This window comes from Pirellulales bacterium (genome assembly GCA_035533075.1).
Classification (GTDB): domain Bacteria; phylum Planctomycetota; class Planctomycetia; order Pirellulales; family JAICIG01; genus DASSFG01.
In genome coordinates this window covers 1-57,671 of the sequence record DATLUO010000215.1, presented here as the reverse complement: position 1 = coordinate 57,671, position 57,671 = coordinate 1, and the positions used below count along the sequence as shown (strand labels likewise).

Genomic DNA, 57,671 nt, shown 5'->3' with positions numbered 1-57,671 from the left:
CCCGCCGGGTCGGTGAGCGTTTGCAGGCCGCCGAAGCTCGAGTTATAGGTGGCCGTCGTTTGCTGGCCGAGCGGATCGATGAAGCTGATCGGTTTTCCCAGCGCCCCGTAGGCGATGGACGACGTTAGTCCTCCGGGGGCGGCGATCGAGACCGGCTGCTGCGCCGCGTTGAAGGTTCCCTGCTCGATGTTCCCCAGCGGATCGACGATTTCGGCGACTTGGCCGTTCTCGTTCAGAAATTCGGTCGTCGATTCTTTCAACGTGTCGGTCGTGGTGATCGAGCCGACGTTGTAGGCGAAGGTCAGCGGCTCCGCGCCGGCATTGAGCGACTGGCCGATCAATCGCCCCTGATCGTCGTAGTTGAAAAGAACCTGCGAGCCGTTGGGATTGGTGATCGACGCGATGGCGTTGAGTTGCTGCGGCGTGCCGCTGGTGACGTAGGTGTAGCTGGTCGTGCCCAGCGGCGCGGCGACGCTGAGCAAGTGTGCCGACGAATCGTATTGCAGGGATGTGACGCGGCCCTCGGGATCCGTAATCTGGCTGACCAGGCCCTGCGAGTTATAGGCCAGCGTGGTCACATCGCCCGTGGCCGTATTGGTGAGGCTGGTCAACTGCTTGCCCGTATAGCCGTAGACCAGTTCGTTGCCGTTCGCGTCGTCGAAGTAATTCAACGAACCGTTGGCGTTGAACACCTCCAGCGTGCCGTCGGTTTCGCGGAGTTGATAGGCGGCATCGACGAGCTTTAATGTAGCCGCGTCGCCGGGCACCCCCGCATAACTGCCATCGGGCTGAAGTGTGAATTGCCGCGCGGTGCTCCCGGCCACAATCTCGACGTTCCCTTGGGAGTCGGTGACCGCCGTCATCGTAGGGTCTTGGATGCCCAGGCCGAAGATGCCCTGGGTGTAGCGCTGGGCGATGGCGCCGTAGTCGCCGTCTTGCTGCAACTCGAAGTCGAGCAGCGTGTTGACGTCGGCGGTCGGTTCACCGATTTGCGCCAGGTACGATGCGTCTTGATCGAGCACGCTTTGCAACTGGCCCAGTGTATCGCCGACTTTGGCGGTGAAATTGGCGAAGATGGCGTCCCAGGCGGCGCCGGGCATGCCGGGCGGCTCGAGCGAACTTTTCAGCGTGCTCCAGTCGATTCCCGCGTTCGGGTCGGCCACGTTGAGCTCGAAGTTCACCGGCCCGGCCGAAGTGGCAATGAAGTTTACGTTCAGCGAGCCTTCGGGGAAGCGGCCGAAGGCCAACGGTGCGTTCTCTAGGGGGCCGACACTCCCACCGGCGAGATTGGGTATCGGCGGCGTCCTTGTGCCGGGCAGGCTGCCGGCCACACTCCCGTCGCCGGTGTTGTCGATTCCCAGCAGCATGATGCTGCCCGATGTGAAGCCGGTTTGGCCGGGCAACTGAAACTCGGCATTGTCGCTCGACAGAATGAATAGCGGGGCCGCCACGCGATCGCCTTCATAGGCTTCGCTGTAGTAGTTGACGCTGAGTGTATTGATCCGGCCGGTGCGCACGGCCGATGGCGCGCTGACGCTGCTGATAATGGACGTGTTCATCCCCCATTCAGCCGGATCGGCAGCATTGTAGTAGCTGGCAAAGCCGCCGCTGTCGTCCACCTGCAGGCTTAGCAACGGCGGCACGTAACCGAAGTTAGCATCGATGAAGTCGAGCGGTGAGTAGGGGTCGGCCGTGGTGCTGAATGTCTTGCCGTGATCGCTGATCTGAACCGAATAGTCGCCCTGCGGCACGTTCAGCAGGTTGAAGGTGGCTTGCAGCGTGGTGGAGTTGTCGAACGTGACTGAAGAGGCGGCAATGGTCTTTCCAAACTGCCCGGTGGTGAGGCTGACCGTGGTTTGCGGCGTAAACTGGTCGCCGGTGATCGTGAGCGTCACCGGACCGACGTTGAGCGCCTGAATCGGGCTGAGACCGGTGACGGCAAACGGCACTTCCTGGGCCGCCAATTCAATCTTGTCGCTGGTAAAGGCCGCGCCGGAGGGATAGGTCACGGTGATGTAATAGGTGCCTCCCTGGGCACTGTCGATGGTGGCCGTAGACGGGGTGTAGTACTCATAGCCGACGTAATTCGGCACAGAATTGCTCGACGTGGGAACCGCCCCCAATGCGGCGAGAACCTGGATGCCGACACCTTCCGAGTGGTAGCCGGCGATCTGTACGTCGTCGCCCGCCGGAACGTTCAACTGAAATATCTGTTCCTGCCCTTGCGACAGGGTGAAGTCGGTGTATTGCGCGTTACCCGTGGACGGGCTGAGGGGAAGTATCGGCACGGTCACTGAGAAGCTGCCCATCGAGGCGAGCGTGTTGTTGACGCGGTTCGCATCGGGCACGATCCCCTGGCTGTCGGCCTCGACGAACACGTGATAGCTGCCCGGCAACAAGAGCGGCAAGGGCGCGGTGAGCGTGCCGGAATAATTGCCGTTGGTGGCCACGGCGCCGGTGTGTGTGACGTGGCCCAGCAGCACTGCCGAGGAGTCGAGCGTGGCGTGCGTGCTGACGAAGACAGCGTCCTGCCAGGTGGTGGCGACGGTGGCCACGCCCGAGTTCGTCACCTGGTAGTTGACGCTCACCGGTTGCCCGGCCTGGGCGTTGGTCGTCACGAGCGTGGCGCTTGTCACCGAGAGATCGGCGACAGCGGTGGCGGCGGTGACGGTGACGTTCGTGGCATTGGTTTGCGCCTGGAAGAGATTGCCGCCGTGGTATTGCGGGCCGGTAATGGCTGAAAAGCTGCCGGTGGAACTGCCGAATTTGAGCACCGGGAAGCTATCGCCGTCGCTGGGCGAGTAATTGCCCGACGGCGCCAATTGCAGCGTGCCGCCGAGCGTGGCGGCGGCGGTGACCACGACCTGGCCGAATTGGCCGCCGGCGGGGCTGCCGCCCAGGCCGATGTCGAGCGTGCCGGCGGAAGTTTGCGTGTAGATGTCGGCCAAGGTCAACGTGCTGCCGGGGCCGACGGTCAGGGTGCCGCTGTTGGTCAGATCGCCCGTCGCAGTGAGCTGAGTGCCATTGGGTCCGTTGAAGTGTTGCCTGATCGTGGCAACCGCAGCGCCGCCAGTGAGCGTGAGACTGCCCGCGTTCGCCTGCAGCGCGCTCAGGCCGATGAACGTGAGACCAAAGGAGCCGCCCACGGAGGCGCCGGCGCCGCTTAACGTGATACTGGCATGATTCGTGATGATGTTGTCGGGCAATGCCAAGTGGGCGCCATTCATCGCGTTCCAGGCGCCGGCGGTCAAATCGCCATCGGCGGTGAATTGGGCTATCGTCCCCGAGAGGGCCAATGTGCCCGAATCGGCCTCGATGGTGCCGGTGTTGGAGATCGAGCCGTTGATCAACAGCGTTGAGGTTCCGCTGCCGGCAGTCTTCTCAATCAGGCCGGCATTGACGAGCGCGGTCGAGCCGCCAACGGGATTATCGAAGCCGGAGTCGGCGGTAATCTGATACACCGCGCCGGCCTCGTTCTTAAGCGTGGTGGGAAACTGGCCGTCGCTGTGGAGGCCGAAGTTGCCTGTGCCGCTTTGAATGATGGTCCCTCTGTTGTCGAGCATACCATCGTTGTAGAGCTCGTGCTCGTTCGACCCGCTCAGAGTCATTGCGCCGAGATTGGTCAGGTCTCCCAACGCGGTATTGATGCCGCCGCCGGTCCAATTGAAATTGCCGAGGTCGGCGACTACGCCGCCGATGGCGACGGTGATGCTACTGAAATTGACCGTGCCGGCGCCGGTAAAGCTGCCGTTCATCGTGGCGCCGCCGAGATCGAGCGTGGCGCCGGCGGCGACGGTGAAACTCGTGCCGGTGCAGGTGATGCTGATGGCTGACAAATCGACGGTCGCTCCTTGGTTGACCACGACGTCGCCACCCGTAAACGTGCTCCCGCTCGCAAAGTTAACGAGCGTCAGGTCTCCGCCGTCGGCTTCGATCGTTCCGTCGTTCGAATTGACTTGCAGGTTCAACGTTGTCGCACCGCTGCCGGTCATCTTGATCGTGCCTTCATTGCTGATAGCAGAGCCGGCACCCGACCCAATCCCGAAGCTGCCGCTGTTGGCGAAAACGATGGAGCCGGTGGCCTGATTGTCGAACGGCCCGTCGATGCCCATGCCGCCGCCGCCGATCACGTCGATCTCGCCCTGGTTGACGAACGGAATTCCGATCGTCGTGGTGGCGAGGGCGTTGATGGTCATGAACCCGGTGTTGGTGAAAGTTGGGGCGGGGCCGGCGTTGCTGATCTGGCCGCCGGTCCACAGCAACATTCCCTTGGCGAAGTCGAAGGTGGCGCCGCTGGGGCCGATGGCGAGCGCGCCGCCGTTGACCAGCACCTGCCCGCCGCCCGTGCCGGTAAAGGTGCCGGTGTAAGACCCCTCTTCCCCGCCATTTAAGTCAAGCACAGCGCCGCTGTTCACGACATAGTTTCCCCCGGTGTTGGTGCCGGCGCCCGAGTTACCCCCTCCGAGAGCCAGTTTCCCGCTGTCGACCTCGACGGTGCCGCCCTTCAGATCGAAGGGAGCTTGCACGGTTGCCGTGCCGCCGCCGGTCATCTTCAGCAGTCCTTCGTTGCTGAAGGTTGCGCCGCCATTCAGGCCGCCGGTGCTCTGGATGACAAACTTTGCGTTGGCCTGGTTGTCGAGAGGCCCATTAACCGTGAATGCGCCGGTGTTCGTGTCGTCGATCTCGCCCTGATTGACGATCGACGTCGTGCCTAGGGTGACGCCGCTCGTGGTGTCGATTGTGATGAAGCCCGTATTGGTCAAGGTCGGGCTGACGTTGGACGCGTTGGCGATGGTGCCGCCGGTCCATTGGAACAGGCCTTTCGCGAAGTTGAAGGTGGCGCCGCCGCCGCCGATGTTGATCCCGCCGCCGCTAAACTGGACTGTACCGGCGCCCGTGCCGTTAAAGGTGCCGGTGAACGTGTCGCCGCTGCTGCCGCCCGTCAGGTCGAGCACCGAGCCGCTGGCGACGTTGTACGCGCCGCCGGTTTCCGTTCCGAAGCCGCCGGCCAGTGTCAGATTGCCGCTGTCCACCTCGACGGTGCCGCCGGTCAGGTTGAACGTTGGACTTTCGGTCGCCGTGCCGCTGCCGGTCATCTTGAGCGTGCCTTCGTTGCTGAAGCTGCCGTTGCCACCCACGCCCCCGGTGTTCTGGATGACGAAGGTGGCCTTGGCCTGGTTGTCCAAGGAGCTGAAGACGTTGAGGCTGCCGGTGCCGGCGTCGTCGATCTCGCCCTGATTGGTGAGCGGCACATTGAGCGAGGCGCCGCTCGCCGTGTCGATCGTGATGAAGCCCGGGTTCGTCAAAGTGCCCCCGGCGTTGGCGATCGAGCCGCCGGTCCACTGGAACTGGCCTTTGGGAAAGTCGAACGTGGCCCCGCTGCCGCCGATCTGGATCGAGCCGCTATTGAGTTGAACCGGGCCGGCGCCCGTTCCGGTGAACGTGCCCGTGAACGTATCGCCGCTGCTGCCGCCGTTCAGGTCGAGCACGGCCCCACTGGCGACGTTGTAGGTGCCGCCGGTTTCGGTTCCAAAGCCGCCGGCCAGCGCGAGGTTGCCGCTATTGACCTTCACCGTGCCGCTGTTCAGGTTGAAGGTGCTGGCTAAAGTCGCGGTCCCTGTGCCGTTGTAGACCAGCGTTCCCGAGTCGGTGATCTGCGAGGCTCCGCTGATGCCGCTGGCGCCACCAAAGGTCAGGCTGCCGCCGGACTGAATGGTGAGGGCGTGATTGTTGAGCGAGAGCGTGCCCGTATCGAGGCTCAGACTGCCGCTGATGGTCATGTCGCCTGCGGCCGAAAAGTTTTGGCCGCCAGTCAGGCTCACGCTACCGCCCATGTTCGTCACCGTGGCGAACTGCGTGAAGGTGGCGTTCGGCCCGGCCAGGTTGACGGTCGCCTGGTTGGTCGAGAGATTCGCGGTGCTGCCGAAGTTAAGCGCGGCATTATTATCGACGTCCCAAGTGCCGCCGGTCAGCGTGCCGCTGGAGACCTGCGTGATCGCGCCGGTAAGCGAGAGCGTGCCGCTTTTGGCGTGAACCGTGCCGGTGTTGTCGAGATCAATGGCCACGGTAGAGGTGCCGGTGCCGGCCGATTTTTCCAACAGCCCGGCGTTGTGCAAGGTGTTCGTGCCGGAGGCGGCGGCGAATCCCACGTCGGCCTGCAAGTCGATGGTGCCGCTAGCCGCGTTAGTAAGCGTCGCGCCGGCGAAGCTCAGCCCGCCGACCACGGCCAGCGTGCCCGAGTTGTCGGCCGTGTCGCCCGACAGAGTTAGCGTGCCATTGGTGGTGAGCTTGGCGCCGGCGTCGATGGTCAGCGCGGCCGTGGTCGAGGAATCGGCGCCGAGCGTCAGCGACCCGCTGGCGACGACGAGGGCGCCTGCGCTGGTGAGGCTATGGGCCGCGTCGCTGCCGCTGACGGTCACGGTCACACCGGACTGGCTGATCGTCACGTCGTCGCTGGCGGTCGGCACCTTGCCGGTGCTCCAATTGCCGGCCACGTCCCAGGAGCCGCTGCTGGTCGACTTCCACGAGACGGCGTCGAGCATCAGCCGCTGCTCGAGCGTTTCTATGAACTTGACGCCGAAGAACCTGCCCTTCGACTGCAACCTGCTACGCGAACGACGCCTCCGAGATGCCGCACTCATGACCGTACTCCAGAACAAAAAAGACCGCGCGGAAAACGACCCACGGTGGCCCGGCGCGGGAGATCCACCGGCGTAAATATCTTAATAACGGGCGACGCGCATTGCAACGATTTTGAAATCTTCCGTTCTAAAACAGCGCCGCACAGGCTTATGAGGCCAGGCGACTTTGCGAGCGCCGGCCCACCACGAGAAGGGCGGAAGTCAGAAGAATGAAGGCAGAAACAGATTCTGCCTTCTGCCTTCATCCTTCTGCTTTACCGAAACGGTGGGCCGGCGCTCGCAAGCTCGGCTCCCACCCTACGCCTTCGGATAGCAGGCGACTTCGATGTGGTGCCCGTCGGGGTCGCGGAAGAAAACTTGTTTCAGGTTCGTGTCCTTCTGCAGGTTGGTGCGGAAGTGTACCGCGTGCGCCCCAAGAAGTTGCTCGACGGCATCGGCGTCGTCAACGTAAAACGCCAGGTGGTTGTCGCGCGTCTCGATCAGGTCGCGCGGGTTCTGCGGAGCGTCGTTCACGAGCAAGTGAATTTGAATGCCGTAGTTAAACAGCCAGGCTCCTGGAAAACCGAGCTGCGGCCGGGGTATTTCGCGAAAGCCGAGCACGTCGCGATAGAAGGCCCGGCTGGCTTCCAGATTTCGGGTCACGCGGGCGACGTGGTGCAGCGAGCGGACCGGCAAAGGTTCGGGCATGGTGTAGGTCTTTCTTGGGGCAGTGCGGTGCGGACTGGCTGGCGGACAGTATAGCAGACACAACGGCTAATTGACCCCGCTCTGAACCCTGACCCCTGAACCCTCGTTACCGCAAAACGGCCTCGATCGGTTTGCCTTCCGCAATCTTGATGGGCCGTCCCTCTTCAGAAATGTTTTCGGCCGCCGGATCGACGCCGAGCGCGGCGCAAAGCGTGGCCAGGACGTCGCCGACGTCGACTTTGCCCTCTTCCACGGCCATGCCGTCGGGGCTGGTGCGGCCGAACGCCTGGCCACCGTGAAAACCGCCGCCGGCAAACACGCAGCTCCAGGCCGCCGGAAAATGGTCGCGGCCGGCATTGTTGTTGATTCGCGGCGTGCGGCCGAACTCGCCCATCCAGAGCATCGTGGTCGTGTCGAGCAGCCCGCGCTCGGCCAACTCCGCCAACAGCGCGCCCCAGCCCGCGTCCAGTTGGCCGCAAAGACCTTGCACGAGCTGAAAGTTGTTTTGGTGCGTGTCCCAGCCGATGCCGCCGCCGTCCAGCCCTCCCAGCGAAACTTCGACAAACGGCACGCCTCGCTCGATCAAACGTCGGGCCATCAGGCAACGTTGTCCGAACCGGCCGCGGCCATAACGCTCTCGCACGGCGTCAGGCTCGTCGTCGAGATCGAACGCTTTGGCGGCTTCGCTCTTCATCATCCGCACCGCCCGTTGATAGACGGTCTTGTGCGCGATGGCCGACGCGGTGCGATGCCGCGATACGAAGTCGTTCTCGAACGCCTCGCGGATATCGAAGCGGCTGGCGGTCTGCACCGCGGTCACACCGGCCGGCGGCGAAAGATCGTCGACGCCCAGCCGCGCGTAGCGACCGCCCGATGCCGGCGCCGCCGTGCCCGGCTCGCGCACGCCAACCGTCAGCGGAGCATAACGCGGCCCCAGGAACCCAGAGCTGAAGGCCATCGGGCTGAAAAACGAATAGGGGGCGATGCTCACGTAGTTGGGAACTTCGGCTTCTTCCGGGCCGAGTTCTTTGGCCAACGAGGCGCCGATCGCGGGATACTTGATCGGCCCGCCCTGTTGATGGCCGGTACGCATCAGGAAAGTGCCACGGGCATGGTCGCCTTCCTTGGTGCTCAGGCTGCGCACGATCGTCAGGTGCTCGGCTAGGCCGGCCAGTTTGGGCAAGTGCTCGCTGATTCCCAGGCCCGGCACGCTGGTGGCGATTTCCTTAGACGGCCCGCCGTTGGCGTGTCGCGGCTTCAAATCGAATGTGTCGATCTGACTTGGGCCGCCGGGCATCCACAACAGAATACATTGCCGCCGCCGGGCAGGGTGCCGGGCGACTTCATCGGCCAGCACTGGCAGCCAAGGGCTGGCGCTCACGCCCCAAAGCCCCAGACCCGTTGCCCGCAGCATGCCGCGGCGCGTGACCATGATATTCTCCCGCGAAGAGGTGAAGGACGCCGGAACCATGTTCTTTGTACACCGCAACGGGACGCCTGCCAACGTCTCGCATTCGCCGGTGATGTCCTAATAGTGTTGCTCGTGTGAAAAAAGACACTAACCCGAAGCGTCAGCGAGGCAGAATCACCGCATTTCCTCGCTTACGCTTCGGGTTAGTGTGGGCCAGCAACACACTATTAGGACACTACCCATTCGCCATATGCTATCTTGGGCCGCACCGGGAAAATCCGCGACGACGATATCGCCAGTGTCAGGCAATGTCCGGTTCCTCGGGGTAGAGATCCGCGGCATAATCGGCGGCGTAGGCCGCCACATCGCGTACGTCTTCTTCGCTCCACGAGTCACTGAAATCGAGCGCCGTGCCGGCCGATGCCGTCAGTTCATCAAGAATCAGCGCGGCCAACTTCAATCGCTCCGATTTCGGCAGTGCCGCCACGCTCGACTGATATACACTTTCAGCAGTGGACATTCATGGCTCCTTCTTTCGACGGACACCCTACTGATTGTAGTCTATCCTAGCGGCGCCGCCACCGAATGCCGAGCGAGCACAAGCGACTGCCGCCCGGCTGGACTGTTGCCCGATCGCAGTGCCGCGGCCGGTTGCCCGGAAAAACCGGTCTTGACGGCGCGCCACGCTTTAATCTAAACAACCAAATCTAAGGAATCAAATATCGTTCCGTCCAGGAGACTGCCAGCATGGCACGGCCGCCGGCCAACGAACTGACGCACCGTGAACTGGAAGTCATGCAGGTCTTCTGGAAGTGCGGCGCGATCACCGCACAGGAAGCGCGCGACGAGCTGGCGCGCTTGGGCATCGACCGCGCTTATACGACTGTGGCGACGCTGATTCGCATCCTGACCGAGAAGGGCTTTTTGAAGCAATCCACCAGCGAACGTCCGTTTTTGCATGTTCCCGTGCGCTCCTATGAAGAGGTTTCACGTCGGCTGCTGGGGGACTTGATCGACCGCGTCTTTCAAGGGTCGCGTGAACTGTTGCTCGCACGCTTGCTGGAACAGAAGAAGCTCACGCCTCGAGAGCGCGCCCAGCTCAAGAACTTTTTAGAAGAGAATCAAGGATGAACGCGATGGGAATCTCACTCGCCTGGACGGCCCTGCAAGTGACCCTGTTTTGCCTGGCAGGCGCGGGAGCGTATCTCCTGGCACGCCGCCGATATCTCACCTGCGGAGCTTCCCTTCTGTGCGGAGTCTTGGTCGTCACGGTGGGCCTCGCGGCCCTCTCGTTCAGCCCGTGGCCTCGCTGGTGGACCCCCGCTGGCGCCCGGCCCACGGCGCAAATCTCGCTGAAGACGGCCGCCGCGACAACTCTTCGTGAAGAACCATCGGGCACGCTTCGGGCGTCGGCTGGCGCCAAGGCCGAGGCTGCGCCGGAAACCGGCGCATCTGGCGTACAGCGGGCCGTGTTCAACTTTCTGTCGGCAATCTGGGGCGACGTTCACAATCAACTGGCGGATGCCTCGCGCGCGGAGCGTAGCGACGCTCGATGGCATTGGCCGGCGGGGGTGGCCGCCGTCATTCTCTCGGCTACGGCGGTCGGTCTGGCGCGCATGCTGTTCGGCGCGATCGCTTTGGCACGGCTGCTTCGCGATACGCAACGGGTGGACGATCCGTCGCTTGCGGGCCTGCTCGCACAACTCCGCACACAGTTGCGTTGCCCGAGGCCGATCGAACTCCGCGAAATGGCGGCTGCCAGCGCCGGTAGTTCGCCCGCCGTCGTGGGATGGCGGCGGCCCGTGATCCTCTTGCCGGCCGATTGGCATTTGTGGAGCGAGGACGTCCGGCGGGCCGTCCTGGCGCACGAAGCGGCGCATGTGGCCCATGGCGACTTCCTGATGTGGCTGGCGGCCCAATCGGGCGTCATCCTGAATTTCTACAATCCGCTCGTGCATTGGCTGGCCCGTCGGCTGCGGCTCAAGCAAGAGCTGGCCGCCGACGCCCGCGGCGCGGCGCTGGCCGGCGGAGCGAAAGCCTATGCGACCGTCTTGGCGAAGCTGGCGCTTGCGCAAGACGACTCTCGACCGTTATGGGCAGGACGCCCATTTTTCCCCACCCGCGGCACACTCATGAGGAGAATTGAGATGCTACAGAATCAACCCTTCGTCACCGATCGCTCGCCGTCGCGCGTCTGGCCGACGGCCTTGCTGACCGCTCTCGCACTCGTCGGACTGAGCGTGTCCGGCTTGCGCGGCCCGACGGCTGCTGTGCGGGCCGATGATCTTCCGAGCGGAAAAGACTCCTCGGAGTCCGCACCTCCTGCCACGCACGAAGTCCGGTTCCCAAAATTCGATGATGCCTACCTGCCGGAGGATGCGATCGCAGTGCTGTCCGTCAAACCGCTCAAAGTCGCGAACTCGGCCGTCGTCGTCTCGCCCGCGCTACTTCATTTCCCCATGTCATTCAACTTGGGTTGGTCCACGGCCGACAATGGAGTGGACGAGGTCAGGGACATCGTGTTCTCTCCGGCACCAAGCGAAGCGTCGTCTGCCAAGCCGCATGAGTCGACGGAGCCGGCGCTGGTGGAAATCTACCGCATGCACAAGCCTTATGAGCGGGACAAGGTGCGGGTCAGAATCTTCGGCGAGGCGCCGGACGGCGTGACCGAAACCACCTGTCACGGCTATTCCTGTTTCCGCGCACGGTCCGAGGACAGCGGCCTGCTCGTCGATTATTTGCTGGTTGACGACCGGACCATCGTCATCGTGCGCGATCGCGACCTGCCGCGCGTGCTGGAGGCCGATCCGGAAAGCCATCCAAGCTGGTACGGCGAGTGGCGGAAGGTGGCCGACAGTCCGCTGGCGGTAGGCTTCGACCCGGAGGCAATCGACGCGCTGGTGGCGCCAGCGAAGGACTCGGCCGAGGAGGCATTCTTTTCGGTCTTGAAGAACACAACGCATGTCTTTGGACGCGTTGACTCAACAACCGAGGGTCTGCTGGTCAGCGGCAAGGTGCTCTGTAAATCATCCGAGGCAGCGGTCGCAGCAACTCAGGCGGCCAAGGCCACTTTGGCGTTAGCTCAGATGGCGATCCCACAATTGTTGCAGCCGTCTGATATGCCCAAGGAATACCAGCCAATCAACGTCAGTGGACCTCTCATGGAGGCGCTTGCCAATTTGAAGGTCAACGTAAACGGGGCACGGGTCGATGTGGAAGGAAAGCTTGGCGCCGCGTTTGTCGCCGAGATCGCCCAGGCGACACAGGCCCTCGTCGATCGGCAGACCAACGAGTACAAGGCGCGGGAGAAAGAGGATGAGCAGGCGCATATCGCGAAGCTGGGGCGGCTGGCTGCGGCGATGAACGCCTACCACGCCGAACATGGACATTACCCGTCTGCGGCGGTCGTTGGCCCGGACGGCAAGACTTTGCACAGTTGGCGCGTGGAATTGTTGCCCTATCTCGGCGAGCAGAAGCTGTTTGACGAGTACCGGCTCGACGAACCTTGGGACAGCGAGCACAACAAGCCGCTGGTCGAGAAGATTCCCAGCATCTACAGCACCAGCTTATGGTCGCAAAAAGGTGACGCCGACTATTTTGTGGTCACCGGCAAGGGCACGCTGTTCGACGCCGCGGCGCCCGCCCGGCGCGAGAGCGTGGCCGATGCTCCCGGCGAGACGATTCTTGTTTTGCAGAGCCTCCAGCGGATTCCCTGGACCAAGCCCGTCGATATCGAGACGTCCGCGGACCATGACGCCGTGCGACCGTTTCGCGGCCACGGCAAAGGCTTTTATGCGGCCTTCGCCGACGGAACGGTGAAGTTCGTGTCCAAGGCCACCGATGCCACCAGCGTCCGCGCCATGTTCACCAAGGCCGGCGGCGACGAGGTGAAGTTGCGGTAAGCGGTTCAGGCCGCACTTTCGCCGCGAGCGATACTTCTCGCGGCCGAGAATGAGACATTTTGCCGTGAGGAAAAGCGATGGCTGGGGCAGAGCTTGGCCCGATAGCGGCTGGCGCCCTTCAAGAGCGTGGCGGCCAAGCGGTGCCCCGGTGCGTCCAACCGGGGCATCGCCTGGCCGCCGAGATGAACGAAGTGCCAGCCGCCACTTGGCCAGGCTCTGCCTGGGCCGGTGAAAACTTGGCCTTTTGGCCAGCTTTGACGATTTATAGTCGCGCTGGATTTTGTTCCGTCGGGAAATCCCACGCCACCGGGGCAAGCCCTCGTTGTTCTACACGTCTCGCGCGTCAGCCGCGTAGCGGCAAGATAGTTTAGCCGTGGGCGCGAGCCCACGGTACCGATGCGGTAGATTAGGCAAGCCGCGCAGCGGCGAGAGAGGTAGCGCACCACGCGCTCTGTCGCCGCTACGCGGCTGCGCGGATCGTTGGCGTCCCTCGTCCGTGGGCTTGCGCCCTGGCTAAACTCTACCGTCCCTACGGGACTGGGAAACGCAACGGCCGCGCCGCGGCGTCGGACTTGTGTAGAACAACGAGGGGCAAGCCCCGTCGTGGCGGAACTAGATCGGTATAACAACGAAACCATCGCAAGGCCAACTTTTTAACGGCCCAGGCTCTGCCCCAGCCACCGCCAATGTCTCATTCTCGGCCGCGTTCCGCTTGCGGAGCAAGCGGGCTACCATTCCGCCCGTTTGGCCTCCGCAGAAAGGCATTCGGCCCACAGCATCAGGTCGTCGTCCGAGAGACTGTTGTCGCGCACGAACTCGGTGGTGACGCGAGCGGCGTGCCCCACCAGGCTCGCCGACACCTGCAAGCGGCCGTTCTCGCGATAGGTGTAACGCACCTCCACGGGCCAGCCGGCGGGCAAGTTCGGCGGCAGACTCTGGATGACGCACATGCCCACCTCGATGCACGATTCGGGCGAAGCACTCTCGCCTTCCATCACCGAAATCTTCACGTTCGGCTGGTTCGCGCGAAACGTCTTGAAACGCCGCGCCGCCGAATGGGGCAGCGGCGTGTTCTTGGGAATCAGGATCTGGTTCCGCTGGCGCCGCGTCAGCGGATCGATGCCGATCACGCCCAGGCTGTGCGAGTTGACGTTCGTCACCGAAAACTCGGTGTGGCCGGAGCCGCCGCCCTTTTGTTGCAACAGCAGATCGGCGTACAGGGCCGCGCCGTGGGCCACCGCCTCGTCGGCCGAGACCGAATGGTCGACGCTGCGGCCCGCCAGCTCGCCCAGCATGTGCGTGATCATCGGCATGCGCGTGGCGCCGCCCACCACCACCACCCGGTCGATCTGCGGCCAGGTCAGCCCGGCTTGCAGCACCACGATTTCGGCCGTGGTCCGCGTGCGCAGCACCAAAGCCGCCGTCGCTTCCTCGAATTCCTCGCGCGTGACCTCCACCTTGTGCCGCTTGCCCCGATAGCTGACGTACATCGCGGTCTTCGCCCGCTCCGAAAGCGTCTTCTTGGCCGTCTCGGCGGCAATCGACATCTCTTGCAGCGTTTCCGGGTCGTGCCGCGGGTCTTCGCCCACCGCCTCGGTCAGCCGGGCGGCGGCCATTTCGACCAGCTTCTCGTCCCAGTCCTTGCCACCCAACCGCACGTCGCCGTCGGTGGCAATCGCCTTGAACGACTGGTTGCTCATCTCTACCACGGTGACGTCGAACGTGCCGCCGCCCAGATCGTAGACCAGCACCCGCATCGGCGTGTCGCTCTGGACCTTGCCCGACCGGTCGAGAAAACCCTCCTGGTACCCGTAAGTGATGGCGGCCGCCGTCGGCTCGTTGATGATGTCGAGCACCTCCAGACCGGCCAGACGCCCGGCATCCATCGTGGCCCGGCGGCGGGTTTCGTCAAAATAGGCGGGCACCGTGATCACGGCCTTGGCGACCTTTCCCAGCTTCCGCTCGGCGTCGGCCCGCAAGCGGCGCAGGATGTAGCTGGAAATCACCTCCGGGGGAATCGACTCGCCGCCGATCTTCTTGCGGTAGTATTTGTTTCCCATGTCGCGCTTGACGCACTCGGCCACGCGGTCGGGCTCCAGCGTCGAGGCCAGCACGGCCTCGCGGCCGACAACGGTCCCCTCGTTGTCGAACAGCACCACGCTGGGCGTCAGCACATCGCCGTTGGCGTTGGGAACGCTGGTCGGCCGCCCCTGATGATCGACGTAGGCCACGACGGAATAGGTGGTGCCCAGGTCGATGCCCACGGCGTGCTCATCAGCCGCGGCTGGTCGCTGCGAAGCGGAGGCCCTTTTTCCCCGCGGAATCTCGGCCGTCTCGTGGGCGGCCGGGCCAAGTTCCTCGTCGAGCAGGGCCACGGGGGAGGCGTCGTCGCTGTCGTGGGCCGCACCTTCGCCAAACTGCTCGGCCACTTCGGCCGCCGCCGTCCGCCAATTGGGCCGCAGCCGCACCGTGCCGCTGGAACCGTCAAACACGCGCGGCCGCAGGGCAAAGCAGAACTCATTCCAGCGCAGGGTCTCCGGCGGCAGCAGCCGCATCTGCATCGGTGTCCGCCGCCAGCCGTCCTGCACGACGCGTTCGGCGTATTCCTCGTCGTCGAGCACCGTGGCCGGCTGTCCCACCAACTCTTGGCAGAGCGGTTCGAGAAAGTCGAAACCGTGCTTTTCGAGCAGCAGGCGAAGGTTGGCGGGCATGGATCTGGATGTAGACGGCGAACTTTTCGGCGGGGCGCCGGGGAATCTCGCTTTCGCGACGGCCAACCAAATCGTACACTAGAGGAGCCACAGTTCCGTTCGTCTGTTGCCCCGCTACCATCGGCCGGCAACGTTTGAAGATACACTCCGAGCGAGGGGATGGGCAAGGGTTCCTGAAATGTTCGACCCGTATCGCAAGTGGCTGGGCATTCCCGAAGACCGGCGGCCGCCGACGCACTACCAGCTTTTGGGCATTCAGCCCGACGAGCGGGACCTGGACGTGATCGAGGCCGCGGTGCTGCGGCAAAGCTCGTTCGTGCGGAATTTTCAGACCGGGCCGCACGCCGACGACGCCACGCGGATTTTGAACGAAATCGCCGCCGCGCGGCTGTGCCTGGTCGATCCGCGGAAGCGCGCCAAGTATGACGCTCAGCTCCGCGGCCCGAGCGCACCGCCGCCGCCCAGCCACAGTTCGGCACGTCATTCGGATCTGTCGATCGACGTGCCCGCGGCGCCGGCCACGGCGCCGCCTCGGGCGGCCAGCGCGCCGCCGCCCCCGCGTCCGGCGCTCGATCTCGACCGGCTTTTGCCGCCCACCCCGCGTCGCGCGGCTGCGCGCGACACGCGCTTGTCCGGCGGCCGCGCGCTGGGCCGGCGTCGCGCGGCTTCCGCCTCGGCGGGCTATATCTGGCAGGTGCCGTTGGTAGCCGTCGTGTTGATCGTCTTGTCGTTCATCGCCCGCACCCTCGGCCAGACGATTGCCGAGCAGCACGCCCCGCGCCAACCGGCCGTGCCGGTCGAAGCGCCGAGAGTCGAAGAATAAATGTCACGTGGAAGCAGTTCCGTCCGCGAATCCGCCAGGCGTATTTGCCGCACGTTGGCAATCGTCCTCGCCCTAGCCGCGTCGCTCCTGACCTTTCCGTCTGGAATCGTCGCCATGACGGCGTGCTGGTTGGCCGCTTATACCGTGGCCGCGGTGCGCCGGCGGCCGGCCGCGTTTTACTTGATGGCGCCGGCCGCCGTGATTCTGGTGAAGCGAGTTGACTGGCCTGTGGGCCTGTGGGTTTTCATGGCCTCGGCCGCGGCAGGCATCGCGACCTCGATGTCGGTATTCAGAATCTCAGAACAACACCGGCGTTTCCTGCTGCCGAGCGTGATCTGGCTGGCCTGGCTCGGCTTCGCTCTCGATTCCTACCGTGCGGTACGCGCCAACCACGCGGTGGCCCCGCTCGACCGTCGCCCCATCGTCTGCATCGGCGACAGTCTGACCTCCTACACGAAGAAAGGCGGCTATCCCGAAGTGCTGGCCGAATTGGTCGGCGTGCCGGTGCTGAACCTCGGCCAGCCGGGCGTGACGTCGGCCGAAGCGCTGAAAAAGCTGCCCGATTTTGTGGCGGCGAAGCCGCAGGCCGTGGTGATCGAACTCGGCGGCCATGACTTTTTGAAAGATCCCACGTTGCTGAAGACGGCCAGCCGTGCGGCGACCAAGCGCAACCTGGAAACGTTGATCGCGGCCGCTCGCAAGGCCCACGCCGAAGTCGTGCTCATCGAGGTGCCGCGCGGCTTCATCATCGACCCTTACGCCGGCTTGGAGCGGCAGATCGCTCGCGAGCACGATCTGGAGTTGATTTCGGACACGGTGATTCGCCGCTTCGTGCTCACCAGCCCGGTTGCCCCGCCAGGAATATGGCTGGGCGGCCCGTACTTGAGCGACGACGGGCTGCACCCCAACCAGCACGGCAACGCCCTGCTGGCCGGCGTCGTGTTGGCGGCGCTCGAACGGCTCTACGGAGGGTTCCCGCGCGGCAATTCTCGATAGGGGGGTGCCGCGCGTTACAGCGTGCGGTTTCGCGCGCTGACCGGGCGATAGACTGCCAAAATGGCCGAAACAACCGCTGGCACGCGCTTTGCCGAAGTAAGCGTTATGCTCGGCAATTTCCCCTTCAAGACTGCGAGACAAAACATGGAACTGTTGCTTCCCATCGCGATCGTGGTGCTGTGGATCGTTCTGCAGGCCTGGGTCCTGCCGCGGTTCGGCGTCAAGACGTGAATGAGCGGCACCTGCGAGCCGAGTTCGGCTCACCGCCACACGCAGCAGGGCAACGCGCCGCAAGCGGGCGACGTCGAAAAAGAGAAGCAGCCACCAAGCCGCTCGCTGTGACAAACATGTTAGAAAGCAAATCTTGGTGCGTTTCAGACTTATGGGTGGCGACAGGTCGTTGGAATCAGGTCGAGGACGTCCACGCCGGCCGCGGGGGTCGATTGTGCCTAATTGCTCGTTCAGATTGCTGAAAAGTAACGCGACGCGGGGGGCGCCACGGTACGTCGGAACGAGCTTGTTGATACCGTATTGTCGCCGCGGTAGACTCGACTCGCGTCGAAATTCGACCGCAGTTTGCGATTTCGCCCGTTTGGAGCCCGAATGCCAAATTGGAGGTAAACCATGTGCCGAACACTTTTCCTCGTCGGCCTCACGACGGTCGCCTGTATCGTTGCCGCGCAACACGCGCGTGCCCAGGACGGCCCGCGCCCTGGGACGCTCAAAAAAATCGACCGCGAAAAAGGGACGGTCACCATCGCGTTCGCCGACAAGGAGCAGGAGTTCAAGATCGCCGAACAGACCCGTTTGATGGATGCCGAGTTTAAGCCGATCGCCGCGCGGCTCAGCGACGAGCGTCTCAAACCAGGCACGGCGATCATGTTCCGGAGGCTCGATAGCGACCCTAACACGCTCCTGGGCCTCAAGCTGGGCGGACCAGCCGGCCGACCGGGCAATGCATCCGCGGGCGGGCAAGCGAGGCCCGTCGCCAAGGTCGATACTTCGGCTTTCAAACCGCTGCCCGAATTGGGTCGCGACGAATACCACGGCTTCCAGGGTGGTCTTTATCCGGACGGAAAGAACGACCGCCCCGCAGACCACGAAGCCGCTGGCCTGAATTTGGCATCGCGGGTGCAGCCGCTCGACGAAGAGGGGAAGCCTGATGCAAACGGCAGAATCGTACTGCTCACCGTTGGCATGAGCAACACCGCGCAGGCGTCGGAAGCGTTCAAGCGGCTGGCCGACGGCGACCCGCAAAAGAATCCCCAGTTGGTGATCGTCAACGGCGCCCAAGGCGGCATGACGGCCGACCGCATCGCCGACCCCGACGACGGCGGAGCTGGGCAAAAGTATTGGTCGACCGTCGACGAGCGGCTAAAAGCGGCCGGCGTGAGTCGGGCCCAGGTGCAGGCCGTGTGGATCAAGCAGGCGGAGGCTGCCCCCAATCAAGGTTTTCCAAAGTACGCGGAGAAGCTGCAGCGCGATCTGGCCCGCAACGTGCGCATCCTGCCGGAGCGATTTCCCAACGTCAAGTTGTGCTATCTTTCGCCGCGGACCTACGGCGGTTATGCCAAGACGCCGCTCAATCCCGAACCTTATGCCTATGAATCGGGCTTCTCGGTGAAATGGCTGATCGAGCGGCAGTTGGGCGGCGAGGCCGATTTGAACTTCGATCTTGCCCGTGGACCGGTCAAGGCGCCTTGGCTGAGCTGGGGCGCTTATTTATGGGCCAACGGCACGAAGGCCAACGCCGACGGACTGAGTTATGCGGAGGCCGATTTTGCCCAGGACGGCACGCACGAGTCGCCGAGCGGGCAGCCAAAGGTCGGCGGGCAACTGTTGAAGTTCTTCAAGAGCGATTCGACGACGACGCCGTGGTTCCTGCGGTAGCTTTCCTGACGCCTGTCGCCTGAAACCTGACGCCTCAAATGGTGGGCCGGCGCTCGCCAGCTCGCTGGTCCCAGCCTACGACCAGTTGCGCGCCGCGCCGCCGCTACTGGCGACGGGCATGCCGGGCAAGAAGTGCGGCCTCGGAACGACCGCCGGACTTCGTCCCAGCGCCCGCAAAATGTATTCGCTGGCCCGACGCGACGCGCCGCCGTGCCCCACGCGCCGCTTCAGCCTGGCCAACTCGCCGATACGCTGCCGCCGCCGTGGTTCATCGGCCAGCCAGTCGATGACGTGCCGCGCCAGCCGCTCCGAACGGTCGAGACAGGTGAGATACTCAGGAAACAGCGCGTGCCGGTCGCCGGGCGAGTCGGGATCGTAGGGCGTCACGTCGTCGGGAAACAACTCGTCGGCCGTCAGCAGGTTCACCAGCGTGATGTACTTCACGCGGCGGAAAAAGCTCTGCACGAAAATCGCCAGCCGGCTCACGTAATACAGGATCACCGTCGGCTTGCTGTGATAGAGCAGCTCCAGCGACACCGATCCCGACACGGCCATGCAGCAGTCGGCCAGTTCGATCAGCTCCGGCGTGCGCCGCAGGTAGACCTCGATCGGCAGTCCGCTTTCGGCCGCCAGCCGCCGGGCATATTCCGCCTGGTGCGGTTTGAAGCTGGCCACCGCGAACCGCACGTCGGGCAGCGCCGCGTGTATCCGTGCCGCCGCCTTCAAGAACCATCGCAGGTTGTTCTCGACCTCTTGCGTGCGCGAGCCGGGCAACAGCGTCACCAGCCGCCCGTCGCGGGCGATCTGCTCGTCGAGAAACGCCTGGTCCAGGTCGCGACGCCGCACTTCGTCGAAATAGGGATGGCCGACGAACGTGGCATGACAGCCGTGCCGGCGAAACCAGGTTTCTTCGAAGGGCAGGCTGCACAACACGTGGTCTACCAAGCGCCGCATCTTCTTCACGCGCCAGCTTGCCCAGGCCCAGACCTGCGGCGGGGCGTAATAGAACACCGGAATGCCGTGGGCCTTGGCCCGCCGGGCGATCCACCAGTTGAAGCCGGGATAATCGACCAGCACCACGGCGTCGGGCCGCTCGTGGCGGAAGTAGCGGTCGGCCCGCGAAACCAGCGCCAGAAACTTGTGCAGGTTGAGGATCGCCCGCAGGAACCACATCACCGCCAGGGCCGTGAGATCGGCGTGCAGCCGGCAGCCGGCGCGGGCCATCTCCGGGCCGCCATAGCCGACGCACACAATGTCGCCGCGACGGCCGCGCAGCGCGCGAATCAGGTTGGCGGCATGCAGGTCGCCGCTCGGTTCGCCGACGGAAAAGAAAATCGTCAAGGGCCGGCGGGACATCACGTGCTGCGGCAACTCCAAAACCTCTGGCCGTCCAGGCACCAGCCAGGCCGGGAAAAGGGCCGCGGAGTATGGCAGATCCGCCCGAAATCAGGAAGTGCAGTTGGGTTGCACCCCCAATGGTCCCTTCAACTCCGGAAGGTCAACCCTTGAAAACGTCCCTGCCCGTCATCGACGACGGCACGTTCAAGCCAAATACACCCAAAATCGAAGGCGCCACGTCGATCAATTTTGGATTCTTGCCGCGGAGGGGGCGGTTGCTCACAAGCAGTCCCGGCACCTCCAGCGCGTCGGCGCAGTGGTCGGCGCTCCAGGCCGAGTCGTTGGGCAACAACACGTCGTCCGTGAGGTCGCCCTGCGACGTGGCCCACGACGCCCGATAACCACGGCAATAGCCGACAATCAAATCGGGCGCCAGTGCCGTGGCATTGCCCGAATACACCTGGTCGGCCCGATAAACGTTGCGGATCACGCGCTGGCCGTTGGAATCGGTCACCGCCTCCAACCGCGTCGCCAACTCCGTCAGCAGGGCCTCCCGCTCCTCGCCCGGCTCGACGATGCCCTCGCGCTCGCGGCCCTTCAGATTCAGATACAGCCCGTTGAGTCCCAGCCCGTAGGCCACGGTCTGCGACCAGTCGACGTCCTTCATGATCGACGTGCATTCCGGCGGACCGAGATAGCCCAAGGCCCGCAGCCAGGAATTGAGGTTGAACTGCATCGCAAAATTGGCGAAGCCGTGATCGCTCATCACGATGATCGTGGCCTTCGGGCCGTAACGATCGTAGAGATCGCCCACCGCCGCGTCGAGCCGGTGGTAGAGCCGGCGGACATGCTCGAAGTATTTCTTTGCTTCGCCGTCGGACCGCACCGGATGCTTGTCGTGAGAGGTCCACCAGAAGATGTGCGATTGCAGATCGCTGCTGGAAAAATAGAAAAACAGCAGGCCGTCGTCGTAGTCGTCGACCGCGTCATCGAACAGCGCCAGCCGCTCTTCGAGCACCATGTTGGCTTGCCGCAGGAACTCGTCGTCGCGGAACACGCCGTCTTTGCGGGCATTGTAGTCTTCCTGAAAGCCCGTGGTGTAGAACAGTCCCAGCCGTTCCGACACGTCCTGGATAAACGAAGCCGGCTCAGAAAGTTGCGCCGCGGGCGCGCTGGGGTCGATGTTGATGGGGGTGACGTACAGCTTGAAGTTCGGCGAAGCCTCCTGCAGATAGAAGCGGCAGATGCCCGTGATGTTGGGAGCGTACCAGGCCAGGGGAAACTTGATTTTTGTCCAGCGGCTCCACTCGCCCGCCTTGAGCAGAATCTTTTGGCCTTGCACTTCGATCAGCGCCGCGTCGGCGGCGCGGTCGCGGAACACCTGAAACGAGGTGGCAATGGGCTCCGGATTGTCGAGCAAGGTATTCGTCGGTCCGACGAGGGTCGCTTCCGCCTTGTCATCGTCGAACGACAGCACGAACCGCTTGCCGACCGTGTCTTCGGCCGGTTCCAGCGGATTGTTGTCGGCGAAGTGCTGATAGGTGCCGTAGGTGCCCAGCATGTCGGGCGTTCCCATGCCGGCGAGCGAGCGATGGTGGCCGTGCTGCGACGGGCTGGGCGGATAATTGGACGGCAAATCGTAGAACGTCGACGGAATTCCCGCCGCGTCGAGAAAGTCCCAAAAGGGAACGCCTTGCCGGCGGAGCACGGTCTTGCCGTCGACGGTTTCGGCCGCGGAATAGAACGGGGCGCACTGCTCGTGCGGGTGCCGATGGACGAAGTCGAAGATGCCGTGCGAGCCCGGTCCGGCGCCGTTGATGAAGTTGGCCCAGGCCACGGGGCTTTGCGGCGGAATGCTCGTGCCCAGATCGCTGAAGCCGCCGCTGGCGCGCAGCTTGGCCAGGTTGGGGAGCAGACCCTCACTCATCATCGTTTCGCACAGCCGCGGATCCATGCCGTCGACGCCGATGACGATGACTTTTTCGCCCAGGCTTCGCGCCGCCCGCCGCCTGCCGCCGACCCAATAGGCGCCGGCGGCGGCTCCCACGGCGGCGCCGGCCAGGGCCGAGCGCTTAAGAAAGGTGCGGCGGTTCGGCTTTCGACGCGATGGCTCACTCATGGCTGCCGCCAATCGAAAAGTTGCAATCCGCCAATCCAATTGAAGTGCTTGGTGTTGGAGGTCACGAGGCCCAACTTGAAGAACTGCGCCGTCGCTGCGATAATGAGGTCGCAGTCGCCCACAATCCGGCCTTGGCGCTGACTTTCGACCCAAAGTGAAGCGGCGGAATCGAGGATCTCCATCGACACAGCCTTCCGGTCTGCCGGCTGGCAGAAGCGATCGAAATGAGCAAGCTGCCTTGTGGCACCTTTCTTCCTGAGTCCGCGAAGTACTTCATAACACGACAGTTCGGAGAACGAAAACCAGCCATACGCCTGCAAGTAGAGTGACGCATGGACGGTGACCGAAGCGTGCCGCTTTGCCGCCGCGCGGATGATGTCTGACACGGTGTTCGTGTCAAGCAGGCTGGCCACCATGTCGCACCCTAATGGGATAGTTTCGGGCGGTCCGCCAGGATTGCGTCAAATTCTTCGAGATCCTCGTCGGAGAACCCTTCGAGCACGTCGCACCATTCGGGCAGCGTGCCGGCCGCTGCTGAGCCGACCATCGACGAAGCCACGGGCAGTACGCGCACGACCACCGCCTGATGCCGCAAGGGATCGAGCGGTGCGCCGATCAGCCGTTCGAGCGCCGGTAAGTCTTGCGGAGCAATGTCGCTCAGGTTTTTGATGGTTTCCATGTCCCGATTCTACCACGGCAACGCCCGCGTGCGAGGGGGCGGTCCCCTCAACAGCCGAAATCACGAGCGGTTGCAGGGCGGTTTTTTTCTGGTGCCTGAAAAGCGGGCAGGGTTAGCGGTCCGCTTGCTGGCGATCGGGGGTCGCCCCCTTTCGGATTCCGCGCGGCTCACGCGCTGCCGTCGGACATACCACGGCAGCCACGAAGGTGGCATCAGCCGAGGGCTGTGTCCCGCGGCATTCCGCTGCGCAGACCGTCTATGAAGAAGGGCAATGGTGGTTTGGTCATGCCCCTATTCTAGCGTTGGCGGGGCGGCTACGAAGTGCCTTGGCTTTTGATGTGCTGACCTCTGAATCTTTTGTCGACGGAATCACTACCCCGATGGCAAGATAACCGCCAGCGGCTTGCCGTCCATATAGTCAGGCACGTCAATGCCGAACAGGTCGAGCACCGTGGGGCCGATGTCGAGCAGCCGCGGGTTTTCGGTCTCGATCGGGCGGTCGCAAAACAACACGCCCGGCACCACCGAAGGATCGACGCAATGATCGCCGCTCCAGGCTTTCGTGTTGTCGTGAAATACCTGCCGCGTCGTCTTGCCGATCGCCGCTTCCCACGAAACGCGATAGCCCCGCTCGTAACCCACAATTACGTCCGGCGCCTGGTCCTTGTACGGCCCGCGATAAACGTGCTGGGCGAGATACGCCCGCTTGACGGCTTTCGTGCCCGTCTGCGCGTCGACCAAGCTCGCCAGACGCCCGGCGATTTCCTGCCGCAACGCCTCGGCTTCGCCGGCAGCCACGATGCCTTGAGCATACTTGTCTTGCAGGTTGACGAAAATGCCGGTCAGGCCCAGGGCGAAAGCGTGGGTTTGCGACCAATCGACGCCGGCCAGGTGCTCCTCGTGGCGCCGCGCGTCATCGACCACCAAATAGCCGTTCTCTTCCAGCCAGCGGTTGAGGTCGATGCCTCGGCGGAAGGTGTTGAAGCCGTGGTCGGAGAGGACCATCAGCATCGTACCATCGTCGCCGCATTTGGCGACGGTCCGGCCCACCAGTCCGTCCATGCGCTGGTAAAGGTCTTCGATCACGTGCCGAAGCGGTCCAGGAATGTCCTTCGGCCGAGCGGGATGCTGTTCGTCGAGATACCGCCAGAACATGTGCTGCATGCGGTCGGTGCCGTCGAACACGCACACACACACGCCGCTGGGGACTTTGTCGAGACTGTCGAAAAACATCGCCTCGCGTTCGCGGTCGAAATCGACGCATTGCTGCACGAAATGCTCGTCGCGCAGCACGTGCTCGTTCAACGCCCACGTGTCTTCGGCCAGGCCGAGCGTGGCGAAGGCGCCTTGCCGCTTCGCCAGGTAAACCGGATACACCGCCGGATAACCGATGGGCATCGCCGGGCTTTCCGGATCGATGTTGATGGGCGTGACGTACAAGTCGAGATCGGGCGTCGTCCGCAACAGCAGGAACTTGCACACGCCGGTGACGCTCATTCCGGGCATGATGCGAAAGCGGACACGCACCCAGTCGGTATATTGCTCCGGCACAAGTTCCTGCTTCGCGCCGCCCACCTTGAGGGTCGCGCGGCCATCGTCTTTGATGGTCACGACGAATGGCAGCTTCAGATTTCCGCGGGCAGGGTCGAGCGGATGCGGCGGGCCGATCAGTTCTGCCCGCACGGTGTTGCCTTGCCGCACGACCGTGTGGACTTCGCCGCCCGTTTTTTCTCCCTCCTGCGGCGGCCTGGTGGTGTAATGAGAGAACATGCCTTGCGTTCCGCGCAGGTCGGGCACGCACATGGCCGAGAGTTGCACGCCGCGCAGTTTCTCGGCGGGAAAGGTGATCGGCACGCGGAGGATGCAGTTGAAAATGCCGTACTCGCTCAACACGTTCCAGAACGGCTTGCTCTTGCGCAACAGCCGCACGTCGGCCTTGCCCAGCGGAATGTTGAGTTTGCCCAGGCGCAGCGTGCGTCGCGGCGGCCGGATGTCGACCGAGCTGAGCTTGGGCTGATAGGTATGCGGGTCGGGCGTAAGAAAGTCGAAGATGTTGTGCTTGCCCGGATTGACCCCGGTTTGAAATGACGACCAGGCCACGGGCGAGATAGGCGGCAACGTGCTGGCCAACGGCCTGAAGCAGCCCTTGTCGCGCAGCGCGGCGAGATGGGGCAGCTTGCCTTCGGCCAGCAATCGTTCGGTAAGTCCGTAGTCGAGACCGTCCAAGCCCAGGATGACCACCCGTTTGACGCGGCTGCGGGCCGGAGCCCGCTTGCGAAACACAATTCGCCACAGCAATCGAACGGGCCAGGTGAGCAGCAGCAGGATGGCCGAACCGACCGCGGCGAACACCGCCAGAAACGAGCCAGCCAGGGCGAAGCCGGCGCCCGGTCCGATGTAAGCGTGGGCCGTGCGCGGAGCAAACAACACGAGGGCGATCGCGAGCAGCAGCAGCCCGGCTCTGTATGCGGACGTGGGTGAAGCATTTCCGGAGGCTGGCGCGGGTTCTCTCAGCATTGCTCTCATTCTTGGTAAACTTTCATCTTAGCTTCGATGTGCGAGGGCTACGCCAACTGTGCGTCAAGCAATTCGACGACCTTGAGTACCGAGGCGAAGTAGTCTTTGACGCGCACGTAGCTGATCCCAACGCTACGACCATGCGCGATCAGATGCCGGTTTGCCACGACGCTGTTCACAGCGTCGGCAAGCTGGCCGTTGGTTGCTAACTCGATTTCGTCGCGCCACTCCGTGCTGAATTCCCCGATCACCGTGAGAATTCTGGCCATCTTCGGATTCTGAAAGCGCCGCAGGTGCTTCGCCACAAATCTGGCCACCTTCGGTTCCGCCCGGTTCTCGGCATACTGCATGAATAGTTCGGCCACGGCAACCTCTAGAAAGCCGCAAACCAACACGCACAAGTAACGCGCCCAGTGAGACTGCATTTCGGCGTCGTCAATCTCGGCGACCCTCGCCAGCAAACTGTTGATGCGGTCGCGAGCGCCCGCCAACTCTTTCGTCATCATGGGACGGTTGCGAACGCCCCGCGCGCGAGTTTCAGCCTGGCATGTACGCTGGCGTCGTTCGTGGTCGCCGAGCCGATCGCTGCCTGGAAATCCGCATTCGCCAGCAGGCCCGCATAGGCGGCCTTCATGGCCGCGGCATCTTCGACAAGGCCGGCTTTCAGTCGGGATGCGGTCCCAACCATGACTGCATCGCAAAGCGCGGCATTTACGGCGCGTTTTGGCTTGAAGGCCTTCGTGCCCAAAGCGTCGTATATCAGGCGAACGGTCTCCTCGAACGCGCGGCGAAACTCGGCAGCCGTGCCAGCATTCAATGACCGGTGGTGCGCCATGAAGCGATTAAGGAACTCCTTCATCGGCTTGGAGTAATCGCTCTGATTGTAGAACAAAGCGAAGAAGCGGAGAATCAATTCCTGGTCGCGCATTCGGCTGCTGACTTTGCCGAAAATCGCGCGCCATCGCACATCGCTATTCAACTCGTGCAAAAGCTTCGATAATGGCCCATGGAAAATGCAACTGCGAATCTCCTGCGGTTGCAGCAACACGCCCCCCGTGTTAAGCCGTTCAAAAATGTGATAAATGCTCGATGGATCCTCGTCGAGCGGCTTTTCCTGTTTGACGATGATGGCGTGGAGGATTGAGTCGTCGAGTCGGAGGCGGTCTTCTTCGCGGAGGGTCTTGTAGGTCGATCCTTCAAAGCGCGCATTGACCCCTTTCAATTTGAACGCCGCCTCAGCGGCCGGAAAGACGCCGTCATAGTAGTACTGCAGCGTGCGCAACCGCTGCTGGCCATCGATCACCAGCAGTTTTTGCGTTCCTTCATCGCGAGACAAGAAGATGGCCGGCACGGGTAAGCCCAACAACAGGGATTCGATAAACCGCGACGCACGATAGATGTTCCAGACGTAGCCGCGTTGAAAAGGAGGGATGAAGATGCTGCCCGCGTCGATCCGCTTTACCAGGCCGTCGACCGGGTAATCTGCACCGTAGCTGGAGATGGAGTATTCGACTGCGTAATACTCCTCGCCCTCCTGGTCGGCGTTTTCTTCGACATCCAATCCGGGCAAGAACCGTTGCGATTCATCATCGATTTCATCAAGCGATTCATCAATGTACGGAACTACGTCCGGCATGGATTCCTCTCGTCAAGCTGCTGGTGGGTTTCGCGTCGATCATCGCCTGCATTGTCGGCGATTCTGCGTCCGATAGCAAATGCATGCAACTCATTTGGTCTTGGCGCCGACGGCTTGCACTGATTTGGACTCAGCCGTGTCGGCTTGGGCGGGCGGGCTCTTCGGCTGCTTCGGCTCGATCTCTTCAAGCGTCTTGCCGGGCACAAGGTGCTTGCCGGCCAGGCCGGGATGGGTGGCCGCGAAACGGTAGACGCGAAACACCGGCATCACGCCCGACGAGCCGAAGACCGCCGCAGCGCCGGGCGGCATACCAGGCCCACCCGGCGCGCCACCGGGTCCCCCGGGCGGGCCGCCGGGACCTCTCGCTCCGCCGGCGCCGGCCGCGAACAACCCGCCGCGGGCCGCGTTGGCCTGCATCTCTTCGAATTGCTTCCGCTGGTCTTCGTTCAATAATTCCGCGAGCTTGGCGTCGGCTTCTTTTTGCAGCGCTCGCAGTTCCTTCTTCTGATCGGCGGTCAACTTCAAGCGAGCTTGCAGGGCCGGCGACATGAACTGGCCCGGCTGGGGCAGGCTGCCCGCACCGCGCGGATCTTTGAACTGCTTCAGTTGCTCGTCGCTGAGGAGCTTGGCGAGCCCGTCGTCGGCCCGCGATTGAAACTCGTCGAGTTGCTTTTTCTGCTCGTCCGTCAGATTCAAGCCGCCTCGCAGAAACGGCGGCAGAAGCTGGCCGGGCTGGGGCGGCCCGCTAGGACCACCCGCTCCAGGGCCGCCCGGCGGCGGACCACCAAACGCGAATCCGCCCTTGGTTTGCTTCCGCTGCTCGTCGCTCAGAATCTTGTCGAGCCGCCCATCGACCTCCTTCTGCAGCGCGGTCAGTTCTTTCGTTTGCTCGTCGGAGAGCTTCAACCGTCGTTGCTCCGCCGCCGACAAGACTTGGCCGGCCTGGAAGGTCGGGCCGGAACTGCCTGGTGCCGGCGGTTGCGACTGCGGCTGCGTGGGCTGCTCCGGCGGATGCGGCTCGGCGAGTTGCTGGCATTGATCGGCCGTCAGCAACTTGGCAAGCCTGCGATCGACGTCTTGCTGCACCTCGTCGAGCTGCGCCGCTTGCTCTGGCCCAAGCGCCAGCAGCACGCGTGCGATCGGCGGCATCATTACGCCGGGCCGCGGCGGCGGACCAAAGCCGCCCGGCGAACCCAGGCCGCCCTTGATGGGATTGACATATTTCCAGACGACTTCTTTCTCCGGCGTCACTTCGAAGAGGGTGCCGTTGGCGCCGGAACAAATCAGCGTGTTACCGCTCGCCAGACGCTGCGCCCCGGAAATGAAGAACGAATAAAAGTCGGTCTTCTTCGGCGCGGTGTAGCTCCACACCGGCCCGTCCGGACCGTAAGCCGTACTCGCCTGACGCTCGTAGCGCCCCTGTGAATCGACGGGCAAAACCAACTCGTCGACCGACGAATAGCTGCCGTCGGGCCGGTTGCCGCCGTTGTTGAAAACCAGCACGTGACCTTCGCCGGGCAGACCCTGGACGATCCAATGGGCGTTGTGCTGGGCGAAGAGCTTCTGATCTTCCTTCTTGCCGGCGCGATAGGCGCGCGGGTTGCCCCAGCGGTAGAGCAGGTCGCCGCCTTTGCCGCTGCGGCCGCCCGTGTGGCCGGCGGCCTCGGCCGTGGTCGTGCTGTGGTCGATGATCCACAGCTCGCTGAAGTTGTGAACGCTGACCATCACCTGGTCGAGGCGGGGGTTATAGGCCACACCGTTGCAGTGCGTCCAGTCGGGGTTGGCGCGGGGCTTGCCCGGCCCGGCGTTGGCCCCGATATAGCCGACGCTTTTCAGTTTGTCCGCCGCGCCTTTGTCGGTCGCGATCGGCGCCAGCGCATCCTCGCCGTAGTTCAGGTTGACCAACTCCGGATGCTCCGCCACGTTGCCGTAGTTCGGCTTGCCGTTGTCGAAGTCCTGCACCAGGTGGTCCCAGAGGTGCCACTCCCAGACGACTTCGCCGCTGCTTTTGCCGGTGGGCCTGATCTCGACCAGCGAATCGACCAGCAGATGGCTGTCTCCGGTCAATTCCGCCCGGCGCCCCGCGGCCAGCACTTCTTCGGCCGTCTTTCGGTCCCAAACGATCATGAGCACGTTGCCGTTCGGCAGCGGCGTAATGTCGTGGTGCGGAAGCTGGCGGGCGTTGTAGAAGCGAAAGTCCCACACCAAATCGCCGTCCCAGGTAAACTCCTGGATGCGGCCGCCGACGCCCGGACCGGGGCCGAACACCTGGGCCTCGATGCCGATCGAACCGCCGCGCAACACGTGGCCGTTGTCGAGAAGATAGGCGCACAGCGATGGGGAGCAATCGCTCTGCCACGTGCGCACCACGCGTCCTTGCATGTCGAACAGATACGTGCGATCGGAGTTCAGCGGCGACATCAGGTTATAGCCCTGAAACGCGCGCGGATCGTTCGTGACCAGGCCGAGCTTTACGGGCGGGGCCGGGGCGGCTTCCGTCTTGTTGGCGGGGGCCGCCGCGTTTTCCGGCGACTTCGCCGTGCCGTCGGCCGGTTTGCCGTCGTTTTGCGCCGCGGCGGCGAGCGTTGCCGGCGCCAAGAGCAGGGCCACCGCCAGGGTCGTCCGCCTGGCGGCGAGGTTCAAGCATTGAAATTTGCATCGCATGGATGATGGCTCCGCGCAGCGTGTCAAACAGAAACGGGATTCGCCGTATATTAAGGTGATTCGAGGCGCGCGGCAACAGGCGGCATTGTATGGTAGTGATTCCATTTGCTCGCAAGTCAAATGAAAACCGGCTTTTGGCTCCCTAGGGGAGTGCCGTGTTTTTAGGCGTGGCGCCAGCAGCCGCGAGGGGCGCTACTTCTTGCCGATGCCCTGGGCGATGATCGCCACGACGGCAATGAGCACGCCGAGGCCGATAACAGCCAAGGCAATTGCGGGGACAAGGCCGATGGTCATGTGGCAAACTCCGGGGGTTGCCGCCATTCCAGCGTCGGTCGGGGCGGTTGACGCCAAGCCGATGAGATGAGATAGGGGTCTAGCGTCTAAATTGGCTGGTAGGCAGCTACAGGTTCGGCAGTTTGGAGAGGATTTCCAAAAGCGCAGTCGGGGGCGTCTCGCCTCCCCATTGGATCACGTCTGAATAGGTCACTTCCTCAATCCAGTCGCACACGATCACCGTCGGTTTTTTCAGCCTAGTCAAGGGATGTGGCAGCGATCCGCCTGAAGGCAAAAGCACCTCGTTTGCTGCCAGGGGGGACGAGACCTGACACGAGCCGGCGGCGACGAAAAACGACTTCGTTGCGTCTAGCTCAGAGTCGCGGGTTAGGATGACTGCAGGGCGCTTCTTGTACAGACCACGCGGCCCGAGCTTAGCCCAAACGATTGCACCTTGCTTGAAGTTTTTGCTCGGCATTTCGGAGCCGATTAAAATGGAGAGGACTCATCGCCTTCGAGATATTTTGCGGGTGGGGTGCTGCGCTCCGCAAGAATCCGTAGTTTATCTTGCGAAGGGGCCAGACGACCCACCTCCTTCTGCGCATTTCCTTCTCTCTCCCGAAGGCGTTCGACTGACTCGCCACTGCTGGCGGATTCATAGCGCAGGTATTCCTCAAAAGGCGAGTCAAATGGCCACGCTTGATCGTTTTCCGACGGCCAAACGACACCGCGAAAAACATCTGGACGCCAATCGACTGTAAAGCCCCCCTTGACGTTTTCCGCAAATCGCGCCCAACGAAAACCAGTGCTCATAAGTTACCTCCGCCGTCTGGCGAAATGTCGTGGCCGTTTCCCACCAAAAAAGACAAAACCGAAGAATCTAGATACTTCTTTACGTCGTCCAAATGCTGAGTTACGATTTTCTTTTCTACTACGTCGCTGTCCCATTGGCTCACGTCGAACCAATCTGCGTCCGCTTCGATGAATAACTTCCGCACATCCTCGATAAGTGACTCGACTCTTAGGTTCACTGACCACTCGACCGCAGATTCCTGGTTCGTCGCCGGATCAACCCGCTTAAATGGAGGACAAAGCACCCGAATGCCAAGCAAGTGCAATGGTCGCCCAAGTTTTTCATGCCTGCTCTCTGGCATGTTCATCAGATGAGCCGCAACAAATTGCCGAGAATCACCGTCGATGTCCAGGGTGCCGCGAACAATCGCGGAGGATTGCAAAATGATTTTAGGCTCAAAGTGTTTGCCCAGGGCCTCTAGAACATTCGTGAATTTTAGTTCGGCCGTCTCCTGATGTGGCGACCTGAAGTCAATGTGGGCTGAGTTCGGGTTAACGACGATGTTCATTCGGCTTTCGTTGGCTCCAGCAAGCGGAGCAACAAATGACCAACGATGGCTCTGTATCTCGTCGCTGTCGATGCTCAGGAATTCTGATAAGACAGCCGCAAACTCATGACCTCTTTTTCTCTCTAGCCTCAACTCTGGGTAAAACGTGACCCGAATGCCAAATCCAATCGTTGCGATCGCCGCACCCTCCCGCGGCCTGTGCGTTGGCTCGTGTTCAGGGTCAATCATGCTGCTCTCGGTCTGCGCAAAACAAAGGCCGCGACCATAGCGGCGCGGCCGGCTGCATATTTCGTCTGTCAATGGCTGGCATCCTGCCGAGCCACCGGCCGCCCTACATCGGTCGGTACTCGTTCCTATCGACATTTAAGAACCCCGACGATAACCAGGGTTCGGAGCGATTGCAATGCCTTGAAGGGAACTTTTTTGATATGAGCAAGACTTGCTTATATCAAAAAAGCGACCTCTGTTCAAGGCCAATTCACGCAAGTTTTTGCAGTGACGGCAGTTAGCTCCAAACGACTCATAATTCAACCATAGCTGGCGGCGACCTACTAGGCAAGCATTTTGCACGTTGAAAAAATGTTGGCCCGCGTCCGGCTTTGGTCGCCGCGCGCTCCAGTTGTGTCATCCAAGCACGCCATGCAGCCGCCGTCGCCGCGCGTTAAACTACCCCCATGTCCCGCCGTTTTCAGTTCAGCTTGCGAAAGATAGTGGCTCACCTTGCAGTATTTTTCGTGGTCGCGTCGGGGCTTTTTATGTGATCTGCGCGGTGGCCGTCCATGTCACTCATGGCAGCCGTCCGGTAGTTCTCAGGGAACGGCAAGCTAGCGACCTGAAGAGATAGCCCCCATGCGCCGCCCCCAGTTCAGCTTGAAGACGCTGCTGTGGTTGATGGTCGTGGCGGCGGCGTTCTTGGTGGGATAGAATTCCACAAGGCCAAGCTTCGCCGCGACCCATTCGCCTCTTTGACGAAATACCGAAAGACCGCAGCGATCATGGCGAACACAGTCCCGGAGAGAGCCGAACCGCAGCAATATCGACCCGCCTGCGGTCGGAGAATAATTGCCCGCTTTCCAGGCATCACCACGAACCCGACTAAAAATCACGGATTAGATTTGATACCGGCTGAAATGGAGTCACTACCCATTGTTTCAGGGGCGTACACGAACCCGAACCATAAGCGCGGCAGGTATGGCTAATCTCCTCGCTTACGCTTCTCGCTTGCTGTCGGCAGGCAAGGTGGCGCAAGCGAGCTCGCCCTCGGTCCTTGTTTGCCTGGCACGCCGCGGCTAACCTGGAATAGGCGGAAATCACTTCGACAGTCTACCTCGCTTTCTCCTTGAATCGACCATGAAAAACGTGATGCTCGCTTGCTTCGCCTTGAACAGCTCTCTGTGTATGGCGGCCGACTTGCCGCGCAGCACCCCGGAAGCGCAAGGCGTGTCGTCCGCGGCCCTCCTGGCGTTCGTCGCGGCGGCCGACAAAAACATCGACTCGCTGCACAGCTTCATGCTGGTGCGTCACGGGCAGGTCGTCGCCGAGGGATGGTGGTCGCCCTACGAGGCCGCCGCTGGGCACTCGCTCTATTCGCTCAGCAAAAGCTTCACGGCCACGGCCGTGGGCCTGGCCATCGCCGAGGGCAAGTTGAACCTTGACGATGAAGTGCTGAAGTTTTTTCCGGACGACGCCCCGCCGGAGCCGAGCGCCAACCTCAAGGCCATGCGGGTCAGCGATTTGCTCCGCATGTCGACCGGGCAGCAAACGGAGCCGCCGCGACCACAGGACCAGCCTTGGACGAAGGCCTTCCTGGCCCACGCCGTGCCCTTCAAGCCGGGCACGCACTTCCACTACAACACGTCGGCCACGTATATGCTGTCGGCGATCGTGCAGAAGGCCACGGGCATGACGCTGCTCGATTACCTGCGGCCGCGCCTCTTCGAGCCGCTGGGGATCGAACACCCGACTTGGGAAGCCAGCCCGCAAGGCATCAGCGCCGGCGGTTACGGCTTGAGCATCCGCACCGAAGACATCGCCCACTTCGGCCAACTCTTGTTGCAGAAGGGTCAATGGCAAGGCAAGCAGCTTGTGCCCGCGGCGTGGGTCGAGGCCGCGACCGCCCGGCAAACTTCCAACGGCAGCAATCCCGCCAGCGACTGGGACCAAGGCTACGGCTATCAGTTCTGGCGATCTCGCCACGGAGCTTACCGTGGCGACGGGGCCTTCGGGCAATACTGCATCGTGCTGCCCGAACAAGATGCCGTGATCGCGATCACCAGCGGCGTGAAGGATATGCAGTCGGTGCTGAATCTGATCTGGGACAAGCTCCTGCCGGCCTTCAATCCGTCTCCGTTGCCGCCTGACGAAGCCGGCGCCAACAAGCTGAGCGACACGCTGAAGCATTTATCGCTGCGCGTGCCGCAAGACGCGGGTTCTGCGGCGCAAGTGTCGGGCAAGAAGTACGTCTTCGCGGCGAACGATCGCAAGCTGGAGTCGATCACGCTCGCGAACGACGCGCAGGACGGCGTCACGACGCTTGTCATGCGCATCGACGGCGCGGAACGACGGCTCGTTTGCGGTCGCGGAGCGTGGCGGAAAGGGCGTTTGGCCTGGGCTTCGTTTCCTGAGCGACCGATGGCGGCCAGCGGCGCCTGGACCGAAGACGGCACCTACACGGCGAAAATCTGCTTCTATGAAACGCCGTTTGTCGTGACGGTCGTCCTGAAGTTCAGCGGTGATGAAGCGCGTTTCTCTGCCGAGCCGAATGTCGGCTTCGGTTCGAAGAAAGAACCCGAGCTGGTTGGCAAGCAAGACTAGGCCCAGATCTCTCACGAGTTCTGCGACTGGGACCGTGACGAAGCTTCCCCCACACACGTCCCGAACGGCCGACAAATGCCGCGCTGGCGAATAAATCTCGCGGACCGTGGTATACTTTAATGATGGTTATCAACCAATCGAGCAATGTGGCCGATCTGTCCGACGAGCAGCGTCGCGTGTTGGAATCGGTGATCGGGTAGCGGCTTCGCAACGACCAAGTCGTGCATTGGTCGATAGCGCCCGCCGAACGCCAACCAACCGCCGAAGAGAAGGCGGCGGCACGTGCCCGCTTGGAAGGCACGCTTGCGAAAATCCGCCGGAAAGGACCAAAAGGGTGTCAGCCAAGCGGAATGGGACGCCACATGACGTCGCAAGCGCTACTCGGCCGCGAGAGTCATCCGGCGTGTCAAGACGGCCGAGACTTTTTCGCCGCGACGAACCAGAAAGAGCGTCGCGCTTTCGTCGCCGGGCACGCGAAGCTGGCGATGAAGCTGTTCGGGAACAACCTCGACGCCCCGTTTTTTGATCTCCAGCCGGCCGATCTGCCGCCGGCGCAAAGCCGCCTTGACGTGCTTGATATCGAATGGCAATGCCTCGCAGATTTCGAACCAGTCGAGTGCCGGATCGTAGACCGCACGGTCGCCGGTCAAATAGGCCGCGCCGGCGGCAACGGCCGACAATCCGTGTTCGGCGGCGAGCGTTCCCGTCAGGCCGGCGGCCAGCACGGCGGCATCAGGCTCGGCCAGGTAACGGCCGAAGTCCGTCGCCACCGGCGGCGAGCAATCGGGCCGGCCGACGAACGTACGAATCGTGGGCGGCAGCCCGCGGTCGAGAATGAGCGTCGCCCGTCGCATCCCCGACGCCGACGCCAACTCGCCGAACCAGGCCACAAGCTGCTTGCACTCTCCATCGCGGCTGAGCCATTCCAGCTCGGCCTGCCGGCGCCAATCATCCGGCACCCGGCTCGCCGGCGCCAGCTTGATGGCGCCCGTCGTAGACGAACGACGCAGCCAATCGAGAGCATCGACATCCGGCTGACACCGCTCGACGCGCGTGGTGCGGCGTCCGGCAGAGCGTCGATCGGGATCGATGTGCCACAGCGCCGGCGCGGCGGGAAGGTGTTCGGCGTCTGCCACCAAAATCTGCGCTGCCACGCGGTCCGTCAACACTTGGCAATTCGCGCGGGCCAGCAATGCCTTGACGCGGTCGCGCTCCACACCGACGACCTCGCCGCCGCGGGCAAGTGCCGTCAAATCTCCGCCGATGCCGCAGCAAAGATCCCAGACAGGACCGGTCTCGCAACGGCGGAACCGCAGGGCCTTATAGGCCGCGGTCCCTTGGTCGGTGGCCTGCTCCAGACCGAGGGCCGTGAAGAACATGCGGTCCGCGTCGGCAAACTTGCCTCGGCCGCGGCGCCGCAGCTCGACCTGTTCGAGCAACAGGTGGACGCGGGCCGTCGAATGCTCGCGGCGAAGTCGCGAAGCCTCTTGCAGCAGCTCGCCGGAACACGAGGCGAGCGTCGCCAGCGCGTGCCCGGCCGCGTCGCCCACGAGCCAACGATAGTCTTCGTAGTCGGGAATCACGGGAGGGGCGCGAGATCGAGGCGCAGAAAAAAACCTCGAGGTAACGACTCCCAGCGCCGCGTCGGCTTCCGACAAGGAAACCTCAACAGCCGTCGACCTCGAGGTCCGCGCGATCGATCGAAGACGAAGTCGAACGAGCGATCACTTGCGTTACTTTAGCCAAAGCGTCGGCATGATGCAAGAGTCTCGCGCGCGAGTGCGCGTGAACGAGCGCGAGCATCGCGCGAGCTCGCCGCGCGCGCGACAGCCTCGCGCTCTGCGAAACACGGCCCGACATGGAGAAGCAACAGGGCCTGTTGCTTTCCTTTCCATGCAAGGGGCGATAGGCTATCGCTATGGACATCCCGCGTCGACAGCAAAGCCTGTTTGCACTGATCGTCGTTCTAGTTGCCTGGCCGGTGGCTTTTGCCCGCGGTGAGGGGCCAGGCTGGAACCCGCAGGCGGCGGCAAGCTATCTCGACGAACGGGCAAGAGCCTGGTTCGCGTTCGATGGCCGCGGCACGGGAGCCACGCGGTCGACGTGCATCAGTTGCCACACGCTCCTGCCCTACGCGCTGGCGCGACCGGTCCTGCGCGGTCTCTCCGGCACGTCGCCGCCAGCAGAACCGGAGGCAAAACTGCTGGCCGAAATCGGCATGCGCGTCGGGCACTGGACGGATCTCGACAGCAAGGCGTTCGGCCTGTACTACGACGGCAGCGATCAGAAGAAGCGAGAATCGCGGGGCACCGAAGCGGTGTTCAACGCGGTCGTGCTCGCCTTCGACGGCCGCCATCAAGGCCGCACGTCGCCGAGCGAGGCCACGAAACGGGCGTTCGCAAACCTGTGGGCCACGCAGGTGCGGACGGGCGAACAAAAGGGAACGTGGGACTGGCTCGACTTCGGCGAGCCGCCTTGGGGAATCGTGCCCGCCAGGTATTTTGGAGCGGCGTTGGCCGCCATTGCGGTCGGCACGGCCCCGGGTTATTACACCGCCGGGACCGATCGAGACGCCGATGCCGGGCTTGAGTTGCTGCGCGACTATTTGCGTTCGGAGTTGGATAGGCAAGATTTGCACAATCAGGCCTGGGGCTTATGGGCGGCAGCGAACGTCTCGGGGATTCTGACGACGGACCAGCGGGGGGAAGTGATCGAACGCTTGCTCGCCCGTCAGCGCGACGACGGCGGTTGGAGCTTGCCCTCGCTCGGCGCGTGGGCGCGAAGCGACGGCACCCCGCAATCGACCGCCTCCGACGGTTATGCCACGGGCCTGCTCCTTCACGTCGCGCAGACCGCCGGCGTGGACAAAAGCCACGCTAGGGTGGCCAGAGGCCTCGCATGGCTCAAGACCCATCAGTCGCCGAGCGGCGCGTGGCCCTGCGCGTCGGTGTTCAAGAAACGCGATCCCAGCAGCCACACCGGCAAATTCATGTCCGACGCGGCAACGGCCTTCGCGGTGCTGGCACTGGGCCACTGACGGCAGAAAGAACTACGCCGGCTGGAGCGGCTGCACGTTCGACACTTGAGCCATTGCCGCAATCACAAAGCTGTCTTTTTCGGGATAGAAGAGAAACAGGTTGCTTTTAAGCACCACCGCGTTTTCCGGGTGACGGACCTGATAGACCTCGCCGTTTGCCAAGTGAACCTCAAAGGCGGCGAATGGCTGGCGTCGCAACAGGGCCTGAATCGGTTCGGCGTTCATACAAATCAGTTTATCCGAGGTGACAGCGAATGACAAACGCGAACTTTCAGAGCGGATCTGTCCTCGGATGATGAAGCTCGGTCATTGTCGCCATCCTGGTGAGCACTCGTGCCACTGCGGGGCCGTCGGCGTTATATTGGCCCATGCGTAATGATAATAGTCAGAGATCAGGCGGAGAGCACTCTATGATGCGGCGGAGAGACTTTTTGGCGACGGCGACGGGCTTGGCTTGCCCAGCATTTCTACCAGCGTCGAGCAAGGCCCGAAGCGGTGCGGCTGGCGCGACGACTTATGCCTCGCCGGCAGCGGCCCAAGCGTCGCCGCGCGAACAATCGCTTTTCATCGCCGCACTATACGTGGGCAGCGACGACAAGCAGCCCGATTATCTGGCGACGGTCGACGTCGATCCCCAGTCGCCGACTTACTCGCAGGTCGTCCATCGCCTGCCGATGCCGAACGTCGGCGACGAGCTGCACCACTTTGGCTGGAACGCTTGCAGTAGTTGCCACGGCGATCCGGAAAAGTCGCGCCGTTTTCTGGTGCTGCCCGGCTTGCTTTCCAGCCGAATCCACATCGTCGATGTGGCGGTGCGCACGGCGCCCAAGCTGCACAAAGTGATCGAGCCGGAAGCGATTGCCGAGAAAGTTAATCTCTCGGCGCCGCACACCGTACATTGCCTGCCGACCGGCGAGATCATGATCTCGATGCTCGGCGACGCCAAGCACAACGCCCCCGGCGGTTTCTTGCTGCTCGACCAGGATTTTGACATCGCCGGCCGTTGGGAACAACCGAGCGCGGCCATGAAGTTCAACTACGACTTCTGGTATCAGCCGCGGCAGAACGTGATGGTCACCAGCGAGTGGGCAGCCCCCAAGACGTTCCAGGCTGGTTTCAAGCTCGACGATGTGAAGCAGGGCAAGTACGGCAGCCGCATCCACTTCTGGGACTGGCGGCGGCGGAAGCTGATGCACTCGATCGACTTGGGCAGCGAGGGGCTGATTCCCTTGGAGGTGCGCTTCCACCACGATCCCGACAGCACGCATGGCTTTGTGGGGGCGGCGCTATCGAGTACCGTCTGGCATTGGTACAAGCAGGGCGACGCCTGGCTGGCCGACAAGGTGCTTCAGGTCGAGCCGGTCGAAACCAAGGGCTGGCCTTTTCCGGTCCCCGGCTTGATCACCGATCTCGTGCTGTCGCTCGACGATCGCTTCCTTTACTTTTCGAATTGGCTGCACGGCGACATCCGGCAATACGACGTGAGCGACCCGGCGCGACCCAAGTTGACCGGGCAAGTCTCGCTGGGCGGCGTGATCGGCAAGCCATCGCAGATTCACGGGCATGCCGTCGCCGGCGGCCCGCAGATGCTGCAGCTCAGTCTCGACGGCAAGCGGCTGTATGTGACGAATTCGCTCTACAGCTCCTGGGACAACCAATTTTACCCGTCGATGGCCAAGACCGGCAGTTATCTGATGCAGCTCGATTGCGACACCGACCGTGGCGGGCTGAAGATCAACGACCGCTTTTTCGTCGACTTTGGCCGCGAGCCGCTCGGCCCTGCCCGTGCTCATGAGATGCACTTTCCGGCCGGGGACTGCACGTCGGACATCTGGGTTTAGCGCTCCGTCGACAACCCGTGAGCCTCGGTCATGCGTCTTGGTATCCTTGCAGACACGCACGATGAACTGGCCCGCACGCAGTTCGCCGTCGAGATGCTCCGCGACGCGGGGGCGGAGGCGCTCGTCCACTGCGGCGACCTGGCAGGCGCGCCGATCGTCGAAGCGTGTTCGAAACTGCCGTTGTGGTTCGTGTTCGGCAACCACGACGCCGATTCGGTGCCCGAACTGCGAAGGGCCGCCGCGGACTTCGGGGCCGTCTGCCTGGGCTGGGGCGGCGTGGTCGATTTGGCAGGCAGGCGCATCGGCGTAGCCCACGGGCACCTAACCATGGATGTGCGGCGCGTGCTCGCCGAGCGGCCCGACTTTCTCTTAACTGGGCACGCGCACTATCGCAGCGACGCGGTCGTCCGCTCCGTGCGGCAAATCAATCCCGGCGCACTGTACCGGGCCGAAGAATTCACCGTCGCGCTGCTGGACTTGGCGTCGGGCAGCCTACGCTTTCTGCCGGTCTCCCAAGAATGACGCCCTGGAAGAAGATTGCCGATGCCAGCGAGGGCATGGCCTGTAGCGTCAGAGGCCCCTCATGTCGTCGCAAATCGGGCTCGCTTCGCTACGGGGTCGCTAGCGCGGGAACAAGCAAGCAGGTACGCGAGCCAGCCAAAGCTGGCGATCGCGAACACCAGCGCCGGCAGGTTCAGGTCGCGCTTCAACGCGGTGTCGTACAACCCGTGGAGGAACATCGGTACGCCCTGGACTTTCATGGCGCCGACGATCCAGTTGGCCCAATCAAGGTCGCCGCCCACCAGCTTCTTGTTGTGCCACAACACCAACGCCACCGAGGCCGTCCAGATGGCGTGCAAGGCGACGCAGGAGAGGAACCGCACAAAATACAGGTCGAGCTTGGCGATGCCGTTGTAATGGCCGCCCGCGTACATGATCCCCTCCGCCACGCCGAACCCGACGCCGCTGGCGAGCCCCAGCACGCAAGCCGCCCGCCAGCTTAGGCGTTCGCCCCTGCGCACCTTGAGGTAGAGCGGCAGCGCCTTGACAAACTCTTCACACAACCCCACACCGAGCGTGAATCCCAGGAAGCTGACCCAGAAGCCGTTTTGTGGGTCGAATGCGGCCTCGTAGGAGAAGCCGATGAACTTGATGATGTAGAACACCAGCATCAACAGACCGCCGCCGCGCATCCAAAGCCCCTGCGCCATCCCGGCCAACAACTGGAAGCCGAGCAACAGCAAGATGCCCACCGTCGCCGTTCGCGCTCCGATGGCCAGCAACTGCCTTGGGGTGGCTTCGCCACGCTCGAACAAGGCCAGGATGACGCCCCAAAACATCGCGGCCGCGGCGAGGGCATAGAGCCAATGGAGCCAACTTCCGGCGGAGAGGTGCGCTCCCTCGATCCGTCTTTCCGGAAGCGCGCTCAACAACCCGTCGCGGCTTAGGCCCGCATCGCCGTCCATTTCTATTTCGGGATGGGCCTCGATGGTGCGGTCGATGCGCTCGCGGATGTCATTCGTGTCGCCGACCAGCGACAGCACCAACGGAACGAGCGTCAGGGCGAACAAATACGGCAGCTTGCGCGATTTTGGCCCAGCTCCAACCATGTTGGTGAGGCGGTTCAAACAAACAACGCTGAGCGGCATGGCCGTCCCGCTTTCAAGCGCATTGGCAAAAGGGGTGAAGATCCACAGCAAAGAGTTGCCTTTAAGTTAGCCCCCGCGGCAAGCGAATTGCAAGTCGGCGGCGCGGTAAAGTTGCCCGGCACACGGTTGCCTCTCTGCCGATCGAGGTTCTCTTCAGGGCTTCCCCGCAGCCTGACGCGGTTGCCGCATGCGCTGAGGCGCCAGCGACCTTTATCAATCCCAGCACGCAAACGGCCTACGTCTTGATTCGCAAGGATCTCTATGAACAGTTGCTCGCCGAGCGGCAACTCGCGGAAATACGGTCACTCCGACGGCCACCAGAGCGAGGTTGTTTTGGCCACAAAATCGATTTCCGCCCTGGCACGCGCCGACATGAAGCAGCGCAGTCCGAGCAACGGTCGGTTGAATTGAGGATCCGGTCGAGCGGATTGATCTCGATACAAGACTTCGGTTTCGAGCCGCTCGACTCGGCCGTCGTCGCGGCGTGGGAACTCGGGCAACCAAATATCAACCTGGCAAATCTTCACAGGCTCTTTCCTGTTATCGATGGACGAGCGAATCGAAGAATTGCTTGGCACGTCCCAAAGTTCAAGATCGACGCCGGCGTCTTCCAGATGCCAACGCCAGGCGAATGCGTGGGCTGTGAAGCCGATGTCAAACACCCATTCTTGGATCTTCGCGCCGACCGGTGGAGCGTCTAAACCCGGGTTTGAGACGATTACGGGCAGTCGAATCGACCAATGTTCCCGCGGAGGATCGCGCGTGCGGTCGATCCAACGATGAAACGGCAAGCGGTCGATGAGGAGAGGCACACAAATCCCAGCGGCGGGTTTCCCTGGCAAGCTAGATCACAAGACGCGGGGTCTCCACAACGTCTTCAGGCTGTGGCTCGACGCGACGGACCAGAAACTCGCCCGGACGAAGACCCTGGCTCATACAAGCGCGGATCAACGCCGTCCGACTCTGGGCAAAGCCGAGTCTTGTTGAACCAGCGAAAGCCACCCACTCGTCAGCATGGTCGGCCAGCATTCCCACGAGTTCCCGGTCAAACGCCTCTGCGGATTTCAGAAGTGCTTGCCGACGATGGTCCTCCGCCCCTTCGCACTCCAAGCCGGGCGCCGGATTGGAATTGCTTCCTCCGCCGGTGGTCGCCTTCAACGCCGAGGATGCAACGGAATCGGGAATACCTACGATGTCATTCACGCAGTCAATTTTAAGCCGGAGATTGCCCAGAATGCAAGCCAATCGTGTCAGGCGTGAGCAGCATGTCCGCCAGGTGGGGCGGCAAAGGCGGCAACTTCAATCCGCGCCGGCGCGCGGCCAGATGGAACAGGCTGTCGGGAAGCGACACGAATTCGAAGAGGTCGTACGGGCGACTCACCACGAGTCTGGGTTTTCGTGCTTCCAGAAAACATTCGAGCGAACGCCGCAGCGCTTGCTCCACTTCCCCCGCTCGGCCGGCGTCGACGGCGCGCCATACCTCCAGAAGCGAACGAGGACGCTCGGCCAATCGCTTCGCCACCGCCTGTTCCAAGGCCGCGGCCTTGGGCAGCGCGCGGTCGCGATAGCTCGAGACCAGCAGCAGGAGCACCTCGGCGAAGTCGAGATCTTCCTCGCCGGCCGTGTTCGTCGACGCCAGCTTGGGTTGAACGGCGTTGCCTATCTCTTTGAACGTTTCCCAGCGCCCGGCCAGGCGCACAGCAGCAATCCACGCACCAGCGATCGGAACTGAAACCACGGCTCGGCGTGAGTGCATCCCTTCGCCGCGCGGGCGATGGCCCGAAAATGAGCCAGGGCCACGTCGCCGCCCGAAGCCAGGAATTCGCCCGGCTCGGGCGCCGATGCGAACTGAAAATGACGCATGACCACCAGGTACATGGCGGCATCGACCGCGTCGCTCGTGCTATCGGGCGGGTCACGGTCCGCCTTGGCGAATTTCTCTTTCCAGTCTCGCACCCAGTTTTCGCTGGAATAGCCGGGATCCTTCCAATCTGCAAAATCCAAGTAGCAGCCGAGGCGCTCGTAGCGCGGCGGTGAGCCATCGACGAGAAGGGTCGGCGTCTCAAGCACGTGTCGGGCACGCTCGCCGGTCTCACGCGCGACGCGGTTCAAGGCCTCCGTGTAACGCGATGCGAAGGAAGCGGCATCGACGCGCATCATCTCTTTCCCTCGCGCCAGATCTCTTAGATATTCGACCAACTGGGCGGGCGACGCTCCCTGGACCTCCTTCAGGACGCGTGACGGCGGGGCGAACTCGGGACCGACCACGTCGGTGGAATTCGTGACCGTCGTCGTGGTGTGGTCGCTATGATAAGCGATGATCTCGCAGCCGGGTTTGTCGCCCGCGGACAGAATCGCGTCGAAACCGAGGTCCGGGTTGGTAAAGGCGCTCTGATTCGAAAGCCCGATGCCAAAATGCTGCGCGAACTGGAAGCCCGCGTCGGCGAGTTGCTGTTCCCGGTCGCGAAACCAGCGTCGCTTGGCGTAGGGGTAATCGTCCCAGCGCCGGATGCTGAGGTTCGCGTTCAGCAAGGGAAGCAGGCGGCGCGCGGTAACGCACATCCGGAAGCGTTTGCTTTCGGCCGCCAGCGCGGGAGTCAAGGTCGCCGCTTGCGGCTTGGCCACCGGCTGGCCTGTCAGCAGGCTCAAGAGCTCGGCAAACACGGTGCGTTCCTGGAAGTTCGTTTCGCGTTCACAAGCCTTCCGCAGCCAATCGACGGGCGAAACGCCGTTTCGGTCCTTGATGTCCGGATTGGCCCCATGTTCGAGAAGGAGCCGCACGAGCTCGACTCGCTGGTCGAGGACCGAGCGAAAGAGGGCCGTTTGTCCGTCGGCGTCGGTAGCATTGACGTCCGCGCCACGCTCGAGCAGCAACTCCACCGCTTCGAGCGCATCGGGCTCGTCGAGGAAGCGCTCGTCGACGCAAACGACAATCGGCGGATCCTTATTGACGCCGTTCACGTGGCAACCCAGTTCGATCAGCAGCTCGACGCACTCTCTCCACTCCGGCTCCTCGAATTTGAAGAGCGCCGCCAGCAACGGCGACGTGGAGGTATCGGGCAGAACCGTGAGCGACGCTCCTCGCGCGACCGCCGCCCGGATGCCTTCGGGGTCGCAACGGTCGATGGCTTCGGCCAGAGCATCGGCGGCCTCGTTTTCGCCTGCGGCGATTTCCGGACCTCCCACCCGCACGTAGCCGCGCAGGCCCGCTTGCATCGGGCGGCCCTCGGCATCGAGCACCTGAAATCCATCGCGGGAGATGCGCACATCGGGAACGGGCCAGGCGATCTTGAAGCGCTTGCAGCAATAGCCCCACGGAATGGCCGCGGCGGCCATGCGGGAACAGGGCGCCGGCGAAACGTCGAATCGAGCTGGCCAGCGCTCGTGCAGAAGGGGGAGAGCACGTTTCACGTCGGCGAACTCCTGGTCGCCTATGGGTTGATGCCGGCGCCGATTCCGGGCATGACCGACGAACATGACGCTAAATGCTTTTATTTTTCACAAGTGTTTTAGATCGCGATGATCTTCGCTTGGCTTGCCGGCGGGACGGGGAACACCTGATCAACTGGCGGATTCCGCCAGTTGGCCCAATGGTGGGGTTACCTCCGCGTTCTCGACCGACAGTTTTGCTGTCTTGAAAGCGGCGGCGCGGTGGGGCATGATGGCGGTCAGCAAGCTCGCGCGCTCCCCAGTCTAGAAATTGGATTCTCACCATGACTCGTGCATCTCTCCTGACGTGCCTGGCACTTCTCAGCGTGCCGACGCTCTCCTTCGGCGAAGAGGCCGCCGGCGCTCGCGAGGCGAATCGCCCCAAACTCAGCGGCACGCTTTTGCTGAATGAGCGCTCGCGCGCCGAAAAGCCGGCCGGCAGCGGACAAGTTGAGGTTCAACTGCGGGCGGTCGAGTGGCAAGCCGCCGAGACGGCCATTCTGATCTGCGACGTTTGGGACGACATCTATTGCCAACGCGCCGCGCAACGCATCGCCGTGCTGGCCCCGGAGATCAATCGCGTGGTCACGGCCGCGCGCGACCGCGGCGTGATCATCGTTCACGCTCCCAGCGGCACGATGGACGTCTACGCCGATACGCCCTACCGCCGCCGCATGCAACAAGCGTCCGCCGTCGAGCCGCCCGTGCCCATCGCCGGCTGGTGCCACCTCGATCCCGGCCGGGAGCCGCCGCTGCCGCTGGACGTGAGCAAACCGTGCGACGATCCTGAGCCGCCGCCGCAAGTGCGGCGCTACCAGCGCGAGCACCCGGCGATTGCCATCACCGGCTTCGACGGCGTGAGCGACAGCGGAGTTGAAATCTATAACTTTTGCCGCCAGGAAGGAATCAAGAACATCGCGATTCTGGGCGTCCACACCAACATGTGCGTCTTGGGCCGGTCGTTCGGCATCCGGCAGATGGTGCGGCTGGGAATGAACGTGGTGCTGGTCCGCGATCTCACCGACGCCATGTACGATCCGCGGCAGCCCCCGCACGTGAGTCATGCGCGCGGAACGGAGTTGGTGGTCGAGCACATCGAACGCTATTGGTGTCCGTCGATCGAGAGCCGCGACCTGACCCGCGTCGTCGAGGGAAGCGATGGGCCCTAATCGGTCGGTTGCCCTGGTGCCGGGCAGCGGGCCGCCGCGGATCGGCAACTGCGTTGCCCGGACCTTGGCGGCCAGCGGTTATCGTGTCGTGCTGCACGCGCGGCATTCGCTGGACGAAGCGGAGGCGACGGCGGCCGAATTGCGCTCGCAGGGCAGCGAAGCCGCCGTGGTGTCGGGAGATATTCGCGACGAGTCGGATGTGCGCGAGATGACGCGCCAGGCCCTGGCCGCGTTCGGCCGCATCGACGCGCTGGTGAATTGCGCCGCCGTCTGGAATGCCAAGCCGCTGGAAGAGGTGACCGCCGCCGAAGTGCGCGAGCATCTGGAAACCAATCTGCTCGGCACCTTCCTGTGCTGCCGGCAGGTGGGCCTGGTGATGGTCGGTCAGGCGACGGGCGGGGCCATCGTCAACCTGGGCGACTGGGCGATGGTGCGGCCCTATCCCGATTACTCGGCGTACTTTGCGTCGAAAGGGGCCATTCCCACGCTGACGCGCGATATGGCCGTCGAGCTGGGCCGGCGAAATCCGCGCGTGCGCGTCAACGCCGTGTTGCCGGGGCCGGTGCTTCTGCCGCGCGATATGCCCGAAAAGGAACGTCAGGCCGTCATCCATGCGACACTCGCCAAGCGAGAGGGCAGGCCGGAGAACATCGCTGACGCCGTGCTGTTCTTGTTGCGGAACGACTATGTGACGGGCGTGTGCCTGCCGGTCGACGGCGGCCGTAGCATTTATGCCGGCGGCTGATCGTAGCCGTTACGTAGCCCGCTTGCTCCGCAAGCGGAACGGCGTTCCCGTCCCTCGGCTCTTCATTTTCAAATCGGGAAGCTAAAAACAGTCAAGATCGTTCCCTTCCGCTTGCGGAGCAAGCGGGCTACGTAAGCGCAAGCGGGCTACGTAAGCGCAAGCGGCCGCGTAGCCTGACCGGCGCGTGGTTTGCACAAGGGGCGAACATGGGGTAGCTTGCATGAGGGGCGTTTCCGCTTGCCGCGCTTCATACCAAGGACCATCCCCATGCCGCTCCGATTTTCCAGCACGCTCTGTCTGATATGGTGTCTTTCCTGTTTCGCCGCCGCCGCTGCCGCCGACGATCAAGACGCCAAGCCCGCCAAAAAGAGCGGCACGAAATACGAGGTTCCCCAAGGGACCCCCGAAGAGCTACTGGCCTTCATCCGAAAGCAGCAGCGTTCTCAGGGGCGTGCCGAGACGCGCACCGAACGGCTCAACTCCTGCCAGGCCATCGTGACGGCCGCCGAGCGGATCCGTAAAGAAAAGGCCGACGACGAAACGCTGACCGAGGCAACCAAAGCGGAGCTCGACGCACTGACGACTCTCAAGCGTCTGGACGATGACGACGCCGCCGGGCAACTCGACTCGCTCACCGAGCAATTGAAAAACGACAAGCGACCGGCCATCGTACACTTGGTCAAAACCCATGCCCTGATGAGGCAATTGGATACGTTGGACGCAAGCGATGCCGCCGCGGTGGAACGCTTCGCCACCGAAGTCGAGCAGCTCGCCGGTTCCGGCAAACCCGACGTGAAGATGGTGCCGTTGGCAAAAGCGGCCACCGTGCTGCTGCACCGCAGCGGCAAGCACGACGCGGCGGCGGAAGCGGCACGCAAATTCGCCGAAAAGTTCGCCCAGGCCGACGCGCCCGACGTGCTGGTGGGCGCAGCTCAAATGGCGAATCTAGCGGGGCAAATCCTGGAACTGGAAGGACGTGAAAAGGAGGCCGGCAAACTTATTCGCGACTTCGCCGACCGGTTGGCCAAGAGCGACGACTCCGACGTTCGCGAGGCCGCGAAACCACTGGAATCGTGGGCCTTCAAATTGGAGCTGATCGGCAAACCGATGAGCGTTTCGGGCAAGCTGCTCGAAGGCGGAAAGTTCGAGCTCTCCCAATATAAAGGCAAGGTCGTGCTCGTCGACTTTTGGGCCACCTGGTGCGGTCCTTGCGTGGCCGAGTTGCCCAACGTCAAAGACGTTTACGCCAAGTATCACGATCGCGGCTTCGAGGTGGTCGGCATCAGCTTGGACAACGACGCCGACGCGCTCAGCGAGTTCGTCAAGGAGAGGCACATCGCCTGGCCGGTTCTCTTCGAGGGCGGAGAAAACGCCAGCGGCTGGGGACACCCGCTGGCCGAGCAGTACAAGGTCGATTCAATCCCGCTGGCCATCTTGCTCGACCGCCAGGGCAAAGTCGTAAGCCTTCATGCCCGTGCAAAACGGCTCGGCGAGCTCGTCGGGCAACTTATCGAGGGTGGCAAGGCCAAATAGCGCCACCACCGTGGCATCGCTGGCCGGCGGCAACTATTGCAAGGACCGGATCGATCTCGGCCAGCTTCTGCCCCAGCCACCAACGATTGCGCGCAGTTCAGCAACTTGGCGGGTGGAAAAAAAACCGGCCGGAGCGGCTTGATTGCCGCCCCAGCCGGCCGAAACCATCTCGTGGCAACTCGGCCGATGCCTTATTGCTTCTTCAACACCACAAAGCGGTTCTGGTCGTTGCTGCGGACCCAAAGCAGCAGGCCCTTCGACGCGTCGACGTCTTTCAGCGCTTCCTTGAACTGCTTGACGTTCTCGACGCGCTTCTTGGCCACGCTCATGATCAGCGTTCCTTCGCGGAGACCGTTCTGGGCCGCCACACCGTCGGGCATCACCTCTGTGACCACCACGCCTTTGTAGTCTTTGAAGCCCAGCTTCTCGGCGTTGTTCTCGTCCAGGTCGGTGACTTGCAGTCCCAACGCTTCGCTGGTGTAGCCCGATTCGTCGGACTCGTGATGACTCGGGGCCACCGTTCCCACGTCGGCAAACTCCTTGGGCAGCGGCTTGACCACCACCTTCAGATCGACCGGCTTGCCGTCGCGAAGCACCTTCACGTCTTGCTGCGAGTCAATCGCCGTCCGCTCGACCAACTCCTGCAGATCGCGCGGGGAATGCACTTTCGTGCCGGCATACTCGGTGATCACGTCGCCCGCCTCAAAGCCGGCTTTGGCGGCCGGAGTATTCGGCTTGACCTCGGCCACCAACACGCCGTGGTGACGCTCGACTCCAAACTTCTGGGCCAGGTCGCCGCTGACCTCCTCGATCGACACGCCGAGATAGGCCCGTTGCACCACGCCCGACTTGATGAGTTGATGCATGACCCACTTGGCCTGGTTGCTGGGAATAGCGAAACCGATGCCCTGGTATCCGCCGTTGTTGGTGGCGATGGCGGTGTTGATGCCCACCACTTCGCCGTCGAGATTCACCAGCGGCCCGCCCGAATTGCCGGGGTTGATCGCGGCATCGGTCTGCAAGAACCGCGAGCGGCGGTTGGAGTTCAACTCGCGTCCCTTGCTGCTGATGATGCCGGCGCTGACGGTCGAGTCGAGACCGAACGGATTGCCGACCGCGATCACCCAGTCGCCGATCTGCAGGTGATCGGAATCGCCCAGCTTGGCGTAGGGCAACGAACCGGCCCCTTCAATGCGGAGCACGGCCAGGTCGGTGGCCGGATCGGTCTTGATGTCGGTGGCCTTGAATTCGCGCTCGTCGGAAAGGCGGACCAGTACCTCGTCGGCGCCTTCCACGACATGATTGTTGGTGAGCACGATGCCGCTCTTATCGACGATCACGCCCGAACCCATGCCCTGCCGTGGCGGAACCTGGAACGAACGGCCGCCCTGGCCGAAGTGGCGGAACATGTCGCCGTTGTCGCCGAAAAAGTCTTCGAACGGCGTCCCCTTGAATGGGTTTTGGCCCTTGAAGGGATCTTCGTCGCGCTTATTGCCGTCGCCTTTGTTGCCGCGCAAGTCGCGCACCACGTGCGGTTTGCTGCGGGTCTCGATGGTGACCACGGTTGGCACGGCCATCTCTGCCGCCTTGCGGAAGGCCGTGGAAAGGGTATTGGCTTGCTGCCGCGCTTCGGCCGAAGCGGGCGATTGATGGTGGCCCGACTGCTCTTGAGCGGTGGTGTGGCCTTGCCAGAGGCCGGCACCCCAGGTCGCCGCCGCCAACAAGGCGACTGCCATGATTGCGCCGCGTCCGGCATGGGAACGAATGTGTTGCATGGAAACTTCCTCCTTCGCTGTCGTAGAATCTGCCTGCACGAAAGAATGTTACCGTACGGGGGCAGATTCTTGCTAAAAAATACCTAAGACCCAAGACCTTTGCGTTTCGGGTCCTTGGTTTTGGGTCTTAGGTCTTAGGTTCAAGACCTTGTGTTGCAAAAAGTGCCGTTGCCGACTAGACTTACGCATAATGGTCTGGGGCTCTTCCGCCGAGGAAGCTGTGCATGAGCCGTACCGCCGAACCCGATTCTCCGCCCGACCGGAAAGAAGATTACGAGCGGCTCGAACGCCGCATCGGCTATGTCTTTAAGGACAAGGAACTGCTGCGCGCCGCGCTGACGCACGCCTCGGGCGCCTCGCACCGCCTGCGATCGAACGAGCGGTTGGAGTTTCTGGGCGACGCCATCATGGGCGCCGTGGTCTGCGAAATTCTCTACCGGCAGTATCCCGAATACCTCGAAGGCGATCTGACCAAGATCAAATCGGTCGTGGTCAGCCGGCAGACCTGCACCAAGCTGAGCGAGGCCTTGGGACTGGAAAAATTCCTGGTGCTGGGCAAGGGAATGACGACGCACCCCACGGTGCCGCCCTCGCTGTTGGCCGATGTGTTCGAATCGCTGATCGCGGCCATCTATCTGGACGGCGGCAACGAAGCGTCGCGGGCCTTCATCGAAACCTATATGGCTCCCGAAATCGAGCTGACCGCCGGGGGCGACCATTCGGGCAACTACAAGTCGCTGTTGCAACAGCTTTCCCAGCGCGAGCGCGGCCAGACGCCCACCTACGCCCTGCTGGACGAGAAGGGACCCGACCACAGCAAATGCTTCAAAATGGCGGCGCAGGTGGGCCGGACCCGTTTTCCCGCCGCCTGGGGCCGCAACAAGAAAGAAGCCGAGCAGCGGGCCGCCCAGAACGCGTTGGCGGAGCTCAATGGCGAGCCGGTGCCGTATCCGTCGGATTGACACTGGCAGCGGTTTCCGCGCGGGCATACAATGGTAGAAGTGGATTAGCGAAAGGAGGCGATCATCATGGATCGCACGGCTACCGAACAGCAGGCGCTTTTCGAGCACGAACTGCTCAGGCACATCGCCGAGGCGCTGCGGACGACGATCGACTGGGCCTTGCGCACGCAAGATTGTTCCAGCCGGCTGCCCAGCCTGCGCTTCATCGCCAACTCGTTCCATCGCCATCTGGAACACATTCTTGAGTTGGAGGAGCGTGAAGGTTATCTTCCTACCATCGAAAGTCGCCGTTACCCGGACCTGCGCGGCCAGATCGCCGCGTTGCGACGGGAACACGACGAGTTTCGCAGGCGACTGCGAGTGGCGGTCGACCGGCTGGAGCAAGCGTCGCCGACCGATTATCTGACGGTAGGTGAAGTTTGCACCTGTCTGAGCCACCTGCTGGAAGAGATCAACGATCACAACCAACGCGAGATGCTGTTGATCGACGAAGTGCGCGAGCGCGATGAGCGAGAGCGATTGCTGGGGCTGCTATAAGTATAAGGTCGTAGGGTGGGACCAGCGAGCTTGCGAGCGCCGGCCCACCGTTGGCGATATTGATTACGGTGGGCCAGCGCTCGCAAGCTCGCTGGTCCCACCTTACGAACAGGAGCAACTGCATGGGTGCGAATCGTTCGACGGTCAACCGTCGTAAGAAGATCAAGCGGCGTCTCAAAAACGAACGGACGCAGAGGGCCAAGGCCGGAGGCAAATCGCCGAAGGCGGAGGCGTAGTGTCCTGTCAGTCGTCGATTGATGGATGGCAGGCGTTGGCTTGAGTTGCACCGGCGTTGAAAATTCGGGGCCTGCGCGGTCTACTTGCGGTTTCGTTCATCATCGACCCGCCCAGTAGGCCATGTTTCGTCCCGTCGAAGCCAACCCTCGTTTTCCCGCAATCGAAACCGAAATCATCCGCTTCTGGAACGAGCGGCGGATTTACGATCAATCGCTGGCGCGGCGGGCCAATTCGCCGCCGTTCGTGTTTTTCGAGGGTCCGCCCACGGCCAACGGCATGCCGCACCCCGGCCACTGCCTGACGCGGGCCATCAAGGATCTCTTCCCGCGCTACCGCACCATGCGCGGCTACCGCTGCGAACGCAAAGCCGGCTGGGATACGCACGGGCTGCCGGTCGAAGTCGAGGTCTGCAAAGAACTCGGCATCCATTCCAAGGAAGAAATCGAAGCCTACGGGGTCGAGCCGTTCATCCATCGCTGCCAGGAAAGCGTCTGGCGCTACATGCAGGAGTGGGAACGGCTGACCGAGCGGATCGGCTTTTGGATCAAGCTCGACGAAGCCTACGTCACGTATCACCAAAGTTACGTGGAAAGCGTTTGGTGGTCGCTGAAGAATCTGTTCGACCGCGGGCTGCTCTATCAAGGGCACAAGATCGTGTGGTGGTGGGCACAAGGCGGCACCGCCCTCAGCTCCGGCGAGGTCGGCCAGGGCTATCGCGAGGTGGCTGATCCCAGCGTTTACGTGCGTTTTCCGCTGGTCGATGAGCCCGGTACGTCCCTACTGGTTTGGACCACCACGCCGTGGACCCTGCCCAGCAACCAGTTCGCCGCCGTACGCCCAGAATTAGAATACTCCCTGGTGGCCGACGGCGAAGATCCGCACGGCGGCAAGTTGATCGTCGCCTCGGCGCTTGTCGAAACGATCGCGGCCAAAGTCGGACGAGAGTTGACGGTTGAAAAGACGCTCTCCGGGCGCGAGTTGATCGGCCGACGCTATGTGCCGCCCTTGGATTATTACTATCGCTCGCTGGGCGAAGTCGAAGGACAGCTCAAGACGGGCGGTTGGCAGCATATCGCCTGGCGCGTTGTGCCGGCCGACTTCGTGACGGTCGATAGCGGCACGGGCGTGGTTCACCAGGCGCCGGCCTTCGGTGAGGTTGACTTCGAGGTGCTGGCACGCGAGATCGAGCGGTTCGAACCGGGGCGAGGGCCGGAGCTGATCTGCGCCGTGGCGCCCGACGGCAAGTTCACCGCCGAAGCGCCCGATTATGAAGGCCGCTGGGTCAAAGAGGCCGACAAAGACATCGCCCGTGAGCTGCGCCGCCGCGGCCTGCTCTATCACCAGGAGCAGTACCTGCACGAATATCCGTTCTGCTGGAGGGCGGACGAAGATCCGCTCATCCAGTATCCGCGGCGAAGCTGGTTTATCCGCACCAGCCGTTTCAAAGACGAGATGCTGGCCAACAACCGCCAGATCAACTGGCTGCCCGAACATATTCGCGACGGACGTTTCGGCAACTTTCTGGAGACGAACGTCGACTGGGCGCTGTCGCGCGAACGCTACTGGGGCACGCCGCTGCCGATCTGGGTCTGCGAAGAGACCGGCCATAGTGAGGCGGTGGCCAGTTATGCCGAGCTGCTGGCCAAGCCCGGCGTGAGCGGCACGGAAGTCTGGCAAGCGGCCAAGCGGGCCAAGCCCAGCTTGCCCGACGACTTGAAGGTCCATAAGCCGTATATCGACGCCGTCACCTACGACTCGCCGCGAGCGCCGGGCAAGCGCATGCGGAGGGTGAGCGAGGTGATCGACTGCTGGTACGATTCAGGCGCGATGCCGTTTGCCCAGTGGGGCTATCCGCACCAGGGCCAAGAACGATTCGCCTCACAATTTCCGGCCGACTTCATCAGCGAGGCGCTCGACCAGACGCGGGGCTGGTTCTACAGCCAGCTCGCCATCAGCACGCTCTTGTTCGGCCGCGCCGACAGCCGCGATCCGGCCGCGCCGAAGCGCGAGTACCCGCATCCGTTCCGCAACTGCATCGTGCTCGGTTTGATGCTGGGCGAAGACGGGCAAAAGATGTCCAAAAGCAAGCGGAACTACCGCGAGCCGCGAGAAATCTTCGACCGCTACGGGGCCGACGCTCTGCGCTGGTATTTCTTCGCCAACCAGGCCCCGTGGACCTCCATCCGTTACAACGAGCAGGCCATCAAAGACAGCATCCCCGAGTTTCTGCTGCGGCTCTGGAACGTCTACAGCTTTTTCGTGATTTACGCCAACATCGACAAGTTCGATCCAGGCGAGTCACTCTCCGGAGATATTAGCCAACTCAACGCGGGCGCACTCTCAACCGGCAAGGGCTATCGGCCGGTTTCTGAGCGCAACGAGCTCGACCGCTGGATTCTCAGCGAGTTGAATCGCACCGCGCTGGCGGTGACCGAGCGGATGGACGCCTACGACAACTTCACCGCCTGCGGCCGGATCACCGCCTTTGTCGACGCCTTGAGCAACTGGTACGTGCGCCGCAGCCGCGACCGCTACTGGAGCGGCGAGCACACCGTCGATAAGCTCGACGCCTACTGGACGCTTTACGAATGCCTGCTGACGACGACCAAGCTGATCGCCCCCTTCGTGCCGTTTCTGGCCGAAACGCTGTGGCAGAATCTGGCGGTCGAAGCGACCGGCCGGGCCTTGGAAAGCGTACACCTGTGCGACTATCCGGCCGGCGATCAGACGCTGGTCGATGAAGCCCTTTCGGAGCAGATGGAGTTGGTGCGGGAGATTGTTTCGCTGGGCCGCAGTGCTCGCATGGGAGCGAAGCTGAAGGTACGTCAGCCCTTGGCCAAGGTGGAGGTGGTGCTGGTACATCCGCAATATCAGGCCTGGCTGGAAGCGCATACCGGCCTGATTCGCGAAGAGCTGAACGTGAAGCAGGTGGAGTTCATTCCGCGGGCCGATCAATACATCACCTACACGGTGTTGCCCGACTTGAAGCGGCTGGGGCCGCGGCTCGGCAAACGGTTGCCGGCACTAAAGCAGGCCCTCGCGGCGGCCGACGCGGCGGCACTGCTCGCCAGGCTCGAAGCCGAGGGGCAAGTCACGCTCGATATGGCGGATGGCCCGGTGACGCTCGACTCGAGTGATATTCAAGTGCGTTTGCAGGCCAAGCCCGGCTGGGCCGCCGCGCAGGGCACGCGGGCCGTCGTGGTGGTCTCGACGGAGTTGACGGACGATTTGCTGATCGAAGGCGTGGCCCGCGAGCTGGTTCATGCCGTGCAGAACCTACGGAAGGAGAAGAACTGTCAGTTTACCGACCGGATCATGCTGAGCATCGTGACGGATTCTGCTGACGTCCGCAGGGCCATCGACGGTTTCGGCGACTACATCCGATCAGAGACACTCGCCGTTGCGATCCGAAATTCGGCACTGGCCGCCGAAGAGCCGACAACGGTCGATGTCGCGGGACAAAAAGTGACGATCTACGTCAAAGTGCGGAATTGATCGAGTCCCGGTCGCTAACGTCGGTCGCCGATTTCTGATTGAGATGCACAACAGTCGCTCGAAAAGTAGCTTGTCGCGATGCACTTCCGCGGGATACACTTTTATGCAGAGAGCACCTGTCCGCGTCGCCGTCGAGAGAGCGAAAATGCACCTTACACCTACGCCGCAATCGCCGGGCACGGTCGACCACACGATCTATCCTAGTGGAGATGGCCGTCCTGTGGCTGAAACTCCGGTCCATCGTCGCAATCTTTTCGACCTGATCGATGTGCTTGACCGCTACTTTACCGATGAGCCAATGGTTTATGTGTCGGGCAATATGCTGATGTACTACGTTCCCGGCGATAAGCGAAAGCACGTCGCTCCCGACGTTTTTTTCGTTCGCGGCGTGGCAAAGGAGAAGCAGCGCGACTATTATCTGGTGTGGGAAGAAGCCGCTCCCGACTTGATCATCGAGTTGACCAGTAAGAGCACCAAGGCGGAGGACCTCGGCAAGAAAAAGCGGCTCTACCAGAACGTTCTCGGCGTTAGAGAATATCTGCTCTTCGATCCGCGGGGCGAGTACCTCGACCCGAAACTGCAAGGCTATCGGCTCGATAACGGCAAATACGTCGCGCTGGAACCGCTCGATGGGCGACTGGTCAGCGAGGCCACCGGCCTGCACTTCGAAGCACAGGGCGAGGACCTGCGGGTCTACGATCCGGTCATTGGGCAGTTACTGCCGCCAGCGTTGGAGTTGCTGGCTTTAGCATCGGCTGAACGCGACGTCGCCGTCGCCGAGCGCGCTCGTATCTTGGCCGAACGCGATCGCATCGCCGCCGAAAACGAGCAGCTTCGCCAGGAGTTGGCCGAACTACGACGGCGGCTTGGTGAATCGGGAAGCTAAATGCCGAATCCACAAACCGATCTTCCCCATGTGCTGCTCTACACCGACGGCGCGTGCAGCGGCAATCCGGGGCCGGGCGGTTGGGCGTTCATCCTGCAACATCCGAACTCCGGCAAAGAACTGGTCGCCAGCGGCGGCGACCCGGAGACCACGAACAACCGCATGGAATTGACGGCCGTCGTGCGTGGACTGGAAGCCCTGAAATCTCCGTCCCATGTCGAGCTCCTCACCGACAGCGTCTATGTGGGCAAAGGACTCAGCGAATGGCTGGCGAAATGGAAAGCCAACGGCTGGCGGCGGCGCGAGGGAAAAAGCCTGAAGGAGGTCAAGAACGAAGACCTCTGGCGGAAGCTCGACGAGTTGATTGCGCGGCACTCGCTCCAATACACGCGCGTCGCCGGCCACAGCGGCCACGCCGAGAACGACCGTTGCGACGAGCTGGCCGTCGCCGCGTATCAGCAGTACCTGCGGCGCTGATTGAGTCTTTTCGAGACCGCGGCTACGATGGAGGTCGCGGCCGAGGGGTTCGGCCGGCCGCTCCCACCCCAATCGCCTCCCCGAAAAACCACGATGCGACCAGCGAGCCGTCCGTCGGCGATCACCCTCTTGATGTTGTCGGTGTTGACGTCCGCTCTGGCTGAAGAGCCGAGCGCCGCGCCACCGATCTTCTCGGCAGAGCAGACCGAGTTCTTCGAGAAGGTCATCCGGCCGCTGTTCGTCGAACATTGCCATAAATGTCACAGCGCTCAGCAACAGAAGGGACATCTGCGGCTCGATTCGCGCAGAGCTCTGCTGGATGGTGGAGATACCGGACCGGCCATTGTGCCCGGCAAACCGGATGAAAGTCTGCTCATCGACGCGGTCTCTTATGGCGAAGTGTATCAAATGCCTCCCACCGGAAAGCTGGCCGATAAGCAGGTCGCGGCCCTGCGGCGTTGGGTCGAGCAGGGCGCCGCATGGCCGGCCGAATCTGCTGTTGCCCAGAAAGCCCCCGCCGGCTCCACGTTCAACCTGGGCGAGCGCGCCATGCACTGGTGTTTTCAGCCGCTGGGCAAACACCCGTTGCCGGCGATCGACGCCAGGAGTTGGCCCCGCTCATCGACCGATGTTTGGATCTTATCGCGGCTGGAGGCGGCGGGGCTCGCGCCCGTCGGTTCGGCCGACAAACCAACACTGCTGCGGCGAGCAACGTTCGATCTGATCGGCCTGCCGCCGACGCCCGAAGAGATTGCGGATTTTTTGTCGGACGACCGGCCGGATGCCTTCGCACGGGTGGTCGATCGCCTGCTCGCCTCCCCACATTTCGGCGAGCGCTGGGGCCGGCACTGGCTCGACCTGGTGCGGTACGCCGAAAGCAAGGGGCATGAGTTCGATTACACGATTCCCAATGCCTGGCAGTATCGCGACTACGTCATCCGCGCGCTCAACGCCGACGTGCCGTACAATCAGTTCGTCGTCGAGCACGTGGCGGGCGACTTGCTCGACGGGCCGCGGCGAAATCCCGAGCGCGGCTTCAACGAGTCGGTGCTCGGCACCGGCTTCTGGTTCTTGGGCGAGGAGGTCCATTCGCCCGTCGAGCTGAAGGCCGACGAGCTGGACCGCACCGACAACAAGATCGACGTCTTTTCCAAGACCTTTCTGGCACTGACCGTCGCTTGTGCCCGCTGTCACGACCACAAGTTCGACGCCATCACGACCAAAGACTATTATGCCCTGGCCGGACACATCGTCAGCGCCAGTTATCGGCAGACGCCCTTCGATGCGATCGACGCCGAAGCGAACATCGCCCAGCGGCTGGAAGCGCTGCGAAGCGAGCACCAGGTGAAGCTTTTGCAGGCGATGCACGCCGCCATGCGGCCGACGCTCGATCGCCTGGGTGAGATGCTGCTGGCCACGCGCGACGTGATCCAAGCG

At 62.8% G+C, this 57,671-nt stretch carries 43 protein-coding genes (1 of these 43 running past the window's edge); 20 read left to right on the top strand and 23 right to left on the bottom strand.

Annotation, left to right across the window (positions count from 1 at the left end; all coding sequences use genetic code 11):
- From VNH11_27475 to VNH11_27460, 4 genes are all read right to left on the bottom strand, one after another.
- Positions 1 to 6,641: the 5' portion of a DUF4214 domain-containing protein gene (locus tag VNH11_27475; GenBank protein HVA50137.1), read on the bottom strand. Its footprint begins 3,838 nt before the window's first position; the window shows 6,641 of its 10,479 coding nt (coding positions 1-6,641); the start codon lies at positions 6,639 to 6,641; its stop codon lies off the left edge, out of view.
- Positions 6,642 to 6,938: 297 nt separating this feature from the next.
- Positions 6,939 to 7,328 carry a VOC family protein gene (locus VNH11_27470; GenBank protein ID HVA50136.1) on the bottom strand — a complete coding sequence of 130 codons (390 nt, stop codon included), beginning with the start codon at positions 7,326 to 7,328 and terminating at the stop codon, positions 6,939 to 6,941.
- Between the two features lie 106 nt (positions 7,329 to 7,434).
- Complete coding sequence (locus VNH11_27465) at positions 7,435 to 8,760, bottom strand: DUF1501 domain-containing protein (GenBank protein ID HVA50135.1); 1,326 nt, start codon at positions 8,758 to 8,760, stop codon at positions 7,435 to 7,437.
- A 280-nt stretch (positions 8,761 to 9,040) separates the two neighbouring features.
- A complete protein-coding gene (locus tag VNH11_27460) occupies positions 9,041 to 9,259 on the bottom strand; it encodes a hypothetical protein (GenBank protein HVA50134.1) in 219 nt (72 codons plus the stop codon).
- Positions 9,260 to 9,486: 227 nt separating this feature from the next.
- Between VNH11_27460 and VNH11_27455 the strand changes: the two genes are divergently transcribed.
- Together VNH11_27455 and VNH11_27450 are read left to right on the top strand one after the other, a co-directional pair.
- Entirely contained in the window at positions 9,487 to 9,870 is a 384-nt protein-coding gene (locus VNH11_27455) for a BlaI/MecI/CopY family transcriptional regulator (protein HVA50133.1), read from the top strand.
- A 5-nt stretch (positions 9,871 to 9,875) separates the two neighbouring features.
- Positions 9,876 to 12,641, top strand: a complete 2,766-nt coding sequence (locus VNH11_27450; protein HVA50132.1) for a M56 family metallopeptidase — start codon at positions 9,876 to 9,878, stop codon at positions 12,639 to 12,641.
- A 728-nt stretch (positions 12,642 to 13,369) separates the two neighbouring features.
- Here VNH11_27450 and VNH11_27445 read toward each other — a convergent pair.
- Positions 13,370 to 15,352, bottom strand: a complete 1,983-nt coding sequence (locus VNH11_27445; GenBank protein HVA50131.1) for an Hsp70 family protein — start codon at positions 15,350 to 15,352, stop codon at positions 13,370 to 13,372.
- Positions 15,353 to 15,530: 178 nt separating this feature from the next.
- Between VNH11_27445 and VNH11_27440 the strand changes: the two genes are divergently transcribed.
- From VNH11_27440 to VNH11_27425, 4 genes are all read left to right on the top strand, one after another.
- Positions 15,531 to 16,175, top strand: a complete 645-nt coding sequence (locus tag VNH11_27440) for a hypothetical protein (GenBank protein ID HVA50130.1) — start codon at positions 15,531 to 15,533, stop codon at positions 16,173 to 16,175.
- 114 nt (positions 16,176 to 16,289) lie between these two features.
- Positions 16,290 to 17,171, top strand: a complete 882-nt coding sequence (locus tag VNH11_27435) for a GDSL-type esterase/lipase family protein (protein HVA50129.1) — start codon at positions 16,290 to 16,292, stop codon at positions 17,169 to 17,171.
- A gap of 60 nt (positions 17,172 to 17,231) precedes the next feature.
- Positions 17,232 to 17,402, top strand: a complete 171-nt coding sequence (locus tag VNH11_27430; GenBank protein HVA50128.1) for a hypothetical protein — start codon at positions 17,232 to 17,234, stop codon at positions 17,400 to 17,402.
- 393 nt (positions 17,403 to 17,795) lie between these two features.
- Entirely contained in the window at positions 17,796 to 19,061 is a 1,266-nt protein-coding gene (locus tag VNH11_27425) for a hypothetical protein (GenBank protein HVA50127.1), read from the top strand.
- Between the two features lie 75 nt (positions 19,062 to 19,136).
- Here the strand turns inward: VNH11_27425 and lpxB are convergent, their stop codons facing one another.
- The 11 genes from lpxB to VNH11_27370 all read right to left on the bottom strand — a co-directional run bounded on the left by lpxB (position 19,137) and on the right by VNH11_27370 (position 31,876).
- Complete coding sequence (gene lpxB, locus VNH11_27420; protein HVA50126.1) at positions 19,137 to 20,417, bottom strand: lipid-A-disaccharide synthase; 1,281 nt, start codon at positions 20,415 to 20,417, stop codon at positions 19,137 to 19,139.
- Positions 20,418 to 20,559: 142 nt separating this feature from the next.
- Positions 20,560 to 22,518: an alkaline phosphatase family protein gene (locus VNH11_27415; protein ID HVA50125.1), complete on the bottom strand. Its 1,959-nt coding sequence runs from the start codon at positions 22,516 to 22,518 to the stop codon at positions 20,560 to 20,562.
- On the bottom strand, positions 22,515 to 22,904 hold the full coding sequence (locus tag VNH11_27410; GenBank protein HVA50124.1) for a hypothetical protein: 390 nt from the start codon (positions 22,902 to 22,904) through the stop codon (positions 22,515 to 22,517). Before VNH11_27410 ends, VNH11_27415 begins: the two co-directional genes overlap by 4 nt.
- Before the next feature lie 38 nt (positions 22,905 to 22,942).
- Positions 22,943 to 23,197 carry a hypothetical protein gene (locus VNH11_27405; protein ID HVA50123.1) on the bottom strand — a complete coding sequence of 85 codons (255 nt, stop codon included), beginning with the start codon at positions 23,195 to 23,197 and terminating at the stop codon, positions 22,943 to 22,945.
- A gap of 372 nt (positions 23,198 to 23,569) precedes the next feature.
- The gene (locus tag VNH11_27400; protein HVA50122.1) at positions 23,570 to 25,714 is read right to left on the bottom strand and encodes an alkaline phosphatase family protein; all 2,145 of its coding nucleotides are present in this window, start codon (positions 25,712 to 25,714) and stop codon (positions 23,570 to 23,572) included.
- 47 nt (positions 25,715 to 25,761) lie between these two features.
- A complete protein-coding gene (locus VNH11_27395) occupies positions 25,762 to 26,220 on the bottom strand; it encodes a HEPN domain-containing protein (GenBank protein HVA50121.1) in 459 nt (152 codons plus the stop codon).
- Positions 26,217 to 27,275: a DUF262 domain-containing protein gene (locus VNH11_27390; GenBank protein HVA50120.1), complete on the bottom strand. Its 1,059-nt coding sequence runs from the start codon at positions 27,273 to 27,275 to the stop codon at positions 26,217 to 26,219. Before VNH11_27390 ends, VNH11_27395 begins: the two co-directional genes overlap by 4 nt.
- Positions 27,276 to 27,440: 165 nt before the next feature.
- Complete coding sequence (locus VNH11_27385) at positions 27,441 to 30,014, bottom strand: aryl-sulfate sulfotransferase (protein HVA50119.1); 2,574 nt, start codon at positions 30,012 to 30,014, stop codon at positions 27,441 to 27,443.
- A 400-nt stretch (positions 30,015 to 30,414) separates the two neighbouring features.
- Positions 30,415 to 30,765, bottom strand: coding sequence for a type II toxin-antitoxin system PemK/MazF family toxin (locus VNH11_27380; GenBank protein ID HVA50118.1), 351 nt, complete (start codon positions 30,763 to 30,765; stop codon positions 30,415 to 30,417).
- A gap of 11 nt (positions 30,766 to 30,776) precedes the next feature.
- Positions 30,777 to 31,100 carry a hypothetical protein gene (locus VNH11_27375; protein ID HVA50117.1) on the bottom strand — a complete coding sequence of 108 codons (324 nt, stop codon included), beginning with the start codon at positions 31,098 to 31,100 and terminating at the stop codon, positions 30,777 to 30,779.
- Positions 31,097 to 31,876: a hypothetical protein gene (locus VNH11_27370; GenBank protein ID HVA50116.1), complete on the bottom strand. Its 780-nt coding sequence runs from the start codon at positions 31,874 to 31,876 to the stop codon at positions 31,097 to 31,099. The genes VNH11_27375 and VNH11_27370 overlap by 4 nt, the downstream gene beginning before the upstream one ends.
- A 1,122-nt stretch (positions 31,877 to 32,998) precedes the next feature.
- Here VNH11_27370 and VNH11_27365 point away from each other — a divergent pair.
- Positions 32,999 to 34,462: a serine hydrolase gene (locus VNH11_27365; protein ID HVA50115.1), complete on the top strand. Its 1,464-nt coding sequence runs from the start codon at positions 32,999 to 33,001 to the stop codon at positions 34,460 to 34,462.
- Between the two features lie 377 nt (positions 34,463 to 34,839).
- On the opposite strand, the gene VNH11_27360 is transcribed toward VNH11_27365, so the two are convergent.
- Positions 34,840 to 36,045 (bottom strand): class I SAM-dependent methyltransferase, encoded by a 1,206-nt coding sequence (locus tag VNH11_27360; GenBank protein ID HVA50114.1) that lies wholly within the window; start codon positions 36,043 to 36,045, stop codon positions 34,840 to 34,842.
- Between the two features lie 335 nt (positions 36,046 to 36,380).
- Here VNH11_27360 and VNH11_27355 point away from each other — a divergent pair, with 335 nt between their 5' ends.
- Complete coding sequence (locus tag VNH11_27355) at positions 36,381 to 37,499, top strand: hypothetical protein (GenBank protein HVA50113.1); 1,119 nt, start codon at positions 36,381 to 36,383, stop codon at positions 37,497 to 37,499.
- 12 nt (positions 37,500 to 37,511) lie between these two features.
- On the opposite strand, the gene VNH11_27350 is transcribed toward VNH11_27355, so the two are convergent.
- The gene (locus VNH11_27350; protein ID HVA50112.1) at positions 37,512 to 37,724 is read right to left on the bottom strand and encodes a hypothetical protein; all 213 of its coding nucleotides are present in this window, start codon (positions 37,722 to 37,724) and stop codon (positions 37,512 to 37,514) included.
- A 185-nt stretch (positions 37,725 to 37,909) separates the two neighbouring features.
- Between VNH11_27350 and VNH11_27345 the strand changes: the two genes are divergently transcribed.
- Together VNH11_27345 and VNH11_27340 are read left to right on the top strand one after the other, a co-directional pair.
- Complete coding sequence (locus tag VNH11_27345; protein ID HVA50111.1) at positions 37,910 to 39,340, top strand: selenium-binding family protein; 1,431 nt, start codon at positions 37,910 to 37,912, stop codon at positions 39,338 to 39,340.
- A 30-nt stretch (positions 39,341 to 39,370) separates the two neighbouring features.
- Positions 39,371 to 39,862, top strand: coding sequence for a metallophosphoesterase family protein (locus VNH11_27340; GenBank protein ID HVA50110.1), 492 nt, complete (start codon positions 39,371 to 39,373; stop codon positions 39,860 to 39,862).
- Between the two features lie 59 nt (positions 39,863 to 39,921).
- Here the strand turns inward: VNH11_27340 and VNH11_27335 are convergent, their stop codons facing one another.
- A complete protein-coding gene (locus tag VNH11_27335) occupies positions 39,922 to 40,989 on the bottom strand; it encodes a PrsW family glutamic-type intramembrane protease (GenBank protein ID HVA50109.1) in 1,068 nt (355 codons plus the stop codon).
- A gap of 242 nt (positions 40,990 to 41,231) precedes the next feature.
- Here VNH11_27335 and VNH11_27330 point away from each other — a divergent pair, with 242 nt between their 5' ends.
- Positions 41,232 to 41,690, top strand: coding sequence for a hypothetical protein (locus VNH11_27330; GenBank protein ID HVA50108.1), 459 nt, complete (start codon positions 41,232 to 41,234; stop codon positions 41,688 to 41,690).
- Positions 41,691 to 41,832: 142 nt separating this feature from the next.
- Here the strand turns inward: VNH11_27330 and VNH11_27325 are convergent, their stop codons facing one another.
- The 3 genes from VNH11_27325 to VNH11_27315 are packed head-to-tail and all read right to left on the bottom strand — an operon-like array spanning position 41,833 to position 44,400.
- Positions 41,833 to 42,234 (bottom strand): hypothetical protein, encoded by a 402-nt coding sequence (locus VNH11_27325; GenBank protein HVA50107.1) that lies wholly within the window; start codon positions 42,232 to 42,234, stop codon positions 41,833 to 41,835.
- Positions 42,203 to 42,688 (bottom strand): hypothetical protein, encoded by a 486-nt coding sequence (locus VNH11_27320; protein ID HVA50106.1) that lies wholly within the window; start codon positions 42,686 to 42,688, stop codon positions 42,203 to 42,205. Before VNH11_27320 ends, VNH11_27325 begins: the two co-directional genes overlap by 32 nt.
- Entirely contained in the window at positions 42,649 to 44,400 is a 1,752-nt protein-coding gene (locus VNH11_27315) for an ankyrin repeat domain-containing protein (GenBank protein ID HVA50105.1), read from the bottom strand. The genes VNH11_27320 and VNH11_27315 overlap by 40 nt, the downstream gene beginning before the upstream one ends.
- 302 nt (positions 44,401 to 44,702) lie before the next feature.
- Here VNH11_27315 and VNH11_27310 point away from each other — a divergent pair, with 302 nt between their 5' ends.
- The 3 genes from VNH11_27310 to VNH11_27300 all read left to right on the top strand — a co-directional run bounded on the left by VNH11_27310 (position 44,703) and on the right by VNH11_27300 (position 47,865).
- Positions 44,703 to 45,587 carry a hypothetical protein gene (locus VNH11_27310; GenBank protein HVA50104.1) on the top strand — a complete coding sequence of 295 codons (885 nt, stop codon included), beginning with the start codon at positions 44,703 to 44,705 and terminating at the stop codon, positions 45,585 to 45,587.
- Entirely contained in the window at positions 45,577 to 46,332 is a 756-nt protein-coding gene (locus VNH11_27305) for an SDR family oxidoreductase (GenBank protein HVA50103.1), read from the top strand. Before VNH11_27310 ends, VNH11_27305 begins: the two co-directional genes overlap by 11 nt.
- Before the next feature lie 267 nt (positions 46,333 to 46,599).
- Entirely contained in the window at positions 46,600 to 47,865 is a 1,266-nt protein-coding gene (locus VNH11_27300; protein HVA50102.1) for a TlpA disulfide reductase family protein, read from the top strand.
- A gap of 191 nt (positions 47,866 to 48,056) precedes the next feature.
- On the opposite strand, the gene VNH11_27295 is transcribed toward VNH11_27300, so the two are convergent.
- Complete coding sequence (locus tag VNH11_27295) at positions 48,057 to 49,640, bottom strand: Do family serine endopeptidase (protein HVA50101.1); 1,584 nt, start codon at positions 49,638 to 49,640, stop codon at positions 48,057 to 48,059.
- A gap of 224 nt (positions 49,641 to 49,864) precedes the next feature.
- On the opposite strand from VNH11_27295, the gene rnc reads away from it, so the two are divergent.
- From rnc to VNH11_27265, 6 genes are all read left to right on the top strand, one after another.
- Positions 49,865 to 50,602 (top strand): ribonuclease III, encoded by a 738-nt coding sequence (gene rnc, locus VNH11_27290; GenBank protein HVA50100.1) that lies wholly within the window; start codon positions 49,865 to 49,867, stop codon positions 50,600 to 50,602.
- 66 nt (positions 50,603 to 50,668) lie between these two features.
- The gene (locus tag VNH11_27285) at positions 50,669 to 51,139 is read left to right on the top strand and encodes a hemerythrin domain-containing protein (protein ID HVA50099.1); all 471 of its coding nucleotides are present in this window, start codon (positions 50,669 to 50,671) and stop codon (positions 51,137 to 51,139) included.
- Between the two features lie 357 nt (positions 51,140 to 51,496).
- Complete coding sequence (gene ileS, locus VNH11_27280) at positions 51,497 to 54,871, top strand: isoleucine--tRNA ligase (protein HVA50098.1); 3,375 nt, start codon at positions 51,497 to 51,499, stop codon at positions 54,869 to 54,871.
- Between the two features lie 145 nt (positions 54,872 to 55,016).
- Positions 55,017 to 55,757: a Uma2 family endonuclease gene (locus VNH11_27275; GenBank protein ID HVA50097.1), complete on the top strand. Its 741-nt coding sequence runs from the start codon at positions 55,017 to 55,019 to the stop codon at positions 55,755 to 55,757.
- A complete protein-coding gene (gene rnhA, locus VNH11_27270; GenBank protein ID HVA50096.1) occupies positions 55,758 to 56,234 on the top strand; it encodes a ribonuclease HI in 477 nt (158 codons plus the stop codon).
- Between the two features lie 93 nt (positions 56,235 to 56,327).
- Positions 56,328 to 57,671: DUF1549 domain-containing protein (locus VNH11_27265; GenBank protein ID HVA50095.1), on the top strand; the 1,344-nt coding region annotated here is incomplete at its 3' end.

Bases quoted from the DNA above. Each gene is read 5' to 3' on its own strand.
- VNH11_27460 (HVA50134.1), bottom strand. From the start codon at position 9,259: ATGTCCACTGCTGAAAGTGTATATCAGTCGAGCGTGGCGGCACTGCCG.
- VNH11_27365 (HVA50115.1), top strand. From the start codon at position 32,999: ATGAAAAACGTGATGCTCGCTTGCTTCGCCTTGAACAGCTCTCTGTGT.
- VNH11_27455 (HVA50133.1), top strand. From the start codon at position 9,487: ATGGCACGGCCGCCGGCCAACGAACTGACGCACCGTGAACTGGAAGTC.
- VNH11_27305 (HVA50103.1), top strand. From the start codon at position 45,577: ATGGGCCCTAATCGGTCGGTTGCCCTGGTGCCGGGCAGCGGGCCGCCG.
- VNH11_27450 (HVA50132.1), top strand. From the start codon at position 9,876: ATGGGAATCTCACTCGCCTGGACGGCCCTGCAAGTGACCCTGTTTTGC.
- VNH11_27430 (HVA50128.1), top strand. From the start codon at position 17,232: ATGGCCGAAACAACCGCTGGCACGCGCTTTGCCGAAGTAAGCGTTATG.
- VNH11_27405 (HVA50123.1), bottom strand. From the start codon at position 23,197: ATGGAAACCATCAAAAACCTGAGCGACATTGCTCCGCAAGACTTACCG.
- VNH11_27295 (HVA50101.1), bottom strand. From the start codon at position 49,640: ATGCAACACATTCGTTCCCATGCCGGACGCGGCGCAATCATGGCAGTC.
- VNH11_27350 (HVA50112.1), bottom strand. From the start codon at position 37,724: ATGAACGCCGAACCGATTCAGGCCCTGTTGCGACGCCAGCCATTCGCC.
- VNH11_27435 (HVA50129.1), top strand. From the start codon at position 16,290: ATGACGGCGTGCTGGTTGGCCGCTTATACCGTGGCCGCGGTGCGCCGG.
- rnc (HVA50100.1), top strand. From the start codon at position 49,865: ATGAGCCGTACCGCCGAACCCGATTCTCCGCCCGACCGGAAAGAAGAT.
- VNH11_27385 (HVA50119.1), bottom strand. From the start codon at position 30,014: ATGCGATGCAAATTTCAATGCTTGAACCTCGCCGCCAGGCGGACGACC.
- VNH11_27355 (HVA50113.1), top strand. From the start codon at position 36,381: ATGGACATCCCGCGTCGACAGCAAAGCCTGTTTGCACTGATCGTCGTT.
- VNH11_27415 (HVA50125.1), bottom strand. From the start codon at position 22,518: ATGAGTGAGCCATCGCGTCGAAAGCCGAACCGCCGCACCTTTCTTAAG.
- VNH11_27440 (HVA50130.1), top strand. From the start codon at position 15,531: ATGTTCGACCCGTATCGCAAGTGGCTGGGCATTCCCGAAGACCGGCGG.
- rnhA (HVA50096.1), top strand. From the start codon at position 55,758: ATGCCGAATCCACAAACCGATCTTCCCCATGTGCTGCTCTACACCGAC.
- VNH11_27380 (HVA50118.1), bottom strand. From the start codon at position 30,765: ATGCCGAGCAAAAACTTCAAGCAAGGTGCAATCGTTTGGGCTAAGCTC.
- VNH11_27275 (HVA50097.1), top strand. From the start codon at position 55,017: ATGCACCTTACACCTACGCCGCAATCGCCGGGCACGGTCGACCACACG.
- VNH11_27470 (HVA50136.1), bottom strand. From the start codon at position 7,328: ATGCCCGAACCTTTGCCGGTCCGCTCGCTGCACCACGTCGCCCGCGTG.
- VNH11_27340 (HVA50110.1), top strand. From the start codon at position 39,371: ATGCGTCTTGGTATCCTTGCAGACACGCACGATGAACTGGCCCGCACG.
- ileS (HVA50098.1), top strand. From the start codon at position 51,497: ATGTTTCGTCCCGTCGAAGCCAACCCTCGTTTTCCCGCAATCGAAACC.
- VNH11_27425 (HVA50127.1), top strand. From the start codon at position 17,796: ATGTGCCGAACACTTTTCCTCGTCGGCCTCACGACGGTCGCCTGTATC.
- VNH11_27370 (HVA50116.1), bottom strand. From the start codon at position 31,876: ATGATTGACCCTGAACACGAGCCAACGCACAGGCCGCGGGAGGGTGCG.
- VNH11_27310 (HVA50104.1), top strand. From the start codon at position 44,703: ATGACTCGTGCATCTCTCCTGACGTGCCTGGCACTTCTCAGCGTGCCG.
- VNH11_27300 (HVA50102.1), top strand. From the start codon at position 46,600: ATGCCGCTCCGATTTTCCAGCACGCTCTGTCTGATATGGTGTCTTTCC.
- VNH11_27445 (HVA50131.1), bottom strand. From the start codon at position 15,352: ATGCCCGCCAACCTTCGCCTGCTGCTCGAAAAGCACGGTTTCGACTTT.
- VNH11_27400 (HVA50122.1), bottom strand. From the start codon at position 25,714: ATGCTGAGAGAACCCGCGCCAGCCTCCGGAAATGCTTCACCCACGTCC.
- VNH11_27285 (HVA50099.1), top strand. From the start codon at position 50,669: ATGGATCGCACGGCTACCGAACAGCAGGCGCTTTTCGAGCACGAACTG.
- VNH11_27465 (HVA50135.1), bottom strand. From the start codon at position 8,760: ATGGTCACGCGCCGCGGCATGCTGCGGGCAACGGGTCTGGGGCTTTGG.
- lpxB (HVA50126.1), bottom strand. From the start codon at position 20,417: ATGTCCCGCCGGCCCTTGACGATTTTCTTTTCCGTCGGCGAACCGAGC.
- VNH11_27345 (HVA50111.1), top strand. From the start codon at position 37,910: ATGATGCGGCGGAGAGACTTTTTGGCGACGGCGACGGGCTTGGCTTGC.
- VNH11_27335 (HVA50109.1), bottom strand. From the start codon at position 40,989: ATGCCGCTCAGCGTTGTTTGTTTGAACCGCCTCACCAACATGGTTGGA.
- VNH11_27395 (HVA50121.1), bottom strand. From the start codon at position 26,220: ATGATGACGAAAGAGTTGGCGGGCGCTCGCGACCGCATCAACAGTTTG.
- VNH11_27375 (HVA50117.1), bottom strand. From the start codon at position 31,100: ATGAGCACTGGTTTTCGTTGGGCGCGATTTGCGGAAAACGTCAAGGGG.